The 47,012-nt window shown below is 37.5% G+C and carries 42 protein-coding genes and 1 tRNA gene; 9 read left to right on the top strand and 34 right to left on the bottom strand.

The window, feature by feature from the left end; genetic code table 11:
• Nucleotides 1-279 precede the first annotated feature (279 nt).
• The 22 genes from V7Z48_RS07885 to mraZ form a co-directional block, all read right to left on the bottom strand.
• Nucleotides 280-882, bottom strand: coding sequence for a response regulator (locus V7Z48_RS07885; protein ID WP_334112863.1), 603 nt, complete (start codon nucleotides 880-882; stop codon nucleotides 280-282).
• A gap of 62 nt (nucleotides 883-944) precedes the next feature.
• Nucleotides 945-2,606, bottom strand: coding sequence for a tetratricopeptide repeat-containing sensor histidine kinase (locus tag V7Z48_RS07880; protein WP_334112862.1), 1,662 nt, complete (start codon nucleotides 2,604-2,606; stop codon nucleotides 945-947).
• Between the two features lie 38 nt (nucleotides 2,607-2,644).
• Nucleotides 2,645-2,824, bottom strand: coding sequence for a hypothetical protein (locus V7Z48_RS07875; protein ID WP_334112861.1), 180 nt, complete (start codon nucleotides 2,822-2,824; stop codon nucleotides 2,645-2,647).
• A 183-nt stretch (nucleotides 2,825-3,007) separates the two neighbouring features.
• Nucleotides 3,008-3,871: a zinc-dependent peptidase gene (locus tag V7Z48_RS07870; protein WP_334112860.1), complete on the bottom strand. Its 864-nt coding sequence runs from the start codon at nucleotides 3,869-3,871 to the stop codon at nucleotides 3,008-3,010.
• 141 nt (nucleotides 3,872-4,012) lie between these two features.
• Nucleotides 4,013-4,996 carry a HipA domain-containing protein gene (locus V7Z48_RS07865; RefSeq protein ID WP_334112859.1) on the bottom strand — a complete coding sequence of 328 codons (984 nt, stop codon included), beginning with the start codon at nucleotides 4,994-4,996 and terminating at the stop codon, nucleotides 4,013-4,015.
• Nucleotides 4,986-5,321, bottom strand: coding sequence for a HipA N-terminal domain-containing protein (locus V7Z48_RS07860; RefSeq protein WP_334112858.1), 336 nt, complete (start codon nucleotides 5,319-5,321; stop codon nucleotides 4,986-4,988). The genes V7Z48_RS07865 and V7Z48_RS07860 overlap by 11 nt, the downstream gene beginning before the upstream one ends.
• Nucleotides 5,318-5,527 carry a helix-turn-helix domain-containing protein gene (locus V7Z48_RS07855; protein ID WP_334112857.1) on the bottom strand — a complete coding sequence of 70 codons (210 nt, stop codon included), beginning with the start codon at nucleotides 5,525-5,527 and terminating at the stop codon, nucleotides 5,318-5,320. The genes V7Z48_RS07860 and V7Z48_RS07855 overlap by 4 nt, the downstream gene beginning before the upstream one ends.
• Before the next feature lie 606 nt (nucleotides 5,528-6,133).
• Nucleotides 6,134-6,207, bottom strand: a tRNA-Arg gene (locus V7Z48_RS07850).
• Nucleotides 6,208-6,247: 40 nt separating this feature from the next.
• Complete coding sequence (locus V7Z48_RS07845) at nucleotides 6,248-6,694, bottom strand: GatB/YqeY domain-containing protein (RefSeq protein ID WP_334112856.1); 447 nt, start codon at nucleotides 6,692-6,694, stop codon at nucleotides 6,248-6,250.
• 145 nt (nucleotides 6,695-6,839) lie between these two features.
• On the bottom strand, nucleotides 6,840-8,732 hold the full coding sequence (ftsZ, locus tag V7Z48_RS07840) for a cell division protein FtsZ (protein ID WP_334112855.1): 1,893 nt from the start codon (nucleotides 8,730-8,732) through the stop codon (nucleotides 6,840-6,842).
• 36 nt (nucleotides 8,733-8,768) lie between these two features.
• The gene (gene ftsA, locus V7Z48_RS07835) at nucleotides 8,769-10,085 is read right to left on the bottom strand and encodes a cell division protein FtsA (RefSeq protein ID WP_334112854.1); all 1,317 of its coding nucleotides are present in this window, start codon (nucleotides 10,083-10,085) and stop codon (nucleotides 8,769-8,771) included.
• Nucleotides 10,086-10,088: 3 nt separating this feature from the next.
• Complete coding sequence (locus V7Z48_RS07830; RefSeq protein ID WP_334112853.1) at nucleotides 10,089-10,808, bottom strand: cell division protein FtsQ/DivIB; 720 nt, start codon at nucleotides 10,806-10,808, stop codon at nucleotides 10,089-10,091.
• A complete protein-coding gene (murC, locus tag V7Z48_RS07825; RefSeq protein WP_334112852.1) occupies nucleotides 10,798-12,150 on the bottom strand; it encodes a UDP-N-acetylmuramate--L-alanine ligase in 1,353 nt (450 codons plus the stop codon). Before murC ends, V7Z48_RS07830 begins: the two co-directional genes overlap by 11 nt.
• Nucleotides 12,147-13,247, bottom strand: a complete 1,101-nt coding sequence (gene murG / locus V7Z48_RS07820; RefSeq protein WP_334112851.1) for an undecaprenyldiphospho-muramoylpentapeptide beta-N-acetylglucosaminyltransferase — start codon at nucleotides 13,245-13,247, stop codon at nucleotides 12,147-12,149. The genes murC and murG overlap by 4 nt, the downstream gene beginning before the upstream one ends.
• Nucleotides 13,244-14,437: an FtsW/RodA/SpoVE family cell cycle protein gene (locus tag V7Z48_RS07815; protein ID WP_334112850.1), complete on the bottom strand. Its 1,194-nt coding sequence runs from the start codon at nucleotides 14,435-14,437 to the stop codon at nucleotides 13,244-13,246. Before V7Z48_RS07815 ends, murG begins: the two co-directional genes overlap by 4 nt.
• A gap of 13 nt (nucleotides 14,438-14,450) precedes the next feature.
• Nucleotides 14,451-15,782 carry a UDP-N-acetylmuramoyl-L-alanine--D-glutamate ligase gene (gene murD / locus V7Z48_RS07810; protein WP_334112849.1) on the bottom strand — a complete coding sequence of 444 codons (1,332 nt, stop codon included), beginning with the start codon at nucleotides 15,780-15,782 and terminating at the stop codon, nucleotides 14,451-14,453.
• 1 nt (nucleotide 15,783) lies between these two features.
• A complete protein-coding gene (gene mraY, locus V7Z48_RS07805) occupies nucleotides 15,784-17,025 on the bottom strand; it encodes a phospho-N-acetylmuramoyl-pentapeptide-transferase (protein WP_334112848.1) in 1,242 nt (413 codons plus the stop codon).
• On the bottom strand, nucleotides 17,026-18,489 hold the full coding sequence (locus V7Z48_RS07800; protein WP_334112847.1) for a UDP-N-acetylmuramoyl-L-alanyl-D-glutamate--2,6-diaminopimelate ligase: 1,464 nt from the start codon (nucleotides 18,487-18,489) through the stop codon (nucleotides 17,026-17,028).
• A complete protein-coding gene (locus V7Z48_RS07795) occupies nucleotides 18,486-20,492 on the bottom strand; it encodes a penicillin-binding protein (RefSeq protein ID WP_334112846.1) in 2,007 nt (668 codons plus the stop codon). Before V7Z48_RS07795 ends, V7Z48_RS07800 begins: the two co-directional genes overlap by 4 nt.
• A gap of 4 nt (nucleotides 20,493-20,496) precedes the next feature.
• Nucleotides 20,497-20,814, bottom strand: coding sequence for an FtsL-like putative cell division protein (locus tag V7Z48_RS07790; protein WP_334112845.1), 318 nt, complete (start codon nucleotides 20,812-20,814; stop codon nucleotides 20,497-20,499).
• Nucleotides 20,811-21,707, bottom strand: a complete 897-nt coding sequence (rsmH, locus tag V7Z48_RS07785; protein ID WP_334112844.1) for a 16S rRNA (cytosine(1402)-N(4))-methyltransferase RsmH — start codon at nucleotides 21,705-21,707, stop codon at nucleotides 20,811-20,813. Before rsmH ends, V7Z48_RS07790 begins: the two co-directional genes overlap by 4 nt.
• Nucleotides 21,694-22,164, bottom strand: a complete 471-nt coding sequence (mraZ, locus tag V7Z48_RS07780) for a division/cell wall cluster transcriptional repressor MraZ (RefSeq protein ID WP_334112843.1) — start codon at nucleotides 22,162-22,164, stop codon at nucleotides 21,694-21,696. The genes rsmH and mraZ overlap by 14 nt, the downstream gene beginning before the upstream one ends.
• Nucleotides 22,165-22,515: 351 nt before the next feature.
• Here mraZ and V7Z48_RS07775 point away from each other — a divergent pair, with 351 nt between their 5' ends.
• Together V7Z48_RS07775 and yihA are read left to right on the top strand one after the other, a co-directional pair.
• Nucleotides 22,516-23,280 carry an alpha/beta fold hydrolase gene (locus tag V7Z48_RS07775; RefSeq protein WP_334112842.1) on the top strand — a complete coding sequence of 255 codons (765 nt, stop codon included), beginning with the start codon at nucleotides 22,516-22,518 and terminating at the stop codon, nucleotides 23,278-23,280.
• Nucleotides 23,281-23,289: 9 nt separating this feature from the next.
• Nucleotides 23,290-23,898, top strand: coding sequence for a ribosome biogenesis GTP-binding protein YihA/YsxC (gene yihA, locus V7Z48_RS07770; protein WP_334112841.1), 609 nt, complete (start codon nucleotides 23,290-23,292; stop codon nucleotides 23,896-23,898).
• Nucleotides 23,899-23,914: 16 nt separating this feature from the next.
• On the opposite strand, the gene V7Z48_RS07765 is transcribed toward yihA, so the two are convergent.
• Nucleotides 23,915-25,009, bottom strand: a complete 1,095-nt coding sequence (locus tag V7Z48_RS07765; protein WP_334112840.1) for an ABC transporter permease — start codon at nucleotides 25,007-25,009, stop codon at nucleotides 23,915-23,917.
• Between the two features lie 4 nt (nucleotides 25,010-25,013).
• Complete coding sequence (locus V7Z48_RS07760) at nucleotides 25,014-27,140, bottom strand: carboxy terminal-processing peptidase (RefSeq protein WP_334112839.1); 2,127 nt, start codon at nucleotides 27,138-27,140, stop codon at nucleotides 25,014-25,016.
• Nucleotides 27,141-27,353: 213 nt separating this feature from the next.
• Between V7Z48_RS07760 and surE the strand changes: the two genes are divergently transcribed.
• The 5 genes from surE to V7Z48_RS07735 are packed head-to-tail and all read left to right on the top strand — an operon-like array spanning nucleotide 27,354 to nucleotide 32,177.
• Nucleotides 27,354-28,133 carry a 5'/3'-nucleotidase SurE gene (surE, locus tag V7Z48_RS07755; RefSeq protein WP_334112838.1) on the top strand — a complete coding sequence of 260 codons (780 nt, stop codon included), beginning with the start codon at nucleotides 27,354-27,356 and terminating at the stop codon, nucleotides 28,131-28,133.
• On the top strand, nucleotides 28,123-28,410 hold the full coding sequence (locus V7Z48_RS07750; RefSeq protein WP_334112837.1) for a hypothetical protein: 288 nt from the start codon (nucleotides 28,123-28,125) through the stop codon (nucleotides 28,408-28,410). The genes surE and V7Z48_RS07750 overlap by 11 nt, the downstream gene beginning before the upstream one ends.
• 44 nt (nucleotides 28,411-28,454) lie before the next feature.
• Entirely contained in the window at nucleotides 28,455-29,573 is a 1,119-nt protein-coding gene (gene lpxB, locus V7Z48_RS07745) for a lipid-A-disaccharide synthase (protein WP_334112836.1), read from the top strand.
• 5 nt (nucleotides 29,574-29,578) lie between these two features.
• Entirely contained in the window at nucleotides 29,579-30,121 is a 543-nt protein-coding gene (locus V7Z48_RS07740) for a C40 family peptidase (protein WP_334112835.1), read from the top strand.
• A 25-nt stretch (nucleotides 30,122-30,146) separates the two neighbouring features.
• Nucleotides 30,147-32,177, top strand: a complete 2,031-nt coding sequence (locus V7Z48_RS07735) for a ComEC/Rec2 family competence protein (protein WP_334112834.1) — start codon at nucleotides 30,147-30,149, stop codon at nucleotides 32,175-32,177.
• Between the two features lies 1 nt (nucleotide 32,178).
• Here V7Z48_RS07735 and V7Z48_RS07730 read toward each other — a convergent pair whose 3' ends face one another.
• The 3 genes from V7Z48_RS07730 to V7Z48_RS07720 all read right to left on the bottom strand — a co-directional run bounded on the left by V7Z48_RS07730 (nucleotide 32,179) and on the right by V7Z48_RS07720 (nucleotide 36,619).
• Nucleotides 32,179-32,730 carry a thioredoxin family protein gene (locus V7Z48_RS07730; protein WP_334112833.1) on the bottom strand — a complete coding sequence of 184 codons (552 nt, stop codon included), beginning with the start codon at nucleotides 32,728-32,730 and terminating at the stop codon, nucleotides 32,179-32,181.
• 87 nt (nucleotides 32,731-32,817) lie between these two features.
• Nucleotides 32,818-34,407 carry a peptide MFS transporter gene (locus V7Z48_RS07725; protein ID WP_334112832.1) on the bottom strand — a complete coding sequence of 530 codons (1,590 nt, stop codon included), beginning with the start codon at nucleotides 34,405-34,407 and terminating at the stop codon, nucleotides 32,818-32,820.
• Between the two features lie 31 nt (nucleotides 34,408-34,438).
• Nucleotides 34,439-36,619 carry a S9 family peptidase gene (locus V7Z48_RS07720; protein ID WP_334112831.1) on the bottom strand — a complete coding sequence of 727 codons (2,181 nt, stop codon included), beginning with the start codon at nucleotides 36,617-36,619 and terminating at the stop codon, nucleotides 34,439-34,441.
• Between the two features lie 149 nt (nucleotides 36,620-36,768).
• On the opposite strand from V7Z48_RS07720, the gene V7Z48_RS07715 reads away from it, so the two are divergent.
• Together V7Z48_RS07715 and V7Z48_RS07710 are read left to right on the top strand one after the other, a co-directional pair.
• On the top strand, nucleotides 36,769-38,082 hold the full coding sequence (locus V7Z48_RS07715; protein WP_334112830.1) for a hydroxymethylglutaryl-CoA reductase, degradative: 1,314 nt from the start codon (nucleotides 36,769-36,771) through the stop codon (nucleotides 38,080-38,082).
• Nucleotides 38,083-38,094: 12 nt separating this feature from the next.
• Nucleotides 38,095-39,006: a GYDIA family GHMP kinase gene (locus tag V7Z48_RS07710; protein ID WP_334112829.1), complete on the top strand. Its 912-nt coding sequence runs from the start codon at nucleotides 38,095-38,097 to the stop codon at nucleotides 39,004-39,006.
• Between the two features lie 128 nt (nucleotides 39,007-39,134).
• Here V7Z48_RS07710 and V7Z48_RS07705 read toward each other — a convergent pair whose 3' ends face one another.
• The 7 genes from V7Z48_RS07705 to V7Z48_RS07675 all read right to left on the bottom strand — a co-directional run bounded on the left by V7Z48_RS07705 (nucleotide 39,135) and on the right by V7Z48_RS07675 (nucleotide 46,887).
• The gene (locus V7Z48_RS07705) at nucleotides 39,135-41,294 is read right to left on the bottom strand and encodes a peptidylprolyl isomerase (protein WP_334112828.1); all 2,160 of its coding nucleotides are present in this window, start codon (nucleotides 41,292-41,294) and stop codon (nucleotides 39,135-39,137) included.
• A gap of 97 nt (nucleotides 41,295-41,391) precedes the next feature.
• Nucleotides 41,392-42,681, bottom strand: a complete 1,290-nt coding sequence (locus V7Z48_RS07700; RefSeq protein WP_334112827.1) for a hemolysin family protein — start codon at nucleotides 42,679-42,681, stop codon at nucleotides 41,392-41,394.
• Between the two features lie 3 nt (nucleotides 42,682-42,684).
• Nucleotides 42,685-42,876: a hypothetical protein gene (locus V7Z48_RS07695; protein ID WP_334112826.1), complete on the bottom strand. Its 192-nt coding sequence runs from the start codon at nucleotides 42,874-42,876 to the stop codon at nucleotides 42,685-42,687.
• A gap of 25 nt (nucleotides 42,877-42,901) precedes the next feature.
• Nucleotides 42,902-43,459: an LPS export ABC transporter periplasmic protein LptC gene (gene lptC / locus V7Z48_RS07690; RefSeq protein WP_334112825.1), complete on the bottom strand. Its 558-nt coding sequence runs from the start codon at nucleotides 43,457-43,459 to the stop codon at nucleotides 42,902-42,904.
• Nucleotides 43,459-44,841: a tetratricopeptide repeat protein gene (locus tag V7Z48_RS07685; RefSeq protein ID WP_334112824.1), complete on the bottom strand. Its 1,383-nt coding sequence runs from the start codon at nucleotides 44,839-44,841 to the stop codon at nucleotides 43,459-43,461. Before V7Z48_RS07685 ends, lptC begins: the two co-directional genes overlap by 1 nt.
• A 13-nt stretch (nucleotides 44,842-44,854) precedes the next feature.
• On the bottom strand, nucleotides 44,855-46,162 hold the full coding sequence (locus V7Z48_RS07680) for a hypothetical protein (protein WP_334112823.1): 1,308 nt from the start codon (nucleotides 46,160-46,162) through the stop codon (nucleotides 44,855-44,857).
• Nucleotides 46,162-46,887, bottom strand: coding sequence for a type III pantothenate kinase (locus V7Z48_RS07675; protein ID WP_334112822.1), 726 nt, complete (start codon nucleotides 46,885-46,887; stop codon nucleotides 46,162-46,164). The genes V7Z48_RS07680 and V7Z48_RS07675 overlap by 1 nt, the downstream gene beginning before the upstream one ends.
• Nucleotides 46,888-47,012 lie beyond the last annotated feature (125 nt).

The raw sequence follows: 47,012 nt of genomic DNA, 5'->3' as shown, positions 1-47,012 counted from the left end.
ATGGATTGGATGGATTACTCGGATTAATACAAATTTTTCTCTGCGCGCCTCTGCGCAATCTGCGGGAAACTATTCAAGAGATAATTAAAATACTCAGTTCTTTTTTTTATCACGGATTGCACGGATTACACGGATTAACACAGATTTTTCTTTGCGCGCCTCTGCGCAATCTAGGGGGAACAATTCAGAGGGTAATATTTGATTTAAAATGGACGAAGGAACCTTGAACCTTGAATGTTGAACCTTGAATGTTGAAGCTTGAACCTTGACTGTGCCACTTTAAATCAACCCCAGATCCTTAGCAGTAGCAATTAATTGGGTCACATTTTTAGAGCCGAAGTGGATACGCAACAGACCGATGCGCTTTTCTACCGCACTTAAACTAAAGGGTTTGATGTTGTGCGCTTTTAAGTAGCCCGCAATTTCGTCTTGCACCATGCCTTGGGCGAGTTGTTGCAGTAAATGAATATCGTAATCCTCAATTTCCGTAACGGTCTTACGACTTAAGGCAGCAGATACCTGCGGTGAGACATACACTTTATTTTGCTCTAAGTGGGCCACGGCCATTTCCAATTCCAATAAACCTCTACGACCCTTGCAAACATAAGCCTCAATACCATGCAACCGGATAAGTTTGCGCACCAATGGCAAGCGTTCTTCTACGCTGTAAACGATAATTTTAAGCCCTGGATACTTGAGTTTAAGTGCCAATGCAAGTTCGTCGCCCGACTTAATCTTTTGGGTGCGGTGATCGGTTTTAAAGGACAAATCGGTGATGATTAAATCGTAGGGTTGGTCTGCCTTGATAGCGGCTAAGACTTTTAAATACGCATCGTCGCAGTAATTTACCTGATGTACTTCCGGAATGCCGCGTGTATACAAAATCGAAGAGACCCCTCTATTGATACTCTCCAGATCGTCTGCAATTAAAACCTTTGAAAACATTATATTACTATTTTAACTTGAAACCCTTTACCAGGTTGTGAGTCAAAGGTAATGGTTCCTTTTAAGGCAAAAATGCGGTTTTCCACATTTTGCAAACCATTTTGTTTTTTTAAATGACTACCCACGCCATTATCGCTGTATTTGAATTCGGTTTTCTTGCCTTTTTGATCCACACTTATGGCTACTACGGTTGCCTGACTGTGTTTTTTCATATTGGTCATTAATTCCTGCAACACCCGATAAAGGGCATTTTTCTTGTCTTGAGACACCATATCCCAATTGTGTTTGCTAATGTTGCGATTGATAATGCTTAGTCCGCTGGTTTGATACGAGGCAATTAAATCGTTCAATACCTCACTAAAGGGAAGTTTGGTGTCCAGACTATTAAATTCTTTTGAAATATCACGCGAACGGTTGTAGATAGATTCCAAATCGTCTAACAACAGCTCTGACGGTTCCTCTGCCAATTGCATTTTTACCATGAGTTGGTAGACTTCGTTGGCTACCTCGTCGTGTACTTTTTTAGAAATACGACTTTCGGTAGCGAACACTTCCCGCTGTTTGATTTGTTTGATGCGCATTAAAATATATAAGAATATCAGGATAAAAATAAGCCCTGCTATTAACGCAATTAAAAGGGTTGTTTGCTTTTTACGACGCTCTTTTTCTAACTGAAGTTCGGCGCGTTGCCGGTTAAGTTTTTCTTGGTCTACATCAAAACGCATAGCAGCATATAGGTTTTGAGTCTCTCGGTTGGCCTCATTAATACTATCGCTTATATGTTTGTAGGCCAATACGGTGTCGTCGTTATTAAGTTCCACCAGTAAATTATAAGCTTCCAATAAATAGGCTGTACTGTTTAATGCTTTGGCTATCTCAAGACATTTTTGGGCGTAAGCTTGTGCTGTTTCGGTTTGGTTTTGCGATTGATAGTAGTACACCAAATGCCGATAGCTCCCAAAAATGCCTTCTTTACTATTTTTAAGTTGGCGCAAACGCAGACCTTCTAATAAGGTTGGCAGGGCATCGCTGCGGTTTTGATCGGTTAGTAAATCGCCATAATTATTAATGGTACGCGCCAAAGCGATGGTGTCACCAATGCCTTTTGCCATAGAAATAATTTGTTTATAATCTGTATCGGCCACTTCAAAATACTCCTGAGCGCGGTTAATATTGGCTATATTGTTTAAAATAGTGATGCTATCGCTTGTGGTAGAAGCGATACGCAGTGCATCGTTAAAATATTGAGTGGCTGTAGCAAATAGTGCTTTATTTTCATAGATTTTGCCCAATTGGTTGTAAATCCCCATTATGCGGTTTGGCACCTCATCGGGTTGCGACTTGAATTTTGTAAGGAGCTGCAAAGCCTCTACGCTTTGTATTTCACTATCGCTCAAATTACCCAATTTAAAAGCGGCAATCGCCATCATACGTATGGCATCTACAGCTGCAATTGTGTCGCCCTGTTGCAACAAGATTTCCTTTTGTTGCGCGAAATGAAAATACCCCTGCGGTAAATGCGAAGATTGTTTGGGTAATAAAACTGCATCACGTGGCGAAAAGCTATCCTTGCTATTTTGTTGCGCCAAGGAACAGCCAACAAAACAGAGAAGGAAAAGGGCGTACCATCTGCGTTGATTCATGGCCTCTAAAATAAGCATAAGATTATTAGAAAAATAGGAAATACACTCTAATTTAATTAACCATATAGTAAGGCTAAAATCGTAATGAAAGCAATAATATTGATAAAAATATGCAAGGCTGTAGCCATGTGAAATCCTTTCTTTTGCGCATGGGTGTCATTAGTTTCGAAGTAATAATTGATAAGAAATCCACAAATAAACCATACCGCAATCACCACTAAAACGATTAAGGTCATAATTATTAAGTTTAGGTTTGTTCTCCCTCAGACATAGTCTGCATTACTACAGTTTTATAAAACACTAAAGTAAAGCCTGAACAGAAACCAACTTTACGGAAAACCGTAAAAGCAATAAATTTTTTAAGCAATAAACAGATTGAAGATAATAGTTGAGAAGAAATGCCTGCAAATTTTTGGTATTTAATACCCCCTAAAATTGAAATTGAGCATTTGTTTTATTTTGATATAAATTTCTGGATACAAATTTTGAAACTCGTTGGGCGTTTCAATAAACGTTTCAATTAATACTGCCAAGAACTCAAATTGGTTGGTATGGGCGTAGGCACGCAAATAGTCGGATCCCATTAAGTTATTGCGATAATGATGGTTGTCATTTAAAAATTTGGCGAGTTCGTTATACGAATCCAAAAAAATAGCCGCACTTGAACTTTTACTACGTTTTCTAAGATAATTAAAATGAATGGCATGGACGGTTTCGTGAATGGCTAGGTTGATATTGTCGTCGTGGATTTCATAACCTTCCACCACATGTTTCCATGAAAACACTAGTGCCCGATAGGCAGGATTAAATTCACCTTTGTGATACACTTCATTGGTTGTTGAAAAATAAGCATCGGGATAAATAAGCACTTTATTTAATAATGGAAGCTTATAGTCTCTAAGTCCGAAGGTTATTTTGGTAGCCGTGGCAGCAATTACTACTTTCATTTCATCGGTCACCAAAACGCCCTTACCAATAAATTGTTTGTTGTCTATAAAGCGTTGCGTCCTATGCTCAAAATTCTTTTGTTGACGGTGATTGAGTCTTTGATAAAAATTGAATTGCTTTCTGAGAAAATAAGCATAGCGCGGATCTAGATGACGCTTTTTAAAATAGATGTGGTTAAAGAACAACTGTTTGTTGATGTATTCTACATAGGCCATTTCAAAAAACAAAAAAAGCTTATAAATAATTAAGCCTCCTATAAACAGGGTCAATAACACAACCATCACCGCAACAAAGTTATCTTCTAGGTTTTGTTCCAATACCATAACTGTTCTCATGGGCTAAATCTACTAAAAAAGCTTAAAGGAATTTCTATTAAATTTTATGATGGTTTAGAGGCGATGTGATTGGCATGGCATGTGTTTGATTAGAAACTATGTCCTAGAAACAATATGATGCCATGGTGTGGTAGCAAATTACTACGTCCACCACTCGATAGCATCGCGCGGTAGCGGAGTGACTTGTGACTTTAGCACACCTATCCTTTTCTCTAGAACATGCTTATAGGCATTCTTCATATCATTTGATAAGAACGATTTGTCGATCCAATTCTCTATTTCAGACAATTTATCGGGTATCCTTTTAAAAGCGCCATTTATTTGTTTGGGCGACAAACCCAATCCCTTACCGAACCCTAAAAAATGTTCTGTCTTGAGCTTTCTTTTCTTACCGTTCAAGGTAAGTGCGAGCTCCTCGTCATCTTTTGGGTTTATAATCGATGCGTTTAACAAATCGTATGCAGGGGATAAAGTCCAGCCAATAGTGTCTTTAATCATCGAAAAATTTTTCAAATGCATATCGTTGTTTCCAGTAATAAACGAAAAAATTACCAATTCAAAATACAGGACTTTATCAAGAAGCGTGTTACTTGAATATTGGTCAATGGCGTTACCAATTTTTTCCATAGAACTTTTGTATTTATCAGAAGCCTCGGTAATTTGGAACATATCCAACATATGTATTTTTTCACCTTTCGAAGTCCTATCTATACGCCTGGTAATATAGGAGAGTTCTCCTGAAGCTATTCTAATTAGAGAAGAAGGGACGACCCTTATACCCAAGACTTCTGCTATTTTCATAGTCACATGCTCATTTTCGGGCATTTCACAAAACCGTTCAGAAGGTGGCTTAAGTATGAACTCACCTCCTAAAGCGCCTAGAACCGTTAATCGTGTATCAGATTTTTTTTTAGCGTTGCGAATTAAAGACATAGACAACTTTGGTTGGACACCTGGGACAGCAACACTTCGTTCTACTATATTTTTAGCCAACTCGTCCATTTGGCTCAATGAATAGGGTATTTTTGGCGCTGTAGATGTTCCAAAAAATTTCAAAGCGCACTCATCGTGAAAGTCTTTCGCATTAGCTGTGGCGCCATAACAATACAAGCACTTATTCTTCATCACTTTTGGGTATTGGTTCAACACTTACCGCCCCTATGCAATTATGACAACATGCGAGCAGTAGACCCATTCGATCATTCTTGCTAATTTTCCAGTTATCGGTTGCTATATTCAACAACCATCCTTCAGGTATCAATCCCTCAAAAAAAGGAAATAGTCTTTTGTCTGTATAGGGTGTACTCGTAACAGGCATAACAAAGGTTATGAAATCATCAGGGAAATCCTCAACATATTTATTATCATACTGAAAAATATACTCACCGTCATTTGTTTCTGTAATTACTCCAGCTAAATTATCTTTGTAATATACGTAACCCTGTCTCATTTATGAGGCCTTTTTAACTTCAATGGCGCCAACTCATGTCCAAACATATTTAAGACCAAGTTTACCTTTTCCATATTCAAATTGGTTTTTCCCTGCTCAATTTTTCTAACAACTGTTAGCGCGACTCCTGCACGCTGGGCAAATTCCTCTTGCGTCAGGTTGACACTTTTTCTTCTCTCTTTTACAAATTCTGATAAATAGCTCATTATATGTATTAAAATATAATTTTAACGAATATAGTAAAATTATATGTAATAAAATATAATAATACATTATAGCTTATTCATATATGTTTAAACATATATTATTTTGAAATTTAGATTTGAATAAATTGAAGGTTTTAGGATTAGCGCGCTCATCCCTGAGTGCTCACGCCTGCAAATAGGGAAAGCCACAGCCCCAACAGGGGTAGCAAATTACTTTTACTTACTTCCACCACGCGATAGAATCGCGCGGTAGCGGAGTGACTTGTGACTTTAGCACACCTATCCTTTTCACTTTTCTCTAGATCATGCTTATAGGCATTCTTCATTACTACTTCCACCACGCGATAGAATCGCGCGGCAGCGGAGTTCTGTTTTTTTACAACGCTTACAAAAGCTGGGCTTAAAATTAATCTATCGAAACGGGATTAGCTTGCGCTCATCCCTGATTGCTCACGTCTGCAAATAAGTAAAACCACAGCCCCCAACCTTGTTGAGGGCTGTTAGGTTCTGTTTTTTTACAACGCTTACAAAAGCTGGGCTTTTGACGCGGTGTAAAAAAACAGAACCGCCCCCAACTGCGTTGGGGGCGGTTTTACCTGCTTGATGTGACCGCGGAGGGATTCAAACCCCCAACCCTCAGAGCCGAAATCTGATGCGCTATTCAATTGCGCCACGCGGCCATTTGCCTTTAAAAAAAGGCATCTCTTTATATTTTTATAATTAAGACAACCTGGCCTTAACTATCATCGAAATAGTCTTACCATCCGCTTTACCTGCTAATGCACTTGAAGCCAATCCCATTACTTTACCCATATCTTTCATGCCTGAAGCACCAGTGTAAGCGATGATGGCATCCACTTCTTTGGCAATGGCTTCTTCGCTTAATTGTTCTGGTAAAAATTGACTAATTATAGCTGCTTGTGCTAATTCTGGTTCGGCTAAATCTAAACGATTCTGCTCAGTAAAAATTGTTGCACTGTCTTTACGTTGTTTTACGAGTTTTGATAAAATTTTTATCTCGTCTTCCTCTGTAAGGGTGTCTTGGGTACCCGAGGTTTGAGCTAATAACAATTCTGATTTTACTGCTCTAAGAGCAGCAAGTGCTGTTTGATCTTTTTCCTTCATGGCCGTTTTCATGGCTGTCATAATCTTATCCTGTAAACTCATGATGTACTAATTTTCATTTTGAGTTGCGAAGATAATAAGAAATTAGGTTCTGATAACTCTGCTTTTGGTATAAAAACAAAAACCTGAGCAACATTTGAGTTACTCAGGTTTGACACAAGTGTGAAACACTCAACTAAATTTGCTATTAATCTACGTTGTCGTGTAAAAATGAATTGTTACTTCTCAATTGAACATCGTCGTTGTCGTCAGTGCCAACTGATAATCTCGAAGTAATAGTCTCGGATGAATGTTTAGATTCGTCCAAATTCACGCCTTGTCTCTTGTATGCTGGTTCTCTTTCTATTTCGTCTATTTTAGCATTATTAAATTTGTAATTGAAGTCTTTCATTTTCCGTCTGCGCTCATTAGCACGCTCCTTTAACAACTCTGAAATAGGCGTGGTCATCGGATCGATTTCTTCTGCCGTTTCATAGCTGCGATCGTTGGGTTCGGCTACACGTCTTTCATAAACTTCTTCTCTAACCTCTGGTGCTTTGGCCTTGGTTTGTTTCGCGGTGGTTTCGGAAGAATTGATATCTTCTAAAACAAAGCGCTTCTCACCTTTATCATTGGCTTCGGTTACAGGAATTATTTCAACATATTCGTTCACATCGAAGTTTTTAAAGTCTTCGTCTAAGGAGAATAATACTTTATTTGAATCATCAATTCCTTTAACGCTGTCCTTTTCTTCTGACTTAGGCGTAAGTGGCAAATCGAAGGTTAGGGTGATTTGCTCTTCCTCAACTGGTTCTATTTCTGTTGTTCGAGGTTTTACATCGTTGATAATAAATTCAGTTTGCTTACGCTTGCCGTCAATCACTTCTTCGTAAGTCACCGACATATTTTTGATAAATTCAGTAGTAGGAATCAATTCAAAATCATCTTTAAAATCGTCTTCCTCTAGAGTATGAACTACTACTTTATCTTTCTCTAAAACAATGTCTGGCATAAAAATAGCTGGTTCGGAATCTTTTACCCTATTGTCATTATCTACTGAATCATCGTCTAAGGCGTGAATCACTTTTTTGGCTTCGGTATTGGAGATATCATTTTGCTGGTCTACATTAAACCCAGTGGCAATGATTGTTACAGCAATAGATTCCTGAAGCGTTTCGTCTTCACCAACACCCATGATAATGTTAGCACCGTGGCCAGCTTCATTTTGAATATGATCGTTGATCTCACCTATTTCATCAATGGTAATTTCCTGTGTTCCTGAAACAATAAGTAACAACACGTTTTTTGCTCCCGTGATTTTATTATCGTTTAACAATGGTGAATCTAAGGCTTTCATGATAGCGTCTTGCGCGCGGGTTTGACCCGATGCTGAGGCAGAACCCATAATAGCCGACCCACTGTTGCTAAGGACGGTTTTGGCATCGCGTAAATCGATGTTTTGCGTGTAATGATGTGTGATAACTTCGGCAATTCCTCTGGAGGCGGTTGCCAAAACCTCATCGGCTTTTGAAAATCCTGCTTTAAAGCCAAGATTACCGTAAACCTCACGTAATTTATTATTGTTGATTACAATTAGAGAATCTACATGACCACGTAATTTTTCTATACCAAGCTGTGCTTGTTCGTTTCGCATTTTACCTTCAAACTGAAATGGCATGGTTACAATACCAACGGTTAGAATGTCTAATTCCTTAGCCATTTTGGCAATGATTGGCGCGGCACCTGTACCGGTACCACCGCCCATTCCTGCGGTGATGAATACCATTTTTGTGTTGGTATCTAACATGCGTCGGATGTCTTCTAAACTTTCAACAGCCGATTGCTCGCCAACTTCGGGATTGGCGCCAGCACCTAAACCTTCGGTTAGATGCAGTCCTAATTGAATTTTATTAGGAACTCCACTATTTTGTAAGGCTTGTGCATCGGTGTTACAGATTACAAAATCTACCCCTTTGATACCTTGCTGAAACATGTGATTGATGGCGTTACTACCACCACCACCAACTCCTATTACTTTGATGACGTTTGATTGGTTCTTTGGCAAATCGAATGCTATACTTCCAAAATCGTGATTGCTCATATGATAAGTTCTTTATTGGGTTTTATATGGATTAATTTATTCTGCATTATCTAAAAAATCTTTGACGCGTTCGGTTAGTTTGTCTAAAAAACCTCGGCGTTCTTTTTTGGGTTTCGTTACAACAGGTTCATCTATTACTGGAGCTTGGGCTTGTTGTTTTTTGACTTCTTCTTGTTCAGCCTTTTTACGCTCCTGACGTTTTAAAGCATCCATTACTAGACCAACAGCTGTGGCATACAATGGACTGGTAACATCAGAATCGGAATCGCCTGCCAAGTGTTCGTTGGGGAATCCGATTCTGGTATCCATACCAGTGATGTACTCCACCAATTGCTTTAAGTGCTTTAACTGACTGCCGCCGCCGGTGAGCACTATGCCCGCAATGAGTTTCTTTTTCTGCTCTTCGTGTCCGTAATTCTTAATTTCTACATACACCTGTTCTACAATTTCAACCACTCTGGCATGGATGATTTTTGAAAGATTTTTGAGGGTTATCTCTTTCGGTTCTCTGCCTCTCAATCCTGGAATCGAGACTATTTCATTGTCTTTATTTTCTCCTGGCCATGCCGAGCCGAATTTTATTTTAAGTAGTTCTGCCTGCTTTTCAATGATGGAACAACCTTCTTTAATATCTTCAGTAATCACATTACCGCCAAAAGGAATTACAGCCGTATGACGAATGATCCCATTTTTAAACACTGCCAAATCAGTTGTGCCACCACCTATATCAATCAAGGCAACACCCGCTTCTTTTTCTTCCTGACTCAATACTGCATTGGCCGATGCTAGTGGTTCCAGGGTAATGCCTTCCAACTCTAGACCAGCACTTTTGATACAGCGACCCACATTTCTGATAGACGACACCTGCCCCACTACCACATGAAAATTGGCCTCCAAACGTCCACCATACATGCCTATGGGTTCTTTAATTTCTGGCTGACCGTCTACTTTAAATTCTTGCGGTAATACATGAATAATTTCCTCTCCTGGCAACATCACCAGCTTGTGCACTTGATTGATTAACCTGTCGATATCCTCTTCATCAATCACGAGTTCGGAATTGGCTCTAGTGATATAATCACTGTGCTGAAGACTTCTAATGTGCTGACCAGCGATTCCAACAGTTACTTCGTTTATCTTAAAATCACATGCCATTTCGGCTTCTTGTACGGCTTGTTGGATAGATTGTATGGTTTGGGTAATATTATTAACCACCCCACGGTGTACGCCTAAACTTTTTGCTTTTCCAATGCCTAAAATCTCCACTTTGCCATATTCGTTTTTACGGCCAATCATAGCCACAATTTTTGTGGTTCCTATATCTAATCCTACTGCGATTTTATTGTTGTCCATTGTTTATTTTTTGGTACATATAACTTGGTTGTCAAACTTTAAGTTAACCAAACTATACTTTTGTAATGTGCTATCTCTATACGCCTTTTGATAAAAAGCTTTGAGATTGTTTATTTTTTTATCTAGTTGTTTCAATGTTCCTAAATGTATTTTAAAATCGTAGGTTCTAAATCGTAGATCTACGGTATCGTCATCATTTAAAATCATTTCAATCACATGCGACTTTAAAAAAGCGTCTTCATCAATCTTTTTAGCAATTGGCAAAATTTGCGCTGCGTTCTTTTTGTTAATTGCACCTGTTATAAGTGGCACTCTTGCTGAATAATTACTACTTAAAGGCATAAACGTACCCTGATCATCTATATAATAAGATGCATTAGTATTGACTCTAGCAATAGGTCTTTTTTGCTCAATTTCCGCTGTGAGTACGCCGTCTACGGACAAGTGTACTTCTGCGTTTTTGATTATTTGGTTAGTTTTTAGGGCGGATTCTAATAGGTTCAAATCTATAATTTCTTTAGGCTTATTCATAACAGCCTCTTGATTTTGTATTAACAATTTACTAACATTCTCAGTTGTAAGAAAAAGCTTTTGATCGCCTTTAAATACAATATCCACTGCTTTAATTTCACGCTTGCTATTTTTGCTATTTGTAAACGCAAACAAGCTAGTGACGGCCAACACTAAAAAAGGCAATTTGATATGTCTTAATTTAACTCGCATGATTTAGTGTTTGCTTAATTTGATAAACTTCTTCGCCAATATCGCCCGCGCCAAGGCTCAATACCACCTGTGAGGTGTTTTGATTTAATATTCTTAATAATTCGGTTTTACTCACTAGTTGCTTATCAGGATTGTTGATTTTACTCAGCAACCAAGCGGAATCTACACCAGGAATTGGCATTTCTCTTGCTGGATAAATTTCCAATAACAACACCTTGTCAAAGTGACTAAGCGCAGCGGCAAAATCATCTATAAAATCTCTTGTTCTGCTAAAAAGGTGTGGTTGAAAAATAACTGTTACCATTTTTCCGGGGTACATTTCGCTCACAGCCTGATAGACTGCTTTTATTTCTTCAGGATGGTGCGCATAATCGTCTATATACACCAAATTTTCATTTTTAATATGGTATGAAAATCGTCGTTTTACACCACTAAAGGATGCTAAAGCTTTGGCGAGCTGCTGGTGAGGGCAACCAAACTCTACAGCCATCGCCAAGGCTATTAACGCATTCGACAGATTATGTCTACCAGGTAGGTTAAATTTGAAATCTTTGATCAAGGTTGTTGGTGTTTTTACATCAAACACATAACTACCTTCGTTTATTCTTATATTTTGAACCGAATAATCGGCGTTGTCTTCTATGCCATAAGTAATACCTTCTAAAGGCAAGCCATTTTTAATAAACAATTTACCACCAACTTCGATGCATTTTGAAAATGCTACAAAAGAATCCTTTAAAGCAGATGCTTCGCCATAAATATCCAAATGGTCTGCATCCATCGAGGTAATGCAGGCAAAGTTTGGACTTAAGGTTAAAAAGGATCTATCGAACTCATCTGCCTCAACTACAGAAACTTCGGTGCCGTTACTGATGAAATTGGAATTGTAATTCTGACTGATACCACCTAAAAATGCCGTGACTGGCACATCGCAACTGTATAACAAATGTCCTAAAATAGCCGATGTAGTCGTTTTACCATGGGTGCCTGCCACTGCTAAACAAAATGTATTTTTGGTAATGTGGCCTAGGAGCTCAGCGCGTTTTACAATTTTAAAATTAGCCTCCTTAAAGTAATTAAACTGTCGGTGTCCCTTAGGAATGGCAGGTGTGTAAACCACCAAAGTATCATCAGCATTTAAAAAGTGGGACGGAATGGTCGACACTTCATCTTCAAAGTTTATAGCGATCCCTAAATCGGACAGCGTTGTGGTGAGTTCTGTTTTTGTTTTATCATAACCTGCTACCTCTATATTTTGCGCTACAAAATAGCGGGCCAAAGCACTCATGCCGATACCGCCAATGCCTAAAAAATAGATATGTGTGTACGATGTTAAGTTCATGATTGCTTTAATAATTTTTCTACTTCATTTACAATAGCATTCGTGGCATTCACCAATGCTAAAGATTTGATGTTTTTACTCAAAGTCTCTCGCAATGTTGCCGAGGACAATAATTCTGAAAACCGGTTTTGAAATTCCGATTCCAATTCACTTTCTTTTATTAATATAGCCGCTTCTTTGGCCACGATGGATTGTGCATTTTTGGTTTGGTGGTCTTCTGCGACATTAGGAGACGGCACAAAAATTACCGGTTTACCGACGATACACAATTCCGAAACCGAACTCGCGCCAGCTCTAGATATAATAATCTCAGTTGCGGCATAAGCCAAATCCATGGTGTCAATAAACGCAAACACCTGCACGTTTTCTAAACTGTTGTAATGTTTGTATTGCTCATAATACAACTTACCACATTGCCAAAGAATTTGAACATTGTTGTCACTGAAAAAATTCAGTTGTTTTTCAATTAATTGATTAATACTTCTGGCTCCCAAACTTCCCCCAAGAACTAAAAGCGTATGCTTGTTGTGCTTTAATTTATAATGATCTTTAGCCGTTATGGATTTGCCTTCAATGGCTAATAAATCTTTTCTAACCGGGTTACCAGTTTTCACAATTTTATTTTTGGGAAAAAACCGCTCTAAACCATCGTAAGCCACACAAATGGTATTCACTTTTTTACCCAATAACTTATTGGTAATTCCAGGAAAGGAATTTTGCTCCTGAATAAGTGTTGGTATACCTCTCATAACTGCCGTTTGCAACAACGGACCGCTGGCAAAACCACCAGTACCAATCGCCACATCAGGTTTAAATTCCTTTAGAATTCTTTTGGCCTTAATAAGACTGCTAATCAATTTTAAAGGGAACGATAAATTTTTTAAAGTTAATTTGCGTTGAATTCCCGTAATCCACAACCCTTCGATCTTATACCCTGCATGAGGCACTTTTTCCATTTCCATTCTGTCATGTGCGCCTACAAATAAAAACTCAGCATTGCTATAACGGTATTTTAACTCGTTAGCAATCGCGATTGCCGGGTAAATATGCCCGCCAGTTCCGCCACCTGATAGTATTATTTTATAGGGTTTTGTCATAAGGCTTCACTTAGTATTTCTAAGGGATTGTCTTCTTTTTCTAATTCTTCTTTTTGTTCTTGGCGCTTGGCACTTACGCTTAAAATAATTCCGAATGCCAGACAGCTCATCCATATCGATGTACCGCCACTACTAATAAGTGGTAATGTTTGGCCTGTAACCGGAAATAATTCCACCGCAACCGCCATATTAATGAGCGCCTGAAATATGATAGGTAAGCCCACACCTAGTACTACCAACTTACCAAATATGGTATCGGCATTTTGTGCCACAATTACTATTCTGAACAACAACCAAGAATACATAATGAGTAAAAACACACCGCCAATGAGTCCGTATTCTTCCACAATGATGGCGTAAATAAAGTCGGAAGCCGATTGCGGTAAAAAGTTTTTCTGAACACTTTTACCAGGACCAACGCCTTGAATACCACCAGTGGCAATAGCGATTTTTGCTTTCTCTATTTGATAATCCGCTTCAGTGACTTCAGTATTAGAAAAACTTTCCACACGATTCATCCAAGTGTCAATGCGGTTAGGCATCAACGACGGAAAGGCTTTGGCAATGAGCACAAAAAATGCAAAGGCTATAATAGCGGTACCGATAATAGCCAATAGATATCTAACAGGGTAACCGCCAATAAAAGTTAACACCAATACCATTGCAAAAATGATGGCTGTTGTTGAAAAGTTTGCTGGTAATATCAATGCCAATACCACAAACACCGGAAGCCAAAGTGGCAAAATACTTTCTTTGAATGTTATTGTTTTATCCTTTATTCTTGACAGATAACGTGCCACATACACCATTAAAACCACTGCTGCCAAGGTTGACGTTTGAAATGACATACCTACTACTGGAATTTGAATCCAACGGCTGGCATTGGCACCATCTATTGTTTTGCCTTGAAAAATGGTAAGTACTAATAAGCCAATAACCACGGGCATCATCACTATAGATAAGCCCCTAAAATATCTATAAGGAATTTTATGCATGCCATACATGATGGCGAATCCTAAAAACAGATGCATAAAGTGCTTTAAAAAATACCCAAAGGTATTTCCAATGCCGCTAGTATATGCCAAATTACTAGCCGCACTGTACACCGGTAAAAATGAGAAAATAGCAAGCAAGGAAATGATGGCCCAAATAAGCCGATCTCCTTTTATATGTTGAAATACATTTTGCATGCTATTGTTACTCTTATAGTTTTCGTACTGCGTCTTTAAATTGTCGGCCTCTGTCTTCGTAATTTTCGAATAAATCAAAACTCGCGCATGCAGGTGATAGTAAAACGCTATCGCCAGCCTGGGCAATTTTATAAGCTATTTTAACTGCTTCGCTCATAAATTGGGTTTCAACAATAATGTCGACCATAGAGGAAAAGGATTGAAGTAGTTTTTCATTATCCACACCTAAACATATAATCGCTTTTACTTTTTCGTTTACAAAGGGAAATAATTCTTCGTAATTATTGCCCTTGTCTTCTCCGCCAACAATCCATACCGTTGGCGCTTCCATACTTTCCAAGGCGTAATAAGTAGCATTTACATTGGTGGCTTTGGAGTCGTTGATATAATTGACCTTGTTAATTTTTAAAACGTGTTCTAAACGGTGTTCCACCCCTTGAAAATTCTCCAGACTCTCACGAATGGTCTGTTTTCTAATTTTGAGCAAATGCGCTACCGTTGAGGCAGCCATGGCATTTTTAATATTGTGTTTACCTTCTAAAGCTAGGTTGTTTGTAGGCATAATGATTTTGTTGTTATCTATGGTTATTATTATTTCGTTGTTGTTGTAATAAGCGCCATTTTCAATCACTTTGGTAAGTGAAAATGGCAGTAATTTTGATTGAATAGAAATGGTTTTTAAATGCTGTTCGATCACCTCGTCATCGGCATCATAAATAAAATAGTCCGCTGCTGTTTGATTTTTAATAATTAAAAATTTAGAAGCGATATACTTTTCAAACTGATACTCGTATCGGTCTAAATGATCGGGTGTGATATTGGTTAACACAGCGATATGAGGCTTGAAACTCACCGTGCCGTCCAATTGAAAACTACTTACTTCTAGCACATAATTTGGAAAATCACAATCAAGCACCTGACGTGCAAAGCTGATTCCGATATTTCCTGAAAGCCCAACCTTTAAATCATTTTTTAAAATATGATGCGTTAAGGACGCCGTGGTGGTTTTACCGTTACTGCCAGTAATGGCCACGATGGTAGCATTGGTGTAACGTGCTGCAAATTCAATTTCGGAAATAACTTTAGTTTGCTGAGCTTTAAGCGCTACCACCAATGGTGCTTTATCAGGAATTCCAGGACTTTTCACCACCAAGTCGGCATTTAAAATTGCGCTTTCGGTATGTTTACCTTCTTCCCATTCAATGTCATTATTTAAAAGAACGTCTTTAAACTTTTGTTTGATGATTGATTTATCTGAAACCAATACCTCAAAACCTTTTGCTTGCCCCAGCAATGCGGCTCCTACTCCGCTTTCGCCACCACCTAATATCACGAGCCTCTTCATGTTATCGAATCTTCAAGGTTACCACAGATAAAATGGCTAATAGAATGCCTATAATCCAAAATCTGGTAACTATTTTACTTTCGTGGTATCCTAATTTTTGATAATGGTGGTGCAGTGGCGACATCTTAAAGATGCGTCTGCCTTCACCAAATTTTTTCTTTGTGTATTTAAAGTAGCTCACCTGCATTACCACTGATAAATTCTCGGCTAAAAAGATGCCGCACAGTACTGGAATGAGCCACTCTTTTCTAACTGCAATAGCGATAACGGCTATAATTCCGCCAATAGTTAAACTTCCTGTATCACCCATAAACACTTGCGCGGGATAGGTGTTGTACCATAAAAATCCAATAAGCGCACCTACAAATGCGGCGATGTAAATGGTGATTTCTTCAACACTGGGGATGTACATAATGTTGAGATAATCGGAAAATATGATGTTACCAGAAACCCAAGCAAATATGCCTAAGGTCAACACGATAATTGCGGAAGTTCCTGCGGCTAAACCATCAATTCCATCTGTTAAGTTGGCACCATTAGACACTGCGGTAATGATAAAAATTACGATTGGAATAAAAAGAAGCCAGACGTAATTACCCAATTTGGGATGGATCCAGGTAATAAGATCGGCATAGTCAAATTCATTTTGTTTTACAAATGGAATGGTTGTTTTAGTTGAACGGTTTTCTGCCTTATACAACTTAGAAGGCGACAAACTGGGATCTTGTGCTAGCAGCTCTTGTTGAACTGCCACCGGAAGCTTTTCTTTAATAGTCACATCTGGACTGAAGTAAAGTGTTGCGCCTACTATTATTCCCAGACCAACTTGACCAATTACTTTGAACCTGCCTTTTAAACCTTCCTTATTATTTTTGAATTTTTTGATATAATCATCAATAAATCCGATGGTACCCATCCAGATGGTGGTGACGATTAATAAAATGATGTAAATATTGCCGATTTTAGCAAACAACAGCACTGGAATAAGCGTTGCAAGAATAATGATAATGCCACCCATAGTTGGTGTGCCTGCCTTTTCTTGTTGACCCTCTAAACCTAAATCTCTAATGGTTTCTCCAACTTGTTGACGGCGTAAAAAATTAATAATGCGTTTACCAAAAATAATTGAGATGAGCAGTGAGGTTAAAATAGCAGCAGCAGCCCTAAAGGTTATGAACCCGAAAAGCGATGCGCCAGGAATGTCGTAATGTTGTTCTAGATATTCAAATAAATAATATAACATCTACTTTTGTAATTGTTTTAAAAATTCTTGAACTACTTTATAATCATCGAAATCTGTTCGCACACCATTAATTTCCTGGTAGGTTTCATGGCCTTTGCCAGCGATTAATATGATATCGTTGCTGTTCGCAAGCTGACAAGCTGTTTTGATAGCTTGCTTGCGGTCTAAAATGGATACTACTTTTTTAAAATGTTGTGGTTCTACTCCATTTTCAATGGCAGTAATAATTTCCTGTGGATCTTCTGTTCGTGGGTTGTCGCTTGTAAATACTACTTTAGTACTTAAAGCAGCGGCAATCTGCCCCATAATTGGGCGTTTGGTTTTATCTCTATCACCACCGCAACCAACAACCGTGATTAATTCTTCGTTTTTGGTGCGAATGGTATTGATGGTTTCTAATACATTTTTTAGTGCATCAGGTGTGTGTGCATAATCAACGATGGCTGTTATTTTTTCATCGGAAATCAAATATTGAAAACGACCGCTCACGCTTTCTAAAGCACTGATCAATCTGAGGTTTTCAAATTTTTCCAAGCCCAATAGTTCGGCAGCGGCATAAATAGCCAACAAATTGTAAGCGTTAAAAGTGCCGATGAGTTTAGACCAAATTTCGTTATCGTTGATTTTTAGCAATAAGCCTTCAAATTGGTTTTCTAATATTTGGGCGCGGTAATTGGCATAACATTTTAGTGCGTAGGTGTATTTACGAGCATGCGTGTTTTGCAACATTAACAGTCCATTTTTGTCATCAACATTTGTTAATGCAAAAGCCGATTTTGGCAGTTGGTCAAAAAAGGATTTCTTCACGTCTCTGTACTCCGCAAAAGTGTCGTGATAATCCAAATGATCATGAGACAGATTTGTGAAAATGCCTCCTTCAAACACCAAGCCCTGGGTTCTGTTCTGATGGATACCGTGTGAGCTTACTTCCATAAAGCAGAAGTTAACACCAGCTTCATTCATTAAACTCAAGTAGTAATTGATGGTTAATGAATCGGGTGTGGTGTGTGTTGCTTTGTATTCGGTTTCATCCACCATTATTTTTACGGTGGAAAGCAATCCAACTTTATAACCTGCATTTTTAAATAGCTGATATAATAAAGATGCAACGGTTGTTTTACCATTGGTACCTGTAATGCCTACCAGTTTTAAATTTGCTGAAGGCACCTCATAAAAATTAGAGGCCATAATGGCTAGTGCTTTGCTGGCATCTTCCACGATAACATACGTAACACCATCTGCAAAGCTTTTTGGTTGCTTTTCGCAAATAACGGCAATAGCGCCACCTTTTATAGCTGTTTCAATAAAATCAAAGCCATCTGACATGGTGCCTTTTATAGCAACAAACACATCGTTTTTAGTGATTTTTCTTGAATCGAATTGAATCTTATTCACTGCAATACTGGTGCTGCCAACCACTGCATTTATAGTAACCTTATATAGTATGTCTTTTAACTGACTCATATAGCTTCTATAATTAGCTGTTGATTCTTATTTAGTTTTACGCCTTTTGCAATAGACTGGCTTTTAACAATACCGTTACCTTTTAATTCAATATGAATAGAAACGTCCATGTTTTCTAATAAGGACAACGCATCCATAACTGGCATACCCACTACAAGGGGCATGATGGTTTTATGAGTATTGGCAATTTGATAGTAATTGTTGAAGTCTTTAGTTACATTTTTATCGTCAAATTCAAGACTTTCAACTTCATCAATTAAAGGTGTATCGGTATAAATCTTTTGAGCTATTTTCTTAAACACTGGTCCCGAAACATCGGCGCCGTAGTAACCAACTTTGTTACTGGGTTTATGAATAACCACTATACAGGAATACTTCGGATTTTCTGCAGGAAAATAACCAACAAAGGATGATATATAGCGTTTGTCTTCGCTCCAGTCGTCCATCCAGTACTCGGTGCGTGCGGTTCCTGTTTTTCCCGCCATTGAAAAATTTTCAGAGTACATTCTGCTTCCAGTTCCTCTAACAACTACGTTTTTTAAAATCTCACGTATTTCACTCAAAGTTTGATCCGAACAAATTTTAGGATTTATCACTTTTTTATTAAAAACCTCAACCTCTCTGTCAAATTCTTTCACCGCTTTGATAAATCTTGGCTTTACCATTTCGCCATCGTTGGCGATAGCATTGTAGAAGGTTAATGTTTGTAATGGCGTCATTCTTAGGTTATACCCGTAAGCCATGGATGGCAATGCATTTTTACTCCACAGTTTATGTCCAGGCTCAGGAATGACTGGCATACCTTCGCCACGAATTGAAATACCGAGCGTATCATTTAAATGCCATGCCTTTAAACGATCTATAAATTTTTGAGGTTCCTTTGAATAGTAATCATCAATTATAGTTGCCAAACCAATATTTGATGACAACTCAAGAGCTCGAGCAGCAGATATTTTACCATGACCTTTAGAGTCCGTAATTGTTCTACCATAAAAGGGTTTAGACCCCATTCTGGTATCTACTATGGTAGCCGTATCAACCGCTTTATCTTCCAGCGCTGCCATGAGTGCCATAACTTTAAAGGTAGAACCAGGCTCATGGCTTTCGCCTACTGCATAATTAAGACGCTCATAATATTTTCCATCGGTATTACGACCTAGGTTTGAAATGGCTTTGATTTCTCCGGTTTTCACATCCATTACAACCGCGCAACCATGTTCGGCTTGGTAAAATTCTAACTGACCTAAAAGAGAGTGATGGGCAATATCTTGAATATTGGCGTCGATAGTTGTAAATACATCATAACCATCTTTTGGATCAATTTGGTTATAATCTGCGATGGGTTTCCATTGGCCATTGCCAATTCTTTGTTTCATGCGCAAACCGTTGGTGCCTCTTAAGTATTTCACTCCGAAAGCGCCATCAATTCCCGCTCTGCTTACTTTACCATCTTCGTCAAACCGCTCATAACCAATACTACGCTCGGCAATTCCACCCATAGGGTGTTCGCGTTTGGTGGTTTGTTCTACAATTAATCCGCCTTTAAAAGCACCCAATTCTAACAGTGGAAAGCTGCGAACGCGGATATAATCGGAGTAACTCAAGTTTCGCGCTACCAGAAAATACCGATTTTTATTAATTCTTGCTTTGCGCAATTCCTTTTGAAAATGCGATGACGGCTTGCCTGTAAACACTGAAAGCGAATCGGATAAGGCTTTAATATAGGTATCAAATCGCCCTTGTGTTGGCGTTAAGGCATCAAACCTAATATCGTATTTTGGGATAGAAGTTGCCAACAAATTGCCATCGGCCGAATAAACATTACCACGATTGGCAGGAATCACCACGTTTTTAACCGTGCGCTTTTCGGCCATATCGCGATACTTGTCACCATGCATAAACTGAATGCTTAGCAGCTTAAACAAGACCGCCAAGGCAAAAACGAAAAATATTCCGGAAACGAAATACAATCTATTCAGTATATGTTTATCTTCTATTGCCACAGTGTTATGGTTGTTTTTTAACTCTTATTTTTTGCGGTGGATTTGGGGATGAATAAATCTTCTTTTCTGCCACTTCTCTAACTACATTAGATTCCATTTTTAATTTCATCAGCTTTGAACGTCCATCCACAAATGCGGATCTGAGTTCTTTCACGTCATTATTCATGCGTGCTATTTCGTACACCTTTTTATCGGCACTGTGCGAACTAGCAATCATCACGATGGCCAACACCGAAATAAAAATGATGGCACGCCAGTTTTTGAAGGCGTCATCATTCACCAAAAAAGTCCCTCTTAAAATGCTATATATATTTCCTTTCATAATCGTTCAGCAATTCTGAGTTTAGCGCTTCGTGCGCGACTATTGGTTTTTATTTCCTTTGAAGAAGGCACTATTAAGTTGCCAACTTTTTTAAATGGCACTTCAAAATTTCCAAACACATCGCGCTTTGGTTCTCCTTCAAACATGCCGTTTCTTATAAATCGTTTTACCAATCTATCCTCCAATGAATGATAGGAAATTAGGCTCAATCGTCCACCGTTATTTAATAATTCGGTGGTTTGCAAAAGGAATTCCTTAAGCGCTTCAATTTCCTGATTCACTTCAATTCGTATGGCTTGATAAATTTGCGCCAGAATTTTATTTTCTTTATTTGGTGGTAAAAATCGCTGCAAAACGGTTTTTAGTTCTACACTTGTTTTTATAGGTGCTTCGGTGCGGGCAGCAACAATAACTTTTGCCATTGCAGGTGCTTGACGCAATTCGCCATACTGCCACAACACTTGTTTTATTTGTGATTCTTCATAAAAATTAATCACCTGATAGGCCGAGAGCTCGTTATCCTGGTTCATTCGCATGTCCAAATCTGCTTCGAAACGTGTTGAGAATCCACGCTCTGCCACATCAAATTGATGTGAAGACACGCCAAAATCTGCCAGAATACCGTCAACTTGTTTCACACCATAAAAGCGTAAAAAGCGTTTTATAAATCTGAAGTTTTCGTGAATAAGCTGGAATCTATCGTCTTCAATGGTATTTTGAAGCGCATCCCTATCCTGATCGAAGGCATATAATTTGCCTTCTTTATTGAGTCTTTTTAAAATCTCTTTGCTGTGACCGCCACCACCAAAAGTGACATCGACATACACACCATTTGGTTTGATGTTTAATCCATCTACGGTCTCGGTAAGGAGTACTGCATTATGATATTCCATCGTTGTCGTCATCTTGTCCCATTACTTCTTCGGCCAGCTCAGCAAAATCGCTCGTGGCAGTATTAATTGCGTGTTCGTAACGATCTTTATCCCATATCTCAACAATGTTGATTGCGGATGCCATCACAATTTGCTTTGAGATATCGGCAAACAATTGCAAATCTTTCGGAATATTTAAACGTCCGGTGCCATCAACGTCTATGATTTTTACACCAGCGGTAAACAGTCTTATAAAATCGTTATTCTTCTTTTTGAATCGGTTGAGCTTGTTCACTTTATCCATCATCCTATTCCACTCACTCATCGGATACAACTCTAAACAAGGCTGGAACACAGCGCGTTTTAGCACAAAACCATCTTGAAGCACAGGCAGTAATTGCTTTTTAAGCGCAACAGGAAGCATCAGTCTACCTTTGGTATCTGCCTTACATTCGTATGTGCCTATTAGTGAATTCACTTGATGCTATTTTCAGTTTTAACGATAACAAGTCAAATATATTGAAAAATATTCCACTTTTTACCACTTTTTACCACTTTTGTTCATAAGTTTTCGATAAAGCGCATTTATAGGCTGTTTTTAAAAAGCAAACTATCGATTAGATTCATTGCTAATTGGTTTGTTGTAACATGTATTTTGATGAAAATGTGTGGCTAGTTTTTGTTGTTGTCGTCTTTCAAAAGATGCTAATTTTATCTTTGAGCAAGGTGGAAATTCGCGGGATATAGTTAAATTCACACTTTTAAGAATACACAAAAACAAAACAGATTTTTTTATGTAGATTTGTTAACGAAACTCATAATTTCATTTATGGCACATAGGCTTAAGAAGGAACAGCAATTTAGTTATATAGAAGTAGGTGAAGGCACGCCAATTATCATCTTGCATGGCTTGATGGGTGGACTGAGTAATTTTGATGCGGTTACTAATTTTTTTAGTCAGAAAGGTTATAAAGTAGTCATTCCAGAGCTACCGATTTACAGTATGCCACTCCTAAAGACCAATGTTAAAAATTTCGCTAATTATCTTAAGGATTTTGTAGAATTTAAAGGTTTTGAGAGTGTTATTTTACTTGGCAATTCACTAGGTGGTCATATTGGTTTATATCACACTAAAATGTACCCAAATAAGGTGAAAGCCTTAGTAATAACTGGAAGTTCGGGGCTTTACGAAAGTGCTATGGGTGGTGGCTACACCAAGCGAAGTGATTATGAGGTTATTAAAAAGAAAGCTCAAGATGTTTTCTATGATCCTGCTGTTGCCACTAAAGAAATTGTTGACGAAGTTTACGAGACCGTAAACGACCGTAACAAACTTATTAAAACACTCGCTATTGCCAAGAGTGCCATACGCCATAATATGTCGAAAGATTTACCCAATATGCTAACGCCAACCTGCATTATTTGGGGAAAGAATGATAGTGTTACGCCGCCAGAAGTCGCCATTGAATTTGATCAATTACTACCAGATTCGGAGTTGTTTTGGATTGACAAATGCGGACATGCCGCAATGATGGAGCATCCCGAAGAATTTAACAAGCTTCTTTTTACCTGGTTGGAGAAACGACAATTTTAAAAGAAAGTTATGCATATAAAAACGGCTGAATTTGTAATAAGTAATTCAGAGGTATCGAAATGCCCGAAAAATAGAATTCCCGAATATGCATTTATAGGCAGGAGTAATGTTGGCAAATCTTCTTTAATTAACATGATTACTGGTAGAAAAAGTCTTGCAAAAACTTCGGGAAGACCAGGTAAAACGCAACTTATCAATCATTTTATTATCAATAATAATTGGCATTTGGTAGATTTACCAGGTTATGGATATGCAAAGGTTTCAAAAACGGCTAAGAAAAAATTTCAGCAATTTATTACCAATTATTTTCTACAACGCGAACAATTAATTTGGGCCTTTGTATTGATAGACATCAGGCATGAACCACAAAAAATAGACTTAGAATTCATGCAATGGATGGGCGAAAACAGCATTCCATTTTCCATTATATTCACCAAAGCCGACAAACTGAAACCCAAAGCCATTGAACGCAACATTAACGAATATATCAATGTTCTTTTAGAAACTTGGGAAGCGGCACCTCAGTATTTTATCACCTCTGCAACTTCGTCTTTTGGGAAAGATGAAGTTTTGAACTTTATTGGCACTACCAACGAAGAAGTTTTAGGCGCCGAATAAATTATCGCCTCTTTATTTAAGATTTCACATCCAGCGCATCGCGTAAGGCATTACCAACCAGCATAAAACTCATCACTAGCAGCATGATACAAAACGCAGGAATAAGTGCCAAATAAGGTTTTCCTAAAATAATATAATTATAATGGTCTTTGATCATTGCGCCCCAACTGGCCATTGGTGGTTGTGCGCCTAAGCCTAGAAAACTCAGTCCACTTTCTATAAGTATAGCAGCAGCAAAATTAGCCGCGGCAATTACAATAACCGGTGCCATAATATTGGGTAATATATGCTTGGTAATGATTCTAAAATCGTTGTAGCCTAAAGCTCTGGCGGCAGTCACGTATTGCATTTCCTTTACACTCATAATTTGACCGCGCACTACACGCGCCACTTCCACCCACATCGTTAAACCAACGGCAATAAACACCTGCCAGAAGCCCTTGCCCAAGGCCAGGGTAATAGCAATCACCAATAATAGTGTTGGGATTGACCAAGTCACATTGATGATCCACATGATAAAAGCATCGACTTTGCCACCAAAATAGCCTGCTAGGCTTCCCATAAAAATTCCTATCACCAAAGAAATAAATACCGCTACAAAACCAATAAAAAATGAAATTCTCGAGCCAATTAAAACCCTACTTAACAAATCGCGACCATATTTATCGGTACCGAAAACATAAGTTTTTTCGCTAATAAACGCAGCTGCATTATCATTTGGAAACACTGATAAAGGCACTTCTTTTACAATTTCAAGATTTGAATTTGGTGTGAATTCAACATATGTTAAAAGGTTGTTTTCAATTTTATAACTGCTTATGGGTATTTGATTATCGGAGTTCTTATAGCCAAAAAACCATTTAGACAAATAGGACTGATCGTTTTTTAGTTGAGATGGGATGGTGAGAATTGTCGCTTTAAAACCTGGCTGTTTAGAGTGTAATGAAATTTGCATTTGGTTGGCATTTTCTGAATTATCGGGCGCCAGGAGGTAGGCAAATACCGCAACAAAGCCTATTAATACAATCACCGTAAAACTTAAAACGCCCCAAAGATTTTTTTTAAATCTTTGAAGCGCTAAATATGATAATGAGCCTCGATGGTTGCTCATGTGCTTATTCCTTTACAGCCGAAGCTACTTTTGTTTTAATGGGTTGTGCTGTTTTTAAATCGAATAACACATTCACTGCTTCTTCAACGTAAACATCTTTAGCCAAACTTTCATGCCATCTGTCACGTTTTTGTTTTAAAACAGAATCCTTTGTCATTAAATCAACTTCGTATGGCAATGAAACAAAGCTTAAATTATTTCTATACTCGCTAATTTTGTCGAAGCGTTTTGCTTCTTCTTCATTGCGTTTTAATTCATCTTTATATTGGTTGTAATTCAAGGAGAAATTTTCTCTGTCTCTTATTTGCTTTACCCATTGCGCGTTGGCGTCAATAAGCTTAAGCTGCTCGTTAATCGCCATGCGCTCTGTGCTTTTTTGGATGGTACTGTCGAAATCGAAATAACCATCCCAAATATCGTAATCGACCGGGCTTATTTTATCCCATGGTAATGGATTGTTTTGGTCTTTTTCACCAATGTCTATATAGCTGTAGCGATCTGGAACTATCACATCACTCTTAACACCTTCTAATTGTGTAGAGCCACCATTAATTCGGTAAAACTTTTGGGTGGTGAATTTTAAAGCACCCATATCACCACTTGAGTTACTACGAACCATTCTGTTTAAGTCAAGAACATTTTGAACGGTACCTTTTCCGTAGGTTTGCTTGCTGCCAATTACGATAGCTCGCTTATAATCCTGCATAGCTGCTGCTAGTATTTCTGAAGCCGAAGCTGAAAGCTCGTTTACCAAAATTACCAATGGTCCATCCCAAACAATACTGCGGTCTTTATCACGCAAAATTTCTTTTGGTTCGCCTGCTGTTTTAACTTGTACTACTGGTCCTTCTTTAATAAACAATCCAGCAATGTCAACAACTGTTTGCAAGGATCCACCACCGTTATTTCTTAAATCGAGAACAAGACCTTCGATATTTTCTTTTTTCAATCTTTCAATTTCAAGACGGATATCTGAAGCGGCGTTTCTCTTTTTATAATCTGTAAAATCAACATAAAATTTCGGTAAATTAATTATGCCAAACTTTTTATCTTCTTTGATTACCGTTGAGGATTTAGCATAAGTTTCTTCTAGCTCAACCACATCTCTTGTTATGGTTACATCGGTTATGCTACCGTCCACTTTTTTAAGTGACAAGGTAACTTTAGTGCCTTTTGGTCCTTTTATAAATTTGATGGCATCCTCTAAACGCATACCAACGACATTAACTGCTTCTGATTCGTTTTCTTGACGCACTTTCAAAATTTGGTCGCCTACCTCAAGCTCATTCTGTCTCCAGGCTGGACCACCACTTATAATCTCGTTAACTATAATTCCGTCTAGTCGTTTTTGAAGTCTGGCACCAATCCCTTCAAAATTACCTGACATTGCAACATCAAATCTGTCTTTATCTTCTGGGGCGAAATAAAAGGTATGTGGATCAAATTCTTCAACTATAGCGTTGATGTAAACTGAAAACCAATCTTTTCGCAAACGCTCATCAATAAATTCATATAGCTCATCTAACTGACTTAATGTAGTTTCTCTAGATTCAGCTTCTAATTCTGCGACTGATTTTATCTCTTCAGAATCTTCACTCTTTTCTTGTAGCGTTAACAAGTCGTCGTAATTGGCTATGGTTGAAAACTTCAACTGTTGGCGCCATCTTTCGCGCATTTGTTTTTTGTTTTTAACGTAATCCAATTTTTCGTAGTCTGATGAAAATGTTTCTTCTAAATCATAATTAAAAGGTTGCGACAACACTTCTTGATACAGAGCTTTGGTTTCTTCAATGCGCTCAAGTAAGCGAGTATGTGTGAGATTGAAAAATGACAAATCGTAATCTTTAATTTGATTGTCTATTTCGTTTTGATACTTCGAAAACTCTTTAATATCGGACTCATAAAAATAACGCTTGTAAGGGTCTAACTGGTTTAAGTAAGATTCAAATACATTTTTAGAAAATTCGTCATCAATGCTTTTCGGGTCAAAATGACCTTGCTCTAATACGTAAGTAATAAGCTGTATCAGCAACTTATCTTTGTCAGGATCGTTAAAGGTTTTTGTGGTAAAACTACAAGAAGCGAAGGCTAATAATAAGGCCAACAACAGTAGAATTGAATTCCTTTTCATTATTTTAATCAATTTCATCTTTCTTTTTTTTCTTTCAATTGCGATTATCTGATAATTAAAATCAGAATATATCAAAATTAAATACGATTGGACTAAAATAATAGAAAAAACCGTGCCACGCCTTAACTCTGCTACTAATTTTTTGTTAAACCAAAAATGTTCGATGAATCGTTTTGAAATTGTTAATTTTATAGCTTAAAAAAAATTGTATTTATGTCGAAGAAACCCTTAATACTCGTAACCAATGACGATGGAATTACAGCACCTGGCTTACGAACTTTAATTAGCGTGATGAATAGCATTGGCGAAGTGGTGGTGGTTGCTCCGGATAGTCCGCAAAGCGCAATGGGTCATGCTATTACCATCAATTCAACACTATTTTTAGAAAAAATAACCATAGACGATGGTCCTCAAACGGAATACAGTTGCTCAGGCACACCTGCCGACTGTGTGAAACTTGCTGTGAATGAAATTTTAGGTCGAAAACCAGATATCTGTGTTTCGGGTATCAACCACGGCTCTAATTCCTCCATCAACGTAATTTACTCCGGAACCATGAGTGCTGCGTTAGAAGCCGGCATTGAAGGCATACCTGCAATCGGGTTTTCACTACTTAATTATAGCTGGGGTGCCAAATTTGAAGCTTGCAAAAGCTTTGTGAAAACCATTACAGAAAATGCGCTAAAAGAAGGCATTCCTAGAGGTATTGTTCTCAATGTGAACATTCCAGATTTAGTCGAAAAAGACATCAAGGGTATTAAAATTTGTCGACAGGCCAATGCTAGTTGGAAAGAAGAATTTGACAAGCGCACCAATCCATTGGGACGAGAATATTACTGGCTTACTGGTGCTTTTGTGAATGAGGACAAGGGTCAAGATACAGATGAATGGGCTTTGGCTAATGACTTTGTGTCGGTTGTGCCAGTGCAGTACGACCTAACCGCGCACCATTTTATTCAAGATTTAAACACTTGGAAATTGAATGAAAAATAAAGATATATTTATTGGCATTATTGTAGGACTGATTGCGAATGTTTTCGGACTTATTTTCGCTATTCAAATTTTTGGCTCGTCTGATGATTATATGAAGGTTATAAAAGATGCCATTGCAAATGATTTTTTTGGAAAACTCGTTGCCATGGGAGCCTTGTTAAACCTCGGTGCTTTTTTTGTTTTTATCAAGAAACGACAAGATAATCGCGCTATGGGTGTGCTAATCATTACGGTAATAGTTATGCTAATTACTTTCGGATTCAAATTTTTATCATAATCTTTGTCATCATACAAATCCGATTCGGTTTTTAAACTCAAGAAGTGAACTACTATATCATTGCAGGCGAAGCGTCTGGCGACCTACACGGCGCCAATTTAATGAAAGCCATTTTGGCCGAAGACACCCATGCTAATTTTCGATTTTGGGGTGGTGATTTGATGCAAGCGGTGAGTGCCAACTTGGTGAAACACTACAAATCCCTTGCCTTTATGGGTTTTGCCGAAGTAGTAATGAATTTAAGAACCATATTTAAAAACCTTCAATTTTGTAAGGAAGATATTGACCATTTCAACCCTGATGTCATCATCTTTATAGACTATCCAGGTTTTAATTTGCGTATTGCCAAATGGGCCAAGCAGAAAGGTTATAAAACACATTATTATATCTCACCGCAAATTTGGGCTTGGAAAGAAAATCGGATTACAGCCATTAAGCGCAACGTTGATGAAATGTATGTGATTCTTCCTTTTGAAAAATCCTTTTATGAGGACAAACACCAGTTTCCTGTTCACTTTGTAGGCCATCCACTTATTGATGCTATAGGCAGCAGACCAAAAATTTCCGAAGTTGATTTCAGGGAGCAACATCAACTCACTAACAAACCCATAATTGCGCTATTACCTGGAAGCAGAAAGCAAGAAATAAAAAAAATGCTTTCGGTTATGTTATCTATAGTTGAACAATTTAAAGATTATCAGTTTGTCATTGCCGGTGCACCAAGCCAAGATTATGAGTTTTACCAAACCTATATAAAAAAATCGAATGTTGCCTTTGTAAGCAATAAAACCTACGATTTATTAAGTGTTTCAACAGCAGCTTTGGTGACTTCTGGCACCGCTACACTAGAAACAGCACTCTTTAAAGTCCCTGAAGTGGTTTGCTATAAAGGCAGTTGGATTTCTTATCAAATAGGAAAACGGTTGGTGAAATTGGAATATATTTCATTGGTGAATTTGATAATGAATAAAAAGGTTGTGACCGAGTTGATTCAGGATGATTTCAACAAAAAGCGTTTGGCTAAAGAGCTTCAACTTATATTAAATGAAAAGTATCGCACTGCAATTTTTCTAGACTATTTTGAGTTAGAACAAAAACTTGGCGGCAAAGGTGCCAGTGCTAAAACGGCAAAACTCATCGTGAATAGTTTAAAAGAAGCCTAAAATATATGACTTTCAACAAACAATACATTGGCAAAGCTGTGAAACTAATTGTGATTTCTGTTTTTCTGTTTTCCTTAAATTCTTGTAAATCATCGAAATTGCCCTCTTCAAAATCTACTACCAAAAGCATCCCTAAAACAACAACTTCAAAACCTGTATTAAATGAAACTGCCAGTGCCATTATCAAGTATGCCGAACAATTTAAAGGAGTTAAATACAAATACGGCGGCACCACCAAAAAAGGGATGGATTGTTCTGGCTTATTATACACTTCGTTTCAGTCGGAAGGCATCAACTTACCAAGGCGGTCGGAAGATATTGCAAAAACGGGCGATTGGATAGATTTAAAAGCTGTTCAACCTGGAGATTTGGTATTTTTTGCCACTCAAAAAAATAGTCGTAAGGTTAACCATGTTGGTTTGGTGACTGGTATTCGGGAAGGTTATGTTGAATTTATTCACGCCTCAACTTCGGCTGGTGTGATAACTTCATCGCTTGCCGAACGCTATTGGTATTTTGCATTTGTACAAGCACGACGGCTATTATAATATTTATTTTTAGTAACTTAGAATTATGAAGTTACTAAAGTTCCCTTTAATTTCATTTTGTTTATTTCTTATAATAGGAATTTCAGTTGGTAATTATTCAGCCTTCAATGCTGAATTGTTGTTGATTGTTCTAGCTGGTCTCAGTGTTTTACTCGCTATTCTTTTTGTTGTATTTCGAAACAAACCCATGAAGTCGGTTTGGTATGGCATCACTACTTCTGGCATTATGGTGGTATTAGGTATGTTGTTGGTTCACTATCACAACCCTATACATCTCAATAAGCATTACACACATCATGTTGACCCAAATAGCGAAACCCTTTTCACATTGAAAATTGAACGCAAGCTTAAACCTAGTTTATATCAAGACAAGTATTACGCTGAAATTCTTGATGTAAATCAAATTTCAGTTGTAGGAACAATTCTTTTAAATATTCAAAAAGACAGCATGTCTGAAATTTTTAACGTAGGTGATATAATTCTTCTGAAAAGCAAAGCACAAGAGGTTAGTAGCGCAAAAAATCCACATCAATTCGATTATAAAAATTACCTAGAAAGACACTATGTGTTTTTACAAATTAACGCAAGCGCTACTGAAATTTTCCACATAAAAGCCGCTCAACCTACTTTGTTGGCTTATGCCGATAAACTACGAAATCACATGCAGTACAAATTAAAGCATTACGGTTTGCAAGGTGACGAATTTGCCATTGTAAATGCCTTATTACTTGGACAGCGACAAGACATCAGCGAAGAAGTTTACAATAATTTTGCTGCTGCTGGCGCTATTCATATTTTGGCAGTTTCTGGACTGCATGTCGGTATCATTATGCTGTTGCTCAATTGGATTTTAAAGCCACTCACCTACCTAAGATACGGTACAGTTGCAAGAATAATTTTTGTGATTCTATTTTTGTGGAGCTTCGCCATAGTTGCGGGATTATCACCATCGGTGTCTCGTGCTGTTACTATGTTTACCGCGGTTACGATTGCCATCAATTTTAAGCGTGCTAATAATATTTATAATACGCTCGCTATTTCCGCTTTTATATTATTGCTTTTAAAACCAAATTTCTTGTTTGAAGTAGGGTTCCAAATGAGTTATTTGGCCGTTTTAGGTATTGTGAGCATCAGGCCATTACTCTATAATCATTGGAAACCAAAATTTTGGCTAGTTGACAAGTTTTGGTCCTTATTCACAGTAACCTTAGCCGCACAGATAGGTGTTTTACCTGTTAGCCTCTTTTATTTTCATCAGTTTCCTGCACTGTTCTTTGTTTCGAATCTAATAATCATTCCGTTTATGGGACTGATTTTAGGCTTAGGAATATTGGTAATTTTCTTATCATCATTAGATTGGATACCTCCATTCCTAATGCAATTTTACGCTGAAATAATCTCAACATTAAACACTTTTATTGCTCAAATTGCAAGTGCAGAAAGTTTTTTTATTCAGGACATACCGCTTAATTTTTGGCAAATGTTGGGTATTTATTTGTTGATTATAAGTTCCGTTTCTGCTTTAAAATATAGAAGTTCAAAAAGCATTCAATGGGCTTTATGTTCTGTGATTTTGGTGCAAGTTGTTTATGTTTTTTCGTATTACGAAAACGCTCAGTCGGAATTTGTGGTGTTTCAAAAAAACAGGCATACTTTGATTGGAGTAAAGAATCAACATCAATTTAAACTTTTTAGCAACTTAGATAGCCTACAGTTAAAAAGCGATAAAATAGTTAGCAACTATAAGGTTGGTAATCAAATAAAGCATTTTGAAACAGACCAGATTCAAGATGTATATCAATTTAATGAAGATATAATTTTGGTGGTTGATAGCCTCGGAGTTTACAATGTGCCATTTAAACCTTCAATTGTGTTATTGCGGGATTCGCCGAAAATTAATCTAGAGCGATTGATTGACAGTGTTCAACCTCAGCAAATTATTGCCGATGGTAGTAATTACAGAAGCTATGTGTCGCGATGGAAAGCCACTTGCGATATAAAAAAACTCCCATTTCATCATACTTATGAAATGGGAGCCTTTATTATAAAAGATTAATTTATTTTCCCGTAAAGGTTGGCACAAAAGCTTGGTAATAGTTATTAAAATCGTCCTGAGAGGACATTTCTTTGTGCTTATTACTTTGGAATAATTTGAGATACAACTCTAACTGTTGAGGATTTTGATAACCTCTGATAGGCGTTATATATTCACCTTGCTCATCAAAAAATACAATCGTCGGAAAGGCACTAACTTTTAGAAACATAGTAAGCTGATGGGTTCCGTTGCGTGTTTTTGCCTTGGCCGGATCGTAGTTTGGATTGGTGAAGGTTTTTCCCTTGTAAGTTTCGGTAGAGTTACCTTGTGCATCAAACTTCACCGCATAGTAATATTTGTTTACATAATCGGCTACGTCCTTATTTTGAAAGGTATTCTTATCTAACATCTTGCACGGACCGCACCATACGGTATAAACGTCCATCATAATCTTTTTGGGTTTCTTTTTTTGCAGCTCCAAAGCTTCTTCAAAAGATACCCAATTTATTTGTTGGGCGATACTTAAAGAAGACATAGCTAAAAAAAGCACCACTGTTTTTAATAAATACTTCATATTTCGATTTGTTGCAATTTCTAGCATAAACTTACACAAAAGCATCATTTTGCCAAGTTTTATAGGGTAAATTTAACAATTTAATCGTTATCTAACGCCGTGCATCATGCTGACAAGCTTTTTACTAATTAATAACATTACCAGACCAGCACCAGCTGGAACCAATGTAAAAATCAAGAAAAATGTAGTCATTCCATATTGTTCTACTATCGGATCGATAAAGCTTCCTGTTACACCAGCGAGCGTGTTGGCAATAAAATTGGCTACAAACCAAACCCCAAACATTAAGCCAACTAATTTAACCGGAGCCAATTTACTCACATATGACAAGCCCACTGGCGACACGCAAAGTTCTCCTAAAGTATGGAACAAATACGCTAAAATTAAAAAGATCATGCTTACCGAAGCTTCCTTAGCCCCGAGCGGTATTCCAATTGAACCGTAGGCTAATATTCCAAAGCCCAGTCCTAACAATATAAGACCTATCGCAAATTTAACTGGCCCGGAAGGATTATACTTACTTTGCCAAATTTTTGAAAACAATGGTGCAAATGCTATAATGAAAAAGGAGTTTAAAATTCCAAACCAAGACGCAGGTACTTCAGCTGAATCGGCATCAAATTCTCTTTTTAACATCCAAATAACAATTCCCCAAATAATAACAAAACTAGTACCGAGCATTAAGTTAGATAAGGCATATTTGGAATAGGTTTGTTTGAAAAGCATTACCAATACCCAGGTAATAATAAGCATGGGTATAACTGTTAAAAGCGTATTGAATATCTTAAAAATAAAAGCGCCGTTATCGACCAACACTCTGTCTGTATAGTCTGCTGCAAAAATGGTCATCGAACCACCTGCTTGTTCAAAAGCCCACCAGAAAAATATAGTAAAAAATGCAAGTACACCTATCACTTTTAACCTATCCTTGGTAACTTTTGATCGTTGTGCTTCGTCTAGAGTGTCTTCAACAGCTTCTTTAGTTTCATCGATACTATTTTCTATTGCTGAATCAAATTCTAGGGTGTTTTTCGGTGATAGGCCAATACGACCAAATATCTTTTGAGCGTAGTAAAATTGAAGCATCCCAAAAAACATAAAAATACCGGCCAGTCCAAATCCGTAATGCCAGCCTATTTTTTCTCCAATATAGCCACAAAGAAGAATTCCTAAAAAAGCACCAGCGTTAATACCCATATAAAATATGGTATAACCGGCGTCTTTCTCCTTACCCTGATTTAAATACAACTGACCCACCATAGAAGAAATATTGGGTTTAAACAAACCATTGCCGATGATTAATAATGCTAACCCAATAAAAAAGAAAGCATCAACGAAAACCTCAAGTGCCATCGAAGCATGACCTAAAGTCATTAAAAGCGCTCCCAAGACCACGGCTTTTCTATATCCCATAATTTTATCGGCAATTAATCCGCCGAATATAGGTGTGATATACACCAAGCCTGTATACCAAGCGTAGAGCAACAAAGCGCTATCACGTTCCCAGCCCCAACCTTCGTCCAAAATAGATGCCACTAAAAAAAGCACCAATAATGCACGCATTCCGTAATAGGAAAAACGTTCCCACATTTCGGTAAAAAATAATACAAATAATCCCGAAGGGTGACCTAATACGGTTCTTTGATTGAAATCTGAACCTCCAAATTTAAATTCCATATTAATGATTTAAGTTAGTTAAGTAGTTTAATTAATTCCCAAGTGACGCCTTGATAAAATTCGTCATTTTGGTATAAAGATGTAAACGGGTGTTGCCGCCGTAAATACCGTGATTCTTATCTGGATAAATCAGCCATTCAAATTGTTTGTTGGCTTGTATTAAAGCTTCAACCATTCGGGTTGTATTTTGAACATGCACATTGTCGTCGGCCGAGCCGTGCACTAATAAAAAATCTCCCTTTAATTTTTCTACATGATTTATTGGTGAATTGTTATCGTAGCCAGCAGCATTTTCTTGGGGTGTGGTCATGTAGCGCTCGGTGTAAATGGTGTCGTAAAACCTCCAACTGGTGACAGGAGCGACTGCAATAGCCATTTTAAACACATCGTTCCCTTGAAATAAGGCGTTGCTACTCATAAAACCGCCATAACTCCAGCCCCAAATACCAATTCTTTCGGCGTCAATAAAAGCTTGACTTCCTAATTTTTTGGCCGCTTCAATTTGATCTTCAACCTCGTATTTACCGAGTTCGTTTTGGGTGACTTTCTTAAATTCTGCACCTTTTAATCCAGTGCCGCGTCCGTCAACACAGGCGATGATATAGCCTTGTTGGGCTAACATTTGATGCCAGTAATCATTTGTACCGTGCCATCGGTTAGCTACTTGTTGCGACCCAGGTCCGGAATACTGAAACATCAATAATGGATATGACTTACTTGCATCGAAATCTAATGGCTTGATCATATACATATTAAGGTCATTGCCATTTACTTGAATGGTACTGAATTCTTTTGGAGCTATTTTGTAGTTACTCAATTGCGCAGCTAGTGATTGGTTGTCTACTATATTTTTGAGTAGTTTACCCGTTTTGCTATCATGCAAGGTGTAATTCGGCGGCGTTGTGGTGCTGGAATGGGTGTTGATAAAGTAAGTGAAATCTGCACTAAACGAAGCGCTGTTCGTGCCTTCTTTTGAACTTAATCTTATCTTATTTTTGCCGTTTAAACCTATGGCATATACGTCTCTATTGATAGAACCATTTTCAACCGATTGGTAAAATATGCGCTTCGTTTTTGCATCATAACCATAATAGCTTGTAACTTCCCAGTTGCCGTTGGTAATTTGATTAATTGATTTACCCGTTTTATCATAATGATAGATATGATTGTAGCCATCTTTTTCGCTGGTCCAAATAAAGCTATGATTGTTTAAAAAGGTTAAATCGGAGGTAACGTCTACATAAGCTTTATCTACTTCGGCAAGTACTAAAGAAGCTTTCATAGTTTTGGCATCTATAAACCAAAGGTCTAGTTCATTCTGGTGTCTGTTTAAAAATTGAGCACTTAAAATATTAGCGTCTTTACTCCATTTAATGCGCGGTATATAAAAATCGTTATACGTCTTGTCAACCTTAACCTCGGTAGTGGTTTTTGTGTTTAAATCATACAGGTGCAGCGATACCAAAGCATTAGCTTCTCCTGCTTTTGGGTACTTGAATACTTGCTGGATTTGGTATAAATCACTGCCATAAACATCCATTGAAAATTCGGGCACATCTGTTTCATCAAACCTGATAAAGGCAATTTTATCACCAGCGGCATTCCAATCAAAGGCACGTACGAATCCAAATTCTTCTTCGTATACCCAATCGGTAATCCCGTTGATGATGGTGTTCTTTTCACCATCAAAGGTAATTTGACTCGTATCACCTGAAACCAAATCTTTCACATAAAGGTTGTTATTTAAGCCATAGGCAATTTTATCACCGTTAGGAGATAATGTGGGTTCTTGTATTGGTTCCTCTGCAACTTTAATGAGTGATTTATCAACTGTATTGTATACGTAATAGGTCCCTAAGGTACTGCGACGGTAGATTGACGTTTGATCCGTAGTGAGCAATATTTTTGATTCATCGCTGCTAAAACTGTAATCGATAAAGCTAGGAATGGTTTCTAAATCTTCAGAAGATAAAATGGTAGAAACTTTCTCAAGCGTGCTGTAATCATATAAATCGATGCTGGATGTTCTATTGGCTCTGTTGAAATTTAAAACGGCGTATTGCTTGCCATTATTCATGGAGTGCAAGGATTGCATGCCTTGTGTTCTGAACGTGCCGTCCCAAATTGATTCTATTGTAATGGATTTATTTTGAGCATTTATGGAAGTAAAAAAGCACATGCCCAGTGCTAAAAATAGGAGCCTAATTGTCATTAACGTGAAATTATTATGTATTTGTTGTCAAGTTTACTAAAAATTCGGCAAAAACTCCTAACTATTAACACGAAAAACGCAATATTAAAACGCTGCTTCATCTTTTATTTTGAATAATAGTATCTTTGCACTGCTTTAAACTGCTTACCATGACACAAACTGTTTCCGGTTTTTCTAAATTGTCTAAATCTGAAAAAATTAACTGGATCATAAAACACCATCTTCAAGATAGCGCGGATGCAAGAACCATTATTTTACAATATTGGAATTCAAATGAAGCCTTGCAAAATCTTCACGACGAGTTCATTGAAAATACCATTAGCAACTATTACTTACCATTTGCGGTAGCACCTAACTTTAAGATAAACAACGCTATTTATACCATTCCTATGGCAATAGAAGAAAGCTCGGTGGTGGCTGCAGCTAGTAAAGCCGCCAAATTTTGGTTAGACCGCGGTGGTTTTAAAGCTGAAGTTATTAATACCTCTAAAGTTGGTCAGGTTCATTTTAATTATACTGGCTCTATACAGTCGTTACAAGATTTTTTTAAAGAGATAAAGCCAAAACTTATTAGCGCAACAGAAGCCTTAACAGGCAATATGATAAAGCGCGGCGGTGGCATTATCGATATAGAATTAAGAGACAAAAGTGAATTATTGCCAAATTACTACCAATTGCACGCCACGTTTGAAACCTTAGATGCTATGGGTGCTAATTTCATCAATTCGTGTTTAGAGCAGTTTGCGCATACACTTAAAGATGAAGCCACAACAAATGCCTACACAAAACAAAATCGTTTAGAGGTTATCATGAGTATTTTATCTAACTACGTTCCAGAGTGTTTGGTAACAGCTGAAGTTAGTTGTAAGGTTGAAGATTTAAAAGATAACGACGGGATTAATCCCGAAGACTTTGCCCAGAAATTTGTTCAAGCTGTTAAGATAGCCGAAGTTGAGCCGTACCGTGCTGTAACCCATAACAAAGGTATTATGAACGGTATTGATGCCGTGGTATTGGCCACAGGAAATGATTTTAGGGCAGTGGAAGCCGGTATTCACGCCTATGCTGCTAAGGATGGTCGCTATAAAAGTTTAAGCCATGCAAGTGTTGAGAACGGTATATTTAAATTTTGGATTGAAATACCTTTGGCTTTAGGCACGGTAGGCGGATTAACAAAATTACATCCATTGGTAAAAGTTGCCTTGCAATTACTAGGGAATCCCACAGCAAAGGATTTAATGAAAATTACTGCCGTTGCGGGTTTGGCTCAAAATTTCGCTGCCTTGAAATCGTTAACAACAACGGGGATTCAACAAGGCCATATGAAAATGCATTTGATGAACATACTCAATCAATTAGAAGCCACTTCCGAAGAAAAACAATTAATAGTAGCACATTTCAAAACCCACACAGTAACGCACAATTCAGTTATTGAAGCTTTAAAAGCGCACCGAACCAAATAAAATCTCAATAAATTGCCACAGTTTTACAGCAACGGAAAATTATTAATCACTGGGGAATATACCGTACTTGACGGTGCTTTCGCTTTGGCTGTACCTACTGTTTTCGGTCAGTATTTAACCCTGGTAGAAAATAACAAACCTAATATTTCCTGGCAAAGTTTAGACCTTAACGATAAGGTTTGGTTTGAAACCGTACTTAATTTTGACGGGCAAACTATTAGCAGCAATAAACCAGATGACCACATTGCCAAAACCTTGGTAAACATTTTTCAAGTCGCCCAGCAGTTAAATCCGAAGTTTTTATTGCCACAACGAGGTTTTGACATGAGTTCAAAACTAACTTTTAACAGACATTGGGGTCTGGGTTCATCGTCTACGTTAATTAATAATATTGCTAATTGGGCCAAGGTAGATGCCTATGAATTACTTTCGAAAACCTTTGGTGGCAGCGGTTATGATATTGCCTGTGCTCAGCATGACACAGCGATTACCTATCAATTAAAGAATACAACTGAAAGAACCGTCACGACTCAAAATTTTAATCCGAGTTTTAAAACACAGCTATATTTCGTATATCTAAACAAAAAACAAAACAGCCGGCAAGCCATCGCACACTATCAAGTCAATCGGGGAAATATACAATCGGCCATTGACGACATAAGCGGCATTACCAAGGAGCTATTAATTTGCAAAGACACTCAAAGTTTTGACCAATTAATCACTTCACACGAAGGAATTATATCAAAACTATTGAATCTTCCGCCAGTTAAAGAACAATATTTTAAAGACTTCGCTGGTAGCATAAAAAGTTTAGGTGCATGGGGTGGCGATTTTATCATGGTACGGTCTGGTGAAAATCCTGAAAATTACTTCAAAAGTAAAGGGTTTGAGATAGTGATTCCTTTTTCGGAAATGGTGAAATAATTTTCCTGTGGTCGATTGGCGGTTTTGGTTCAGATTCTGTTCAATGTTTAATGTTTTTTTACGCTGTGATTGAAATAAAAAAAGCCTCACCTAAGTGAAGCTTTTTAATATAATTTATATAACTAATTCTAGTAAAATAAGGCTCTGTTATCTTCAATTTCAGCCTTTTCTTTTAAAGCTTCGTATACTTTAGACAACACAGTGCCAGTACGGGCATTGGTTAATCTGTTCATGATTGCCGTATAATTATCTAATGCTGGTGCTTCGTTTACCTTGGTAACTTGTACCATATAAACGCCTTTTTCTCCATCTATTAATTTAGAGGTTGCACCTTCATTTAAGCCTGAAGCAACACCAACTACTTTGGGTTCGTTACCTGCACCTGCTAAGGTAGTGCTGGCCATGTTAACAGCGTTGGCAGTTCTAACGGTTTCACCTTGATTGGCTGCAAACTCTTCAACGGTTGCTGCTTTTACAGAGGCTCTAATCATTGCCGCTTTTTTCTCGTTGCGCACTTTTGGTAAGGCCGTTGCAGTGGCGTCTTCAACGTTTAAAATTCCTTTAGGTGTTTTCTTTACTAATTGTACCACAACAAAACCTCTTCCAGCCACTGGGAAACTTTTTACAGAACCTTCTTTAGTGCCTTTTTCAAATGCCCAACGCACGATTGGTCTTTGATTGTCTAGGCCTGGGATACGCTCATCTAATTCTTTTACTCCATTAACTGGACGCACCGAGTAGTTGTTTTCGGCAGCTACTTCATTAAAATCTTTGTCCTGAACCGCTAGTTCAAATCGGCCTTTTTGGTTGAAGACTTCGTTTATGGTTTCTTCAGATGGCTCTATGCGTCTTGCTAGGTTTGCGATTTTAATGGCGCGCTCGTAATTTTTTGCTTCGTCTATTCTTATGATATGAAAACCGTATTGGGTTTCAACAATTTCAACTGTTCCGACTGGATTGTAGAAAATATAATCGGCATAATCTGGATCGAAAGCGTTTGGGTTGAAGGTTGCCAATCTTGTCCAACCAACTTCGCCGTTGGTACTTTTGCTACCGTCGGAATTAATTTCAGAAGCTAGTTCGTTAAATTTAGTTTTGTTATTTTTTACCAAAGGCAACAAGCTGTCCACCATAAATTGAGCTTCTTCTCTCGTAGTAGTTACACCTTCGGCACGATTTGAGCCTTGGTAAGGGACAATAATATGACTGTGTTTTACCGAATCGGCCACTTGCATTTCTTCTAGAACCTTAGTTAATTGAAACAAATTATTGTTCTTATAAACTGATGTAATACTGCCTACAGGCATAGTGATAAGTGAATCGGCATAGGCCGCTGGCAATTGTCTTTTAGTTAAAAATCGATCTAAAAGTTTGATATCAGAATTGGCATTAACAAAAGTCTCAATATCCTTAGTATTTAAAAAGCCTTTGATGGTATCGTTACTTTTAGAGCTTTCGTTAAACTCAACTCTGTCGTTTAGTAAAGCCGTAACGCTATTTTTGATATTGTCTTCGTCGGTTTCAGATGCTGTTTCAATAAATTCAACAAAAACGATGTCTCTGGTGGCTTCTACTTCAAACTGATCTTTATTTCTATCTACGTAAGCTTTAATGTCACTTTCTTTTATTTCAATTAAGCTATCGGCGATTTTCGTAAATGGTACAAAAGCGAACTTCACATCCACTGTTCTGGCATCTTTCCTGTATTCAACTTCTGCTTCAGAAATAGTTGCACCCACACCTGCTTTTATCATATTGTAATACGACTGCTCTAGAGCACCTTTGGCTAAAGCCTGCTCGTTGTTTGCCCATTCGCTGTAATTAATCATGAAGTTACCCAATGGCGCACGCTCTGGATTGATATCTTTTAGGTTTGAAATAAAAGCGTCCATTCTGTTTTCGTCAAACAAGCCAGCTTCATTTTGAAATTCTGGATACATAGCAAAACTTTCCTTGATGATGTCGCGCATTTGGTCTTGCTCAACGCTGAGTCCAAGTTTGTCAAATTCGGTTTCTAAAACTACGGTACGTAGCTCTTGCTCCCAAACACTGTTCATGGTTTGCATTGTTGAACTTTGCGGACCCATTTGGTTTTGTCTGTTTTCCACACGTTGCATAAACTCCACACGGTTAACATCTTTACCGTTTATGGTTGCTAATACATCGGGGTTTCCTCCAAATAAAGTGCCACTTCTAAAAAGATCTGATAATACAAAGGCAAATAACGCCATTGCAATTACCACTATAAGTACAATTGATTTTTGTCTGATTTTATTTAAAACCGCCATTTTATTGTTTTAAGTTGATAAAAATAAGTGTGCGAAAATAGTATTTTCTACCTAATAATAAAAGTAGAACAAGGTATTTTATTGGTTATTGAACGTTTTATTCCTTGGTTTGCAGCTGCAATTCTACCACATCTATTTTTGTGGATGACACTTCTAGAATGGTAAAGAGGAAATGGTCTATTTCAACACGGTCGTTTATCTCAGGAATTCCTTCTGTTTTATGAACAATGAGTCCGCCTAAAGTTTCGTAAGCCTCGTTTTCGGGCAGGTTGAGTTTATAGGTTTCGTTGAGGTAATCAACTTCTAGTCTGGCCGATAATTTAAAGGTGTTTTCGTCTAGTTGCTCTTCAATCATTTCGTCGATATCGTGTTCGTCTTCAATTTCGCCAAACAATTCTTCTACAATATCTTCAACGGTTAGAAGTCCTGAAGTCCCGCCATATTCATCAATAACCACAGCGATGCTTTTTCGTTTTTTAGTAAGTGTGTTCATGATGTCTTTAACAAACATGGCTTCGGGCACGAATTCCACTGGGCGTAGTACCGATTTGATATTTTGGGGCTTTTTAAACAATTCAAATGAATGTACATAGCCTAGAACGTCGTCAATATTTTCTTTGTAAATTAATACTTTGGAACACCCAGTTTCGATAAATAATTGTCTTAACTCATCTATTTTATCCTGAATGTCTAGCGCAATAATCTCGGTTCTAGGAACCATAACATCACGTGCTTTTACAGCTGAAAATTGCAATGCATTTTGAAATATTTGAATTTCGGAGTCCAGTTCTTCGTCCTCTTCAAGGGATTCCATTTGTTCGCTAATGTAATTTCCGAGTTCTACCTTACTTAAATCCAGCTCCATATTGTCGCCTTCCGTTTTAAAAAGGTGTTTAAGAATAATATCGGAAATCCAGATAGCAAAATCGGAAAACAAACTAAACAGCAAGTAAAAAAAGTAGGCAGGAACCGCGAAAATTTTAATGAGTGTATTAGAGTATAACTGGAAAAATACCTTTGGTAAAAACTCGGCTGTAAATAAAATGATTAAAGTAGAAATAACTGTTTGCGACAGTAGTCGCAGGTCTTGAAAAAGGTAATTTATGAAGGTAAAATCAGAAGGTGTAACGGATTGGAACCAATTCACCAACACATCGCCCATAACAAAACCATAAATAACGAGTGCCACATTGTTACCAATGAGCATGCTTGCAATAAATTTAGAAGGTTTTGCTGTGAGTTTACCTAAAATTAGGGCTATAAATCCGTTTTGCTTTTTTTCAATTTCGATATGAATTTTGTTGGATGATACATAAGCGATCTCCATTCCTGAAAAAAAGGCTGATAAAATTAAAGAAACTACTATTATTAGCAGAGAATAATCCATGCTTTATTGTTTACCACGATCTTCAAATCGCTTTCTGAATTTTCTTCGGAAGAAAAATAAAAACAACGCCAGAGCGAAAAAGAACAAGGACATATAATCAATTTTTCCTTCGGTATTCCAGGCTTTGAACGCTTCGTATAAAAACAAAACTGCTACTACAAGGTAGGCGTATTGAAATATTTTTAAAAAAGTCATTGTATAGAGTTGAGCCGCAAAGATATTAATTATCTATTTGGAATTCGCTATTATTCATTTCTAAGATGTTAATCTGCGTGAAATCTACATCGGAATCTAAGCCGTTTCCATAGGTATCACCAGATGGCGATTTCAGTCTAAAAGGGTTGTTGGTAAACACCCATTCATCTTTTTCAAAATAGTAAAGCTGATCGGTGTACAACGTATCGTTTTTGTAGGTTGCGAGTTTAACATTTCCCTGTAGATCAATCATAGCCGTTTCGTTGTAATAGATGGCATAATCTGAAATAACAGTGCTTTTATTTTGATTTTTATCGTACAGAATTAGAAATATACCTTCAGGAAATTCAGAATATCCAAATTCTCTATTTGAATAATCCAGCATTTTCGGACTGAGAAGATTGGCAGTTAACAAACCTGAATCGGTGTATTTTAGATTTATGTCTTTGGCCACACCAGCAGGTTCATTTTGAAGCACGCCTACTTGTTGTACCTTTTTAAAATTATCGGCACACTGAAAACACAAAGTCACAGCTAAAACTGTGACTAAGTGTAGGATATTATTTTTTTTAAGATATTTCATTAAACATTTGGCACCTTAATGGATCGGCCAATCCAGCAACTTATATTGATTGTTTCACCAGAATTTCCTTCTTGAAAAATTTCGCTTTTTGATGGTGCTTTCGCCTCGTAACTTGTTTTAGATTGTTCTGAAAGACCGCGTAATGTTGGGTCTAATCGTCCAGCTTTTTCAGCTTCTTGTGCCGCTAACCAAAATACCGCTCGTTTGTTAAAGTTAGTATCTCCACAGCTATTTGCACTTGATGCATACATGCTCGCAATTAACAAATGTGGTCTGCCGTTGGAAGGATTGAGCCTTAAAGAATTCTCTAAATAGGTTCTTGCTTGTGCGTATCTACCTTTATTTTTTAAGGTAATACCAATTTTTACAGCACGGTTTGCTTTTTTGATCGGATCAGTTTCCAAACTATATGCTTGCTCTAAGTATTTAAAAGCTTCGCTTTCTTTTCCGTCTTTCATCAACAAGTCAGCAACAAAGACTTTAGTATCAGACGAAGGCGCGGCTGCATCGTAGGCTTTCACTAATTTAATATACAATGGATCATCAGTACATTCTTTGGCATACATACGGTTAACTGAACGCTTTAACCAAACGTCGTCTGTTTTGTATTGCTCAAAATCTCTTTCGTACAGTGGGATTAAAACCTCACAATTTGCTCTATCACCCAACTTACGTTCCATACCACTTGAAATTTGATCGTAGGCATTCAGGTAACTTTCATAACTCTTTTTGTAGCTTGGCTCTTTATCTGTTAGGGTTTTGCCCGCTTCTTCCTTTTCAACTAAAGGATTTAACAGCCCTGAATATTTAATGACTTCGGTTTCAACTTTATCGTTTAAATCATCGTACTTATCGAACATTTCTTGAACAGCTCTCTTTTTTTCATCAAATAAATCAACCATTACTGAGAAATACGTGTAAAGACCTTTAGGGTTATCGAAATTATCTTTGTCTTCGGTATAGGCTTTATCAAAAGCTTTATATACAGTTTCATTATCTAATTTGAGCTCCTTTTTATAGTCATACATCAATTGCGCCTTGTCACCATAAACTTTACCTTTTTTATAGTATTGCGGGTAATATTCTAATGACTGGTCCCATAGCAACAATAAATCGTTAATAAAAGCGACCTTTTCAGCACCATTGCTGTTTTGTATTTTATCGTCTAGGATTCGTTCGCCGTATTGATAAATAGCCCGGTTAAACTTTGGACATTTGGTGCGGACAGCCATCCAAGGTTGATAAGCATCATTATAATTTTTCTTTTTTGCGAATTCAGAAAAAATCTGAAGATTGTTCATGCATTCTTCATCTTGCTGAGCAAAACTTAAATTTACGCTTACCATTAAGGCTGCTAAGATTAAAGTAAGTCTCGTTTTCATTTTTTTAGAGTATTTAGTTAAATTTTCGTTTTTGAAACCATCTATCGTTCAAAGATAAACTTAAACTTGTATTGAAAAAGTTCTCTTGAATCAAATTTTCTTTCGTTGTGCCTCGCTGTCCGTACTCAAAACCGAGGTTTAAAAGCGAGAACATATTGCCCAACGGTAGACTCATTCCAAAAGTAATGCCAAACTCATCAATGGACTGATTATTTATGTTGAGTCCTGTAGTTTCGTATCTCAAACCAGCACGGTAAGTAACTCTTTTTAAGTAACCTGTGAAAGCGTTATAATTTGGCAGATAAAAACCACCTACAGATATTCTGTAGGCATTTTCGAAAGTTGAGTTATCGATATTTACAATAGGGTTTGCAAACTTGCTCGTTTGTTGCATACTATATTCTGCACCTACAAACCATTTTTGTCTTAAGCCAATACCAGCTCCAAAACCATAACGCATTGGTAAGGTTAAATCAGTTTCTGCTAATCCTGCAGCTTCAAGATCTGCTTCAATGGTATCTACTTCATTAATGGCTCCAGTTGTGTTATTAAATGTGATGGTAGAAAAAGAACGGTTATTTCTTGAAGTTAGATTGGATTCTGGTTGAAACGTTGCTGAGGCGGTTAAATCGTACTTTTCAAAAATAGTTGTAGTATAATTAGCTCCAAAATTGTAGTTCAAACCACTGAGATTAGATTGATTGTTTTGACGGGTTTGAAACTGTAATGGCACGCCTTCACTATCTCGTAAAAAAGCTATAGCGCTATTTTCAATACTACCGAAATTATAGCTAACATCAAGTCCAACTCGTAACTTTTTATTAACGGAATAGGCAAGACCCAAAAAGGCCTTATTTACACCGCCGTCGCCTTCATAGATATTAGCAAGACGCTCTTCGTCATTAATATCTTGCAAGTTGTAGCCCACCGAAGTGAAAGGCAGCAAACCGAAACCAAGACCAAATTTACCTATTGGCAAATTCATGGCTAAATATTCGAAAGATGTGGCGTTAGCCTTAGCGCTACTTGTATTACTTTTTAAATTTGTTGAATTAAAATTTCCTCCAACAGAAAAACGCACTGGACGTGATTCTTCATTATAAGCTTTTAAATTATTGCCTGTGTAAAAAGCCGGGTTTCGCAGGTTTAAATGTATAGAATCGTTGTAGATACTTAATCCACCCATACTCCTATTTTCAACCGTGCCTTTAAAATTTAAGGTACCAATACCGTAAAAAGAATAGGGCGATGCAGTACCTTGTTGAGAATAAGTATTTACAGCTAGTGCTGTTACAAAAACTACCAGAAGTTTTTTAATCATTATTTGGTATTAAATTCTAAAAGACTATTTAATCCTTCCAAAAGAAATTTTGAGTTGGCAAATATGCTATTTTTTAATCGGTTTGCCAAGAGTTTGGCATCACCTCCTGTTAAAATAACTGTTAAATCTGTGTAATTTTTTTTATAATCAGAAATTACACCGTCTAATTCTTTCAATAATCCGCCAAAAGTACCACTATGTATTGATGATAACGTAGAATCTCCAAACAATGCATCCGGCGGGCTTGGTTTTAATAACGGCAACTTGGCTGTAAAAGTATGGAGCGCTTTATATCTCATGCTCAGTCCCGGCGAAATGCCACCGCCGAGAAAGTGCTTGTTCTTATCAATAAAATCGTAGGTTATACAACTGCCGACATCTATTACAAGCACATTAATATTAGGGTATTGAATAGCCGCCGCTGCCGCAAGTGCCAATCTATCGGAGCCAATAGTATGCGGTGTTTTATAAAGATTTTTAAACGGTAACTTTATAGTCGCATCTACATTTAAAATAGGTATTAAATCAGTTAATTTATTCATGACGGACTCAGGCAACTTTCCAACATTAGATATAATAGCCCGTTTTGGCTGCTTCGCTCTTACTAATTTTTTTACCTCTATATAAATTCTGGATTTTGAAAATTCCTTTTTATCTACCATGACATCTCCTTGAAACAAAGCGAGTTTCACCAAGGTATTACCGACATCAATAATTAGGTTCATTGCTAAAATTTGGCTGTAAAATTACAAAATCAAATTTTTAAAGTTTATTTTTGTGAATAATAAAAATGAAGCTATATTTGCAACCGCATTTTACGCGACTGGTGCCTTAGCTCAGTTGGTAGAGC

This window comes from Paucihalobacter sp. (assembly GCF_036825875.1).
GTDB lineage: Bacteria > Bacteroidota > Bacteroidia > Flavobacteriales > Flavobacteriaceae > Paucihalobacter.
Note: the sequence above shows the minus strand (reverse complement) of the source record. Positions and strands in the feature narration are given on the sequence as shown.

Coding starts and splice junctions, on each gene's coding strand:
- V7Z48_RS07880 (WP_334112862.1), bottom strand. CDS start 2,606: ATGCTTATTTTAGAGGCCATGAATCAACGCAGATGGTACGCCCTTTTC.
- V7Z48_RS07875 (WP_334112861.1), bottom strand. CDS start 2,824: ATGACCTTAATCGTTTTAGTGGTGATTGCGGTATGGTTTATTTGTGGA.
- V7Z48_RS07870 (WP_334112860.1), bottom strand. CDS start 3,871: ATGAGAACAGTTATGGTATTGGAACAAAACCTAGAAGATAACTTTGTT.
- V7Z48_RS07865 (WP_334112859.1), bottom strand. CDS start 4,996: ATGAAGAATAAGTGCTTGTATTGTTATGGCGCCACAGCTAATGCGAAA.
- V7Z48_RS07860 (WP_334112858.1), bottom strand. CDS start 5,321: ATGAGACAGGGTTACGTATATTACAAAGATAATTTAGCTGGAGTAATT.
- V7Z48_RS07855 (WP_334112857.1), bottom strand. CDS start 5,527: ATGAGCTATTTATCAGAATTTGTAAAAGAGAGAAGAAAAAGTGTCAAC.
- V7Z48_RS07845 (WP_334112856.1), bottom strand. CDS start 6,694: ATGAGTTTACAGGATAAGATTATGACAGCCATGAAAACGGCCATGAAG.
- ftsZ (WP_334112855.1), bottom strand. CDS start 8,732: ATGAGCAATCACGATTTTGGAAGTATAGCATTCGATTTGCCAAAGAAC.
- ftsA (WP_334112854.1), bottom strand. CDS start 10,085: ATGGACAACAATAAAATCGCAGTAGGATTAGATATAGGAACCACAAAA.
- V7Z48_RS07830 (WP_334112853.1), bottom strand. CDS start 10,808: ATGCGAGTTAAATTAAGACATATCAAATTGCCTTTTTTAGTGTTGGCC.
- murC (WP_334112852.1), bottom strand. CDS start 12,150: ATGAACTTAACATCGTACACACATATCTATTTTTTAGGCATTGGCGGT.
- murG (WP_334112851.1), bottom strand. CDS start 13,247: ATGACAAAACCCTATAAAATAATACTATCAGGTGGCGGAACTGGCGGG.
- V7Z48_RS07815 (WP_334112850.1), bottom strand. CDS start 14,437: ATGCAAAATGTATTTCAACATATAAAAGGAGATCGGCTTATTTGGGCC.
- murD (WP_334112849.1), bottom strand. CDS start 15,782: ATGAAGAGGCTCGTGATATTAGGTGGTGGCGAAAGCGGAGTAGGAGCC.
- mraY (WP_334112848.1), bottom strand. CDS start 17,025: ATGTTATATTATTTATTTGAATATCTAGAACAACATTACGACATTCCT.
- V7Z48_RS07800 (WP_334112847.1), bottom strand. CDS start 18,489: ATGAGTCAGTTAAAAGACATACTATATAAGGTTACTATAAATGCAGTG.
- V7Z48_RS07790 (WP_334112845.1), bottom strand. CDS start 20,814: ATGAAAGGAAATATATATAGCATTTTAAGAGGGACTTTTTTGGTGAAT.
- rsmH (WP_334112844.1), bottom strand. CDS start 21,707: ATGGAATATCATAATGCAGTACTCCTTACCGAGACCGTAGATGGATTA.
- V7Z48_RS07775 (WP_334112842.1), top strand. CDS start 22,516: ATGGCACATAGGCTTAAGAAGGAACAGCAATTTAGTTATATAGAAGTA.
- yihA (WP_334112841.1), top strand. CDS start 23,290: ATGCATATAAAAACGGCTGAATTTGTAATAAGTAATTCAGAGGTATCG.
- V7Z48_RS07765 (WP_334112840.1), bottom strand. CDS start 25,009: ATGAGCAACCATCGAGGCTCATTATCATATTTAGCGCTTCAAAGATTT.
- V7Z48_RS07760 (WP_334112839.1), bottom strand. CDS start 27,140: ATGAAAAGGAATTCAATTCTACTGTTGTTGGCCTTATTATTAGCCTTC.
- surE (WP_334112838.1), top strand. CDS start 27,354: ATGTCGAAGAAACCCTTAATACTCGTAACCAATGACGATGGAATTACA.
- V7Z48_RS07750 (WP_334112837.1), top strand. CDS start 28,123: ATGAAAAATAAAGATATATTTATTGGCATTATTGTAGGACTGATTGCG.
- V7Z48_RS07740 (WP_334112835.1), top strand. CDS start 29,579: ATGACTTTCAACAAACAATACATTGGCAAAGCTGTGAAACTAATTGTG.
- V7Z48_RS07735 (WP_334112834.1), top strand. CDS start 30,147: ATGAAGTTACTAAAGTTCCCTTTAATTTCATTTTGTTTATTTCTTATA.
- V7Z48_RS07730 (WP_334112833.1), bottom strand. CDS start 32,730: ATGAAGTATTTATTAAAAACAGTGGTGCTTTTTTTAGCTATGTCTTCT.
- V7Z48_RS07725 (WP_334112832.1), bottom strand. CDS start 34,407: ATGGAATTTAAATTTGGAGGTTCAGATTTCAATCAAAGAACCGTATTA.
- V7Z48_RS07720 (WP_334112831.1), bottom strand. CDS start 36,619: ATGACAATTAGGCTCCTATTTTTAGCACTGGGCATGTGCTTTTTTACT.
- V7Z48_RS07715 (WP_334112830.1), top strand. CDS start 36,769: ATGACACAAACTGTTTCCGGTTTTTCTAAATTGTCTAAATCTGAAAAA.
- V7Z48_RS07705 (WP_334112828.1), bottom strand. CDS start 41,294: ATGGCGGTTTTAAATAAAATCAGACAAAAATCAATTGTACTTATAGTG.
- V7Z48_RS07700 (WP_334112827.1), bottom strand. CDS start 42,681: ATGGATTATTCTCTGCTAATAATAGTAGTTTCTTTAATTTTATCAGCC.
- V7Z48_RS07695 (WP_334112826.1), bottom strand. CDS start 42,876: ATGACTTTTTTAAAAATATTTCAATACGCCTACCTTGTAGTAGCAGTT.
- lptC (WP_334112825.1), bottom strand. CDS start 43,459: ATGAAATATCTTAAAAAAAATAATATCCTACACTTAGTCACAGTTTTA.
- V7Z48_RS07685 (WP_334112824.1), bottom strand. CDS start 44,841: ATGAAAACGAGACTTACTTTAATCTTAGCAGCCTTAATGGTAAGCGTA.
- V7Z48_RS07680 (WP_334112823.1), bottom strand. CDS start 46,162: ATGATTAAAAAACTTCTGGTAGTTTTTGTAACAGCACTAGCTGTAAAT.
- V7Z48_RS07675 (WP_334112822.1), bottom strand. CDS start 46,887: ATGAACCTAATTATTGATGTCGGTAATACCTTGGTGAAACTCGCTTTG.